General features: G+C 69.1%; 53 protein-coding genes and 1 pseudogene (2 of these 54 only partly in view). 25 read left to right on the forward strand and 29 right to left on the reverse strand.

Translation table 11 applies throughout. The features are described from left to right. The 6 genes in view from ABZ195_RS12575 to hisD are tightly spaced (at most 6 nt apart) and all read right to left on the reverse strand, a layout consistent with a single transcriptional unit that may run on beyond the window. Positions 1-36, reverse strand: partial view of an inositol monophosphatase family protein gene (locus ABZ195_RS12575; RefSeq protein ID WP_355218058.1) — the start only. It extends 780 nt beyond the left edge of the window; the window shows 36 of its 816 coding nt (coding positions 1-36); it begins with the start codon at positions 34-36; its stop codon lies off the left edge, out of view. A 6-nt stretch (positions 37-42) separates the two neighbouring features. Beyond that, positions 43-786: a bifunctional 1-(5-phosphoribosyl)-5-((5-phosphoribosylamino)methylideneamino)imidazole-4-carboxamide isomerase/phosphoribosylanthranilate isomerase PriA gene (gene priA / locus ABZ195_RS12580; RefSeq protein ID WP_355218059.1), complete on the reverse strand. Its 744-nt coding sequence runs from the start codon at positions 784-786 to the stop codon at positions 43-45. After that, positions 783-1,403, reverse strand: a complete 621-nt coding sequence (gene hisH, locus ABZ195_RS12585) for an imidazole glycerol phosphate synthase subunit HisH (protein WP_355218061.1) — start codon at positions 1,401-1,403, stop codon at positions 783-785. The genes priA and hisH overlap by 4 nt, the downstream gene beginning before the upstream one ends. Then, positions 1,400-2,020, reverse strand: coding sequence for an imidazoleglycerol-phosphate dehydratase HisB (gene hisB, locus ABZ195_RS12590; RefSeq protein WP_355218063.1), 621 nt, complete (start codon positions 2,018-2,020; stop codon positions 1,400-1,402). The genes hisH and hisB overlap by 4 nt, the downstream gene beginning before the upstream one ends. Next, the gene (locus ABZ195_RS12595; RefSeq protein WP_355218065.1) at positions 2,017-3,153 is read right to left on the reverse strand and encodes a histidinol-phosphate transaminase; all 1,137 of its coding nucleotides are present in this window, start codon (positions 3,151-3,153) and stop codon (positions 2,017-2,019) included. Before ABZ195_RS12595 ends, hisB begins: the two co-directional genes overlap by 4 nt. Beyond that, entirely contained in the window at positions 3,150-4,466 is a 1,317-nt protein-coding gene (gene hisD, locus ABZ195_RS12600; protein ID WP_355218536.1) for a histidinol dehydrogenase, read from the reverse strand. The genes ABZ195_RS12595 and hisD overlap by 4 nt, the downstream gene beginning before the upstream one ends. 64 nt (positions 4,467-4,530) lie before the next feature. On the opposite strand from hisD, the gene ABZ195_RS12605 reads away from it, so the two are divergent. The 3 genes from ABZ195_RS12605 (at position 4,531) to ABZ195_RS12615 (ending at position 6,819) form a co-directional block, all read left to right on the forward strand. Next, a complete protein-coding gene (locus tag ABZ195_RS12605; protein WP_355218066.1) occupies positions 4,531-4,962 on the forward strand; it encodes a nitroreductase family deazaflavin-dependent oxidoreductase in 432 nt (143 codons plus the stop codon). Next, positions 4,959-5,594, forward strand: coding sequence for a LysE family transporter (locus ABZ195_RS12610; protein WP_355218068.1), 636 nt, complete (start codon positions 4,959-4,961; stop codon positions 5,592-5,594). Before ABZ195_RS12605 ends, ABZ195_RS12610 begins: the two co-directional genes overlap by 4 nt. A 145-nt stretch (positions 5,595-5,739) precedes the next feature. Then, on the forward strand, positions 5,740-6,819 hold the full coding sequence (locus ABZ195_RS12615; protein ID WP_355218070.1) for a hypothetical protein: 1,080 nt from the start codon (positions 5,740-5,742) through the stop codon (positions 6,817-6,819). Positions 6,820-6,821: 2 nt separating this feature from the next. On the opposite strand, the gene ABZ195_RS12620 is transcribed toward ABZ195_RS12615, so the two are convergent. From ABZ195_RS12620 to nadA, 4 genes are read right to left on the reverse strand one after another with little or no spacing between them, the layout of a single operon-like run. Continuing rightward, complete coding sequence (locus ABZ195_RS12620; RefSeq protein WP_355218072.1) at positions 6,822-7,343, reverse strand: hypothetical protein; 522 nt, start codon at positions 7,341-7,343, stop codon at positions 6,822-6,824. Between the two features lie 21 nt (positions 7,344-7,364). After that, a complete protein-coding gene (gene nadC, locus ABZ195_RS12625; protein ID WP_355218073.1) occupies positions 7,365-8,231 on the reverse strand; it encodes a carboxylating nicotinate-nucleotide diphosphorylase in 867 nt (288 codons plus the stop codon). Beyond that, complete coding sequence (locus ABZ195_RS12630) at positions 8,231-9,784, reverse strand: L-aspartate oxidase (RefSeq protein ID WP_355218075.1); 1,554 nt, start codon at positions 9,782-9,784, stop codon at positions 8,231-8,233. Before ABZ195_RS12630 ends, nadC begins: the two co-directional genes overlap by 1 nt. After that, a complete protein-coding gene (gene nadA / locus ABZ195_RS12635; protein ID WP_355218076.1) occupies positions 9,781-10,830 on the reverse strand; it encodes a quinolinate synthase NadA in 1,050 nt (349 codons plus the stop codon). The genes ABZ195_RS12630 and nadA overlap by 4 nt, the downstream gene beginning before the upstream one ends. Before the next feature lie 47 nt (positions 10,831-10,877). On the opposite strand from nadA, the gene ABZ195_RS12640 reads away from it, so the two are divergent. Together ABZ195_RS12640 and ABZ195_RS12645 are read left to right on the forward strand one after the other, a co-directional pair. After that, on the forward strand, positions 10,878-11,570 hold the full coding sequence (locus ABZ195_RS12640; protein ID WP_355218078.1) for an NUDIX domain-containing protein: 693 nt from the start codon (positions 10,878-10,880) through the stop codon (positions 11,568-11,570). A gap of 49 nt (positions 11,571-11,619) precedes the next feature. After that, the gene (locus ABZ195_RS12645) at positions 11,620-12,972 is read left to right on the forward strand and encodes a lipase family protein (RefSeq protein ID WP_355218079.1); all 1,353 of its coding nucleotides are present in this window, start codon (positions 11,620-11,622) and stop codon (positions 12,970-12,972) included. On the opposite strand, the gene ABZ195_RS12650 is transcribed toward ABZ195_RS12645, so the two are convergent. The 3 genes from ABZ195_RS12650 to bioB are packed head-to-tail and all read right to left on the reverse strand — an operon-like array spanning position 12,905 to position 14,791. Next, a complete protein-coding gene (locus ABZ195_RS12650; RefSeq protein WP_355218080.1) occupies positions 12,905-13,582 on the reverse strand; it encodes a DUF2567 domain-containing protein in 678 nt (225 codons plus the stop codon). The genes ABZ195_RS12645 and ABZ195_RS12650 overlap by 68 nt on opposite strands. After that, positions 13,579-13,779: a hypothetical protein gene (locus ABZ195_RS12655; RefSeq protein ID WP_355218082.1), complete on the reverse strand. Its 201-nt coding sequence runs from the start codon at positions 13,777-13,779 to the stop codon at positions 13,579-13,581. The genes ABZ195_RS12650 and ABZ195_RS12655 overlap by 4 nt, the downstream gene beginning before the upstream one ends. 1 nt (position 13,780) lies before the next feature. Further along, complete coding sequence (gene bioB / locus ABZ195_RS12660) at positions 13,781-14,791, reverse strand: biotin synthase BioB (RefSeq protein ID WP_355218083.1); 1,011 nt, start codon at positions 14,789-14,791, stop codon at positions 13,781-13,783. Between the two features lie 101 nt (positions 14,792-14,892). On the opposite strand from bioB, the gene ABZ195_RS12665 reads away from it, so the two are divergent. Further along, positions 14,893-15,480, forward strand: coding sequence for a TetR family transcriptional regulator (locus ABZ195_RS12665; protein WP_355218084.1), 588 nt, complete (start codon positions 14,893-14,895; stop codon positions 15,478-15,480). Here ABZ195_RS12665 and ABZ195_RS12670 read toward each other — a convergent pair. From ABZ195_RS12670 to ABZ195_RS12685, 4 genes are read right to left on the reverse strand one after another with little or no spacing between them, the layout of a single operon-like run. Beyond that, entirely contained in the window at positions 15,433-15,951 is a 519-nt protein-coding gene (locus ABZ195_RS12670) for a 2'-5' RNA ligase family protein (protein ID WP_355218085.1), read from the reverse strand. The genes ABZ195_RS12665 and ABZ195_RS12670 overlap by 48 nt on opposite strands. A gap of 2 nt (positions 15,952-15,953) precedes the next feature. After that, complete coding sequence (gene bioD, locus ABZ195_RS12675) at positions 15,954-16,628, reverse strand: dethiobiotin synthase (protein WP_355218087.1); 675 nt, start codon at positions 16,626-16,628, stop codon at positions 15,954-15,956. Then, on the reverse strand, positions 16,625-17,773 hold the full coding sequence (locus ABZ195_RS12680; RefSeq protein WP_355218538.1) for an 8-amino-7-oxononanoate synthase: 1,149 nt from the start codon (positions 17,771-17,773) through the stop codon (positions 16,625-16,627). Before ABZ195_RS12680 ends, bioD begins: the two co-directional genes overlap by 4 nt. A 50-nt stretch (positions 17,774-17,823) precedes the next feature. After that, positions 17,824-19,119, reverse strand: coding sequence for an adenosylmethionine--8-amino-7-oxononanoate transaminase (locus tag ABZ195_RS12685; RefSeq protein ID WP_355218089.1), 1,296 nt, complete (start codon positions 19,117-19,119; stop codon positions 17,824-17,826). A 44-nt stretch (positions 19,120-19,163) separates the two neighbouring features. Here ABZ195_RS12685 and ABZ195_RS12690 point away from each other — a divergent pair, with 44 nt between their 5' ends. From ABZ195_RS12690 to treZ, 4 genes are read left to right on the forward strand one after another with little or no spacing between them, the layout of a single operon-like run. Next, positions 19,164-21,374: an acyltransferase family protein gene (locus ABZ195_RS12690; protein WP_355218091.1), complete on the forward strand. Its 2,211-nt coding sequence runs from the start codon at positions 19,164-19,166 to the stop codon at positions 21,372-21,374. A gap of 2 nt (positions 21,375-21,376) precedes the next feature. Further along, entirely contained in the window at positions 21,377-23,506 is a 2,130-nt protein-coding gene (glgX, locus tag ABZ195_RS12695) for a glycogen debranching protein GlgX (protein ID WP_355218093.1), read from the forward strand. 5 nt (positions 23,507-23,511) lie between these two features. After that, on the forward strand, positions 23,512-25,770 hold the full coding sequence (gene treY, locus ABZ195_RS12700; protein ID WP_355218095.1) for a malto-oligosyltrehalose synthase: 2,259 nt from the start codon (positions 23,512-23,514) through the stop codon (positions 25,768-25,770). After that, positions 25,763-27,496 carry a malto-oligosyltrehalose trehalohydrolase gene (treZ, locus tag ABZ195_RS12705; RefSeq protein WP_355218097.1) on the forward strand — a complete coding sequence of 578 codons (1,734 nt, stop codon included), beginning with the start codon at positions 25,763-25,765 and terminating at the stop codon, positions 27,494-27,496. Before treY ends, treZ begins: the two co-directional genes overlap by 8 nt. A gap of 4 nt (positions 27,497-27,500) precedes the next feature. Here the strand turns inward: treZ and ABZ195_RS12710 are convergent, their stop codons facing one another. Continuing rightward, on the reverse strand, positions 27,501-28,736 hold the full coding sequence (locus ABZ195_RS12710) for a hypothetical protein (protein WP_355218099.1): 1,236 nt from the start codon (positions 28,734-28,736) through the stop codon (positions 27,501-27,503). 75 nt (positions 28,737-28,811) lie between these two features. Between ABZ195_RS12710 and ABZ195_RS12715 the strand changes: the two genes are divergently transcribed. Together ABZ195_RS12715 and ABZ195_RS12720 are read left to right on the forward strand one after the other, a co-directional pair. Next, positions 28,812-30,119: a glycosyltransferase gene (locus ABZ195_RS12715; protein ID WP_355218101.1), complete on the forward strand. Its 1,308-nt coding sequence runs from the start codon at positions 28,812-28,814 to the stop codon at positions 30,117-30,119. Between the two features lie 43 nt (positions 30,120-30,162). Further along, positions 30,163-30,885, forward strand: a complete 723-nt coding sequence (locus ABZ195_RS12720; protein ID WP_355218103.1) for a GAP family protein — start codon at positions 30,163-30,165, stop codon at positions 30,883-30,885. 22 nt (positions 30,886-30,907) lie between these two features. Here ABZ195_RS12720 and ilvA read toward each other — a convergent pair whose 3' ends face one another. After that, complete coding sequence (ilvA, locus tag ABZ195_RS12725) at positions 30,908-32,203, reverse strand: threonine ammonia-lyase IlvA (RefSeq protein WP_355218105.1); 1,296 nt, start codon at positions 32,201-32,203, stop codon at positions 30,908-30,910. 110 nt (positions 32,204-32,313) lie between these two features. On the opposite strand from ilvA, the gene ABZ195_RS12730 reads away from it, so the two are divergent. Beyond that, the gene (locus ABZ195_RS12730; RefSeq protein ID WP_355218107.1) at positions 32,314-32,520 is read left to right on the forward strand and encodes a hypothetical protein; all 207 of its coding nucleotides are present in this window, start codon (positions 32,314-32,316) and stop codon (positions 32,518-32,520) included. On the opposite strand, the gene ABZ195_RS12735 is transcribed toward ABZ195_RS12730, so the two are convergent. Continuing rightward, positions 32,517-32,903, reverse strand: coding sequence for an SRPBCC family protein (locus ABZ195_RS12735; RefSeq protein ID WP_355218109.1), 387 nt, complete (start codon positions 32,901-32,903; stop codon positions 32,517-32,519). The two genes, ABZ195_RS12730 and ABZ195_RS12735, sit on opposite strands and share 4 nt — an antisense overlap. Before the next feature lie 29 nt (positions 32,904-32,932). On the opposite strand from ABZ195_RS12735, the gene ABZ195_RS12740 reads away from it, so the two are divergent. After that, positions 32,933-33,685: a hypothetical protein gene (locus ABZ195_RS12740; RefSeq protein WP_355218111.1), complete on the forward strand. Its 753-nt coding sequence runs from the start codon at positions 32,933-32,935 to the stop codon at positions 33,683-33,685. Here the strand turns inward: ABZ195_RS12740 and dnaE are convergent. The 5 genes and pseudogenes from dnaE to lspA form a co-directional block, all read right to left on the reverse strand. Then, positions 33,682-37,215: a DNA polymerase III subunit alpha gene (gene dnaE, locus ABZ195_RS12745; protein WP_355218113.1), complete on the reverse strand. Its 3,534-nt coding sequence runs from the start codon at positions 37,213-37,215 to the stop codon at positions 33,682-33,684. The genes ABZ195_RS12740 and dnaE overlap by 4 nt on opposite strands. 12 nt (positions 37,216-37,227) lie before the next feature. After that, positions 37,228-37,923, reverse strand: a complete 696-nt coding sequence (locus tag ABZ195_RS12750; RefSeq protein ID WP_355218115.1) for a TetR/AcrR family transcriptional regulator — start codon at positions 37,921-37,923, stop codon at positions 37,228-37,230. Between the two features lie 130 nt (positions 37,924-38,053). Then, a pseudogene (gene rarD / locus ABZ195_RS12755) lies at positions 38,054-38,918 on the reverse strand (EamA family transporter RarD). A 38-nt stretch (positions 38,919-38,956) separates the two neighbouring features. Further along, positions 38,957-39,886: an RluA family pseudouridine synthase gene (locus ABZ195_RS12760; protein WP_355218117.1), complete on the reverse strand. Its 930-nt coding sequence runs from the start codon at positions 39,884-39,886 to the stop codon at positions 38,957-38,959. Next, on the reverse strand, positions 39,886-40,524 hold the full coding sequence (gene lspA / locus ABZ195_RS12765; RefSeq protein WP_355218540.1) for a signal peptidase II: 639 nt from the start codon (positions 40,522-40,524) through the stop codon (positions 39,886-39,888). Before lspA ends, ABZ195_RS12760 begins: the two co-directional genes overlap by 1 nt. A 151-nt stretch (positions 40,525-40,675) precedes the next feature. Between lspA and ABZ195_RS12770 the strand changes: the two genes are divergently transcribed. Continuing rightward, entirely contained in the window at positions 40,676-41,611 is a 936-nt protein-coding gene (locus ABZ195_RS12770; protein ID WP_355218542.1) for an asparaginase, read from the forward strand. On the opposite strand, the gene ABZ195_RS12775 is transcribed toward ABZ195_RS12770, so the two are convergent. Continuing rightward, positions 41,612-42,967: a DNA polymerase IV gene (locus ABZ195_RS12775; RefSeq protein WP_355218119.1), complete on the reverse strand. Its 1,356-nt coding sequence runs from the start codon at positions 42,965-42,967 to the stop codon at positions 41,612-41,614. It lies immediately after the preceding gene. A gap of 177 nt (positions 42,968-43,144) precedes the next feature. On the opposite strand from ABZ195_RS12775, the gene ABZ195_RS12780 reads away from it, so the two are divergent. From ABZ195_RS12780 to ABZ195_RS12795, 4 genes are all read left to right on the forward strand, one after another. Then, the gene (locus tag ABZ195_RS12780) at positions 43,145-43,612 is read left to right on the forward strand and encodes a hypothetical protein (protein ID WP_355218121.1); all 468 of its coding nucleotides are present in this window, start codon (positions 43,145-43,147) and stop codon (positions 43,610-43,612) included. A gap of 87 nt (positions 43,613-43,699) precedes the next feature. Beyond that, positions 43,700-44,209 carry a DUF2505 domain-containing protein gene (locus ABZ195_RS12785; RefSeq protein WP_355218123.1) on the forward strand — a complete coding sequence of 170 codons (510 nt, stop codon included), beginning with the start codon at positions 43,700-43,702 and terminating at the stop codon, positions 44,207-44,209. A gap of 20 nt (positions 44,210-44,229) precedes the next feature. Then, the gene (locus tag ABZ195_RS12790; RefSeq protein ID WP_355218124.1) at positions 44,230-45,570 is read left to right on the forward strand and encodes a hypothetical protein; all 1,341 of its coding nucleotides are present in this window, start codon (positions 44,230-44,232) and stop codon (positions 45,568-45,570) included. A 23-nt stretch (positions 45,571-45,593) separates the two neighbouring features. Then, on the forward strand, positions 45,594-45,815 hold the full coding sequence (locus tag ABZ195_RS12795; RefSeq protein ID WP_263997728.1) for an RNA-binding S4 domain-containing protein: 222 nt from the start codon (positions 45,594-45,596) through the stop codon (positions 45,813-45,815). An 8-nt stretch (positions 45,816-45,823) separates the two neighbouring features. On the opposite strand, the gene ileS is transcribed toward ABZ195_RS12795, so the two are convergent. Together ileS and ABZ195_RS12805 are read right to left on the reverse strand one after the other, a co-directional pair. Further along, positions 45,824-48,946: an isoleucine--tRNA ligase gene (gene ileS, locus ABZ195_RS12800; RefSeq protein WP_355218126.1), complete on the reverse strand. Its 3,123-nt coding sequence runs from the start codon at positions 48,944-48,946 to the stop codon at positions 45,824-45,826. Positions 48,947-49,176: 230 nt separating this feature from the next. Next, the gene (locus ABZ195_RS12805) at positions 49,177-49,800 is read right to left on the reverse strand and encodes a hypothetical protein (RefSeq protein WP_355218128.1); all 624 of its coding nucleotides are present in this window, start codon (positions 49,798-49,800) and stop codon (positions 49,177-49,179) included. A 135-nt stretch (positions 49,801-49,935) separates the two neighbouring features. On the opposite strand from ABZ195_RS12805, the gene ABZ195_RS12810 reads away from it, so the two are divergent. From ABZ195_RS12810 to ABZ195_RS12835, 6 genes are all read left to right on the forward strand, one after another. After that, positions 49,936-50,301, forward strand: a complete 366-nt coding sequence (locus ABZ195_RS12810) for an XRE family transcriptional regulator (RefSeq protein ID WP_355218130.1) — start codon at positions 49,936-49,938, stop codon at positions 50,299-50,301. Positions 50,302-50,346: 45 nt separating this feature from the next. Then, positions 50,347-51,081, forward strand: a complete 735-nt coding sequence (locus ABZ195_RS12815) for a hypothetical protein (RefSeq protein ID WP_355218132.1) — start codon at positions 50,347-50,349, stop codon at positions 51,079-51,081. Positions 51,082-51,457: 376 nt separating this feature from the next. Beyond that, a complete protein-coding gene (locus ABZ195_RS12820) occupies positions 51,458-53,182 on the forward strand; it encodes an AMP-binding protein (RefSeq protein ID WP_355218134.1) in 1,725 nt (574 codons plus the stop codon). 1 nt (position 53,183) lies between these two features. Then, a complete protein-coding gene (locus tag ABZ195_RS12825; protein WP_355218136.1) occupies positions 53,184-54,113 on the forward strand; it encodes an ATP-binding cassette domain-containing protein in 930 nt (309 codons plus the stop codon). After that, the gene (locus tag ABZ195_RS12830) at positions 54,110-54,853 is read left to right on the forward strand and encodes an ABC transporter permease (protein WP_355218138.1); all 744 of its coding nucleotides are present in this window, start codon (positions 54,110-54,112) and stop codon (positions 54,851-54,853) included. Before ABZ195_RS12825 ends, ABZ195_RS12830 begins: the two co-directional genes overlap by 4 nt. Before the next feature lie 8 nt (positions 54,854-54,861). Beyond that, positions 54,862-55,653 carry an ABC transporter permease gene (locus ABZ195_RS12835; protein WP_355218140.1) on the forward strand — a complete coding sequence of 264 codons (792 nt, stop codon included), beginning with the start codon at positions 54,862-54,864 and terminating at the stop codon, positions 55,651-55,653. A 7-nt stretch (positions 55,654-55,660) separates the two neighbouring features. Here the strand turns inward: ABZ195_RS12835 and ABZ195_RS12840 are convergent, their stop codons facing one another. Beyond that, positions 55,661-57,335 carry the 3' portion of an RND family transporter gene (locus tag ABZ195_RS12840; RefSeq protein WP_355218142.1) on the reverse strand. The gene runs 1,544 nt beyond the window's last position, so only the last 1,675 of its 3,219 coding nucleotides appear in the window; the start codon falls outside the window, past its right edge — the gene reads right to left on this strand; it ends in the stop codon at positions 55,661-55,663.

The following is a 57,335-nucleotide window of genomic DNA, read 5'->3' on the forward strand; positions in this document are numbered from 1 at the left end:
GACGAGTCCCCTGACGTCGGCGTCGTCCAGTGCCATCCCGGTCTACCGACTCACCGCGGCGAGTGCCTCGGGAAGGGTGAAACGTCCGGCGTAGAGCGCCTTTCCGACGATCGCGCCCTCGACGCCGACGCTCGTCAGCGTGGCGATGGCGCGCAGGTCCTCCAGGCTCGACACGCCGCCGGAGGCGATGACGGGCGCGTCGGTGCGCTCGGCGACTCCGGCCAGCAGTTCCAGGTTCGGACCGTTGAGCGTGCCGTCCTTGGTGACGTCGGTGACGACGAAACGCGAGCAGCCCTCGGCGTCGAGCCGCTCCAGCACCGGCCACAGGTCGCCACCGTCGGTCTCCCAGCCGCGGCCACGAAGCCGATAACGACCGTCCTCGAGCTTGACGTCGAGGCCGACGGCGACCTTGTCGCCGTGATCGGCCATCACCCGTGCGCACCACTGCGGGTTCTCCAGCGCAGCCGTACCGAGGTTGACCCGGGCGCAACCCGCGGCGAGCGCAGCGGTCAGCGACTCGTCGTCGCGGATGCCTCCGGAGAGTTCGACGGCGACGTCGAGTTTCGCGATGACCTCGGCGAGCAGTTCCCGGTTGGATCCCCGGCCGAACGCCGCGTCGAGGTCGACGAGGTGGATCCACTCGGCACCGTCGGTCTGCCACTGCATCGCCGCGTCGAGGGCGGAACCGTAGTCGGTCTCGCTACCCGCCACGCCCTGCACCAGGCGGACCGCCTTGCCGTCGACGACGTCGACCGCAGGCAGAAGAATCAGTGGTGCGTGTGTCACGAGAGCCCCTCGACCCAATTGGCGAGCAGCGTCGCGCCTGCGTCGCCGCTCTTCTCCGGATGAAATTGCGTGGCGCACAGCGCGCCGTCCTCCACTGCAGCCAGGAAGGGTACGTGGTGCGTGGCCCACGTCAGTCGCGCACTCGGATCGCCTTCCCACTTCTGGGCGGCATAGGAGTGCACGAAGTAGAACCGGGTGTCGGCGTCGAGGCCGGCGAAGAGCGTGCTGTCCGACGGGGCCTCGACGACGTTCCACCCCATGTGCGGAACCACCGGTGCGTCGAGTCGCACCACCGACCCGGGCCACTGACCGCAGCCGACACTCTCGACGCCGAACTCGACCCCGCGGCTGAAGAGGATCTGCATGCCGACGCAGATGCCCAGCACCGGGTGGCCCTTGGCCAGGCGGTCGGCGACGATCGCATCGCCGCGGACGCCGCGCAACCCGGTCATGCAGGCCTCGTAGGCCCCGACCCCTGGGACGACGAGTCCGTCGGCGGCGGCCGCCGCGGCGGGATCCGCCGTCACCTCGACCTCGGCACCCGTGCGTTCCAGGGCCCGTTGAGCCGAGCGCAGATTGCCCGAACCGTAATCGAGGACAACGACTTTCGTCGTCACAAACTCCCCTTCGTGGACGGCACGCCCGTCACCCGTGGGTCGGGCTCGACGGCCTGGCGCAGGGCACGAGCCACCGCCTTGTACTGGGCTTCGGTGATGTGGTGCGGATCGCGGCCGTAGAGCGTGCGCACGTGCAATGCGATCCGGGCGTTCATCGCCAGCGACTCGAAGACGTGCCGGTTGATGACGGTGTGGTACGGCACCGAGCTACCCGCGATCGTGCTGTGCACCATGTAGTCGGGCTCGCCGGTGTGCACGCAGTACGGCCGGCCGGACACGTCGACCGACGCGTGCGCCAACGTCTCGTCCATCGGGATGAAGGCGTCACCGAAGCGACGGATGCCCTTCTTGTCGCCCAGCGCCTCGGCGAGGGCCTGGCCCAGCACGATCGCCGAGTCCTCGACGGTGTGGTGCGCCTCGATGTCCACGTCGCCGGTGGCGTGCACCAGCAGGTCGAAGCTGGCGTGCGTGCCGAGCGAGGTGAGCATGTGGTCGTAGAACGGGACGCCGGTGGCGATGTCGACCTGGCCGGTGCCGTCGAGGTTCAGCTCGACGACGATGTCGGATTCCTTGGTCGTGCGCTGGACGCGGGCACGGCGTGCCGCCGGGGTGGTCATCGGGCTCCTACTGGGCTGCTGTCGGGGGACGTGGTGAGTTCTGAGTCGACGAGCCCGGCGCTGGCGTCGAGCAGCGCATCGTTCTCCTCGACCAGGCCGGTGGTGGCACGAAGGTAGCCGGGGATCCCGACGTCGCGGATGAGCACGCCCGCCTCCAGATATCGGTTCCAGGCCCGAGGCGCGTCGGCGAACTGCCCGAACAGGATGAAGTTGGCGTCGCTGGGGATGACCCGAAAGCCCATGCCCGTCAACGCCTTCGAGGTCCGATCGCGCTCGGCGATCAACCGCGCCACACTGCCGAGCGTGTCGTCGGCGTGCCGCAGCGCCGCCCGCGCGGCCGCCTGGGTGATCGACGACAGGTGATAGGGCAGTCGGACCAACAGCAACGCGTCGACCACGGCGGGATCGGCGACCAGATAGCCCAGCCGACCGCCCGCGAACGCGAACGCCTTGCTCATGGTGCGGCTGACGACAAGCGTGGCCGGGAAGTCCGCGAGCAACTCGACCGCGCTGGGCTGGGAGGAGAATTCGCCGTAGGCCTCGTCGACGATGACGATCCCCGGGGCCACCTCGAGCACGCGGCGCAGGTCCTCGAGCGCGATGCTCTGGCCCGACGGGTTGTTGGGACTGGTGAGGAAGACGACGTCGGGCCGTTTCTCGGTGACTGCCGCGACCGCGGCGTCGACGTCGAGGCCGAAGTCCTCGGAGCGGCTGGCCTGCAACCACTCCGTCTGCGTGCCGTCGGAGATGATCGGGTGCATCGAGTACGACGGGACGAAGCCCAGCGCACTGCGGCCGGGACCGCCGAAGGCCTGAAGTAGTTGCTGCAGAATCTCATTCGACCCGTTGGCCGCCCACAGGTTCGCCGTCGTCAGCGCGACGCCGGTCTGGGCGGTCAGGTACTCCGCCAGGTCCGAGCGCAACAGCGTCGCATCCCGGTCGGGGTAGCGGTGCAGCTCGCTCGCGGCGTCGCGTACCGAAGCCGCCACGTCGTCGACGAGCGCCTGCGTCGGCGGGTGCGGATTCTCGTTGGTGTTGAGCCGCACCGGAACCGACAGCTGCGGTGCGCCATAGGGCGACTTGCCCCGGAGGTCGTCGCGCAGCGGCAGGTCGGCGAGGCTGATCTTGCTCACTTCTCGAACCTCCGTCGGACGGCCTCCCCGTGCGCCGGCAGATTCTCGGCGTTGGCCAGGGTGACGACGTAGCCCGCGACGTCCTTGAGGGCCGCCTCCGAGTAGTCGACGACGTGGATGCCGCGCAGGAACGTCTGCACCGACAATCCGCTGGAGTGCCGGGCGCATCCCGCGGTGGGCAGCACGTGGTTGGACCCGGCGCAGTAGTCGCCGAGGCTGACCGGCGACCAGGGCCCGACGAACACCGCACCGGCGTTGCGCACCCGGGCCGCGACCGCCGGCGCGTCGACCGTCTGGATCTCCAGGTGCTCGGCGGCGTACGCGTCGACGGTCCGCAGACCCGCGTCGACGTCGTCGACCAGCACGATGGCGGACTGCCGTCCGGACAGGGCGGCGGTCACGCGCTCCCGGTGCACGGTGGTGGCCAGCTGCCTGGTGAGCTCGGCGTCGGTGGCGTCGGCCAGTTCGGTGCTGGTGGTCACCAGGACCGAGGCGGCCATCTCGTCGTGCTCGGCCTGACTGATCAGGTCGGCGGCGACGTGCACCGGATCGGCGGAATGGTCGGCGAGGATCGCGATCTCCGTGGGCCCCGCCTCGGAGTCGATCCCGACCTGTGAGCGACAAATGCGCTTGGCGGCGGTGACGTAGATGTTGCCCGGGCCCGTGATCATGTCGACCGGCGCCAACTCGGCGCCGTTGGTGTCGGTGCCGCCGTGGGCCAGCAGCGCGACGCCCTGCGCACCACCGACGGCCCACACCTCGTCCACGCCCAGCAGCCGCGCGGCGGCCAGGATGGTCGGGTGCGGCAGCCCTCCGAACGCGGCCTGCGGCGGGCTCGCGACGACCAGGGAATCGACCCCGGCGATCTGCGCGGGCACGACGTTCATCACGACGCTGGACGGATAGACCGCGTTGCCGCCGGGCACGTAGAGGCCCACCCGTTCGACGGGGACCCAGCGTTCGGTGACCGTGGCGCCGGGCGCCAGCGTCGTCGTCGAGTCGCTGCGGCGCTGATCCGAGTGCACGGCGCGGGCGCGCTCGACGGCGACCTCGAGGGCGGTACGGATCTCGGGGTCGAGGTTGGCGAGCGCCGAGTCCAGGGCGGCCACGGGCACCCGCACGGTCTCGGGGCGTACGCCGTCGAAGGACTCGCCGTACTCGAGGGCGGCCTCGGCGCCGCGGGCGACGACCGCGTCGACGATCGGACGCACCTTCGGCACGACCGCGTCGACGTCGACTCCGCCGCGTGGCAGCACGGCACGCAGCCGGGCGGTGGAGAGCTGCTCGCCACGCAGATCGATGCGGGACATCAGCTCGGACGACTCGTTCACGCCGTCTATTGTCCCAGAGCAGACAAATCAGAATCCGGGAGCCGCCATGTCGCCGTCCACCTCGCGCGAAGAACACCCCAATCACGCACCCGGCGTGCCGATGATCATCCCGGTGTGGCTGGAACGCTTCCAGATCAAGTACGTCAACCCGCTGCTCAAGCCGCTGTCGAAGCGGATGCCCGGGTTCGCGGTGATCTCGCATCGTGGTCGCACCTCGGGCAAGGCCTACGAGACCATCGTCACCGCCTATCGCAAGGGCGACGTGCTGGCGATCGGGCTGGTCCACGGCAAGACCAACTGGGTAAAGAACGTCCTCGCCGCCGGTGCGGCCGACATCCACGTCGGCCGCCAGGACCTGCACCTGGTGAATCCGCGGGTGCTGCCCGTGGGCACGGACGACGTCACGCTTCCGCGCATCCCCCGCATGTTGGCCAAGCGCCAGGGCACCTTCGTCGCCGACGTCGCGCCGTCGCCGTGACTCTGCAGATGTGGCTCGCGTTCCTCGTCGCGGCCATTCTGATCGCCGTCTCCCCCGGCGCGGGCGCCATCCAGGCGATGGCGACCGGCATGACTCACGGGGTGCGACGCGGGTACTGGAGCATCGCCGGCATGGAGGCCGGTCTGATGCTGCAACTCGCGCTGGTCGCGGTGGGCCTCGGTGCGGCGGTGGCCGGGTCGATCGTCGCGTTCAACGTCGTGAAGTGGATCGGCGTGGCATATCTGGTGTACCTCGCCGTGCGACAGTGGCGTTCGGTGAAGACCGACCTGCGCGCCCAGATCGGACCGGCAGGTGACGGCGGCCGGCTCGCGCTCCTGACCCGAGGCTTCCTGGTCAACGCCACCAACCCCAAGAGCCTGGTGTTCTTCCTGGCGGTCCTGCCGCAATTCGTGGTGCCCACGGCGCCACTGCTGCCGCAGTACGTGGCCATCGGCGCGACGATGGTCGCCGTCGACCTGGTCGTGATGGGGCTCTACACCGGGCTCGCCGTGCGACTCGTGCGGTGGATGCACACCCCACGCCAGCAGACCATCCTCAACCGGGTGTTCTCGGGTCTGTTCGCCACCGCGGCCGTCGTGCTGTCGCTGATGCGTCGGACCGCGACGACCTGACGAACCAAAACTGACGCTCGGGTCGAAGCTGGCAAACGCGCGCCGCGTTTGGTAAACATACGTTCACCATCCGACGCCCACGGTTCCGCCGACTGGGCGGCCTCTGATCGAGATGCCCGCTACCCCACCCAGGAGATGGTCAGCGATGAGCACTGCCACGCGAAAGTCCTTGTTCACGGCCGTGATTGCCACGGGGGTACTGACGGCCACCACGGGCGCCGTGCCGACCGTCGTGCCGACCGCAGCGCCCGAGCCCAGTCGAACCGTCACGCCACCCCTGTTCTACGTACCCTCACTTCTGGCAATGACACAGCCGTTTGCGCAGGCCAACGTGCAGGCTGGCCCGCAGCCGAGCGCAGTGCTGGCTGCCGCGGCCCGGACCGCCGAACGAGGCGCAGACACCGCACCGGCCACCCCCGCGGCCACCGCGGAGTTCTCCCGCCGCGACGTCACGCCGACGGGACCGAACAGGTTCGTCCCCGCGGTCGTGACCGGCCCGGCCACCCCAGCCGTCGGCGACGCGGCGCCGGCAGTCCGGTCGGCCGCCGTGCCGAACGCGGCCGCCCCGAACCAGGCCCTCGGCGACGTCGTGGGTTCGGTCTTCGCCGTCTTCGTCTCCAACGGGGCACCCGGTCAGAACGGCGGACTCCTCATCGGCAACGGCGGACCGGGGCTGCTGCCGGGGCAGAACGGCGGCAACGGCGGCCTACTCCTTGGCAACGGCGGCGACGGCGCACCCGGCGCCCGCGGTGGTTTCGGGGGTGACGGTGGCAACGCCGGGCTGTTCGGCAACGGGGGCAAGGGCGGCACGGGATCCCCGAGCATCGCCACCACCGGACCCGCGACGGCAGGCAAGGGTGGCAACGGTGGTAACGGCGGCCTGATCTCGGGCACCGGCGGCGCGGGCGGTGACGGCGGCGTGGCCTACAGCGTCGGTGGCACCGCGACCGGCGGGGCCGGCGGCACCGGTGGTCGCTCGGGCGTCGCCGGGCGGGGTGGCGACGGCGGGGCCGGCGGCTCCGCGACGGGCACCACGGGCGGCCGCGGCGGCGCGGGTGGTCACGGCGGGACCACCACCCTGGGCAAGGGCGGCAACGGCGGTCCGGGCGGCTCGGCGACCTCGACGACCGGAACCGCCACCGGCGGCACGGGCGGTGCCGGCGGCAGCGGCACCTCGACCGGCGACAGGGGTGCCGACGGCAAGGGTTCCGGCAGCGCGGGCTGAGGCTACTTGCAGCGTTCGGTCACCGCAGTGTTCTGGGTGTCCGCGGTGCGCAGACGAGCGGCCTGGGCCGGATCGCCGTTGGATACGCCGGCCGTCGCCGCCGCGCCGATGTCGAGGAGTGTATTGGCAAACTGCTTCACGGCGTCGGCGAGCTCGGTCGGCGTTGCCGGCTCGAGACGGGTGAGCAGATATTGGCCACCGTCGGACAGTGACAACCGGGCGTTGGCCGCCACGGCCAAGGCGCCGGTGACGTCACCCTCGCCACCGGGGCCCTGCAGGTTGGTGTTGAGCGACACGCCCTTGCGCACGACCTCGGTCGCCGAGCAAATGGCGGTCTTGGCGTCATTCTGCTGGGCAGCGGTATAGGTGGGTTCGGCCGCGCCGGTCGGGTTGTGCCGCAACGCCGTCCACGTCGACAGTCCGACTGCGACGAGCGCCAGCACCAGCGCGACGACGGCGACGGCCCCACTGCGGCTCGACGGAGGCGTGGAGCGTGACGCGGAATGCGGCTGAGTGGTCGACATGGCTGCAGCCTAGCTGGCCGGCTAGAGGTCCAGGCCCACGTCCAAAACCCGCACCGAATGGGTCAGCGCACCCACCGCCAGGTAGTCGACGCCGGTGCCGGCATAGGCGGCGGCATTGTCCAACGACAAGTTGCCCGAGGACTCCAGCAAAACCGCGGGCGCCGTGGCCGCTCGTCGCTGCACGGCCATCTGCGTCATCCAGACGGGAAAGTTGTCCAGGAGAACCAGTGGCGTGACGCCGAGATCCTCGCTCAGGATCAGGTCGAGCTGTTCGAGTGAGTCGACCTCGACTTCGACCGGCACGTCGGGCGCCAGCTGGCGGACCGCGTGCAGGGCCGCCACCACGGACCCCGCGGCGGCGACGTGGTTGTCCTTGATCAGCGCCGCGTCACCGAGCCCCATCCGATGGTTCACCCCGCCACCGACGCGGACCGCGTACTTCTGCAGTACCCGCAGACCCGGCAGCGTCTTGCGGGTGTCGCGGATCCTTGCCCCGGTGCCCTCGACCGCCTCCACCCAGGCCGCCGTGGTGCTGGCGATGCCGGACAGATGACACACCAGGTTCAGCATCGTGCGTTCGGCAGTCAGCAGCCCCCGCGTCGGCGCCTCGAGCACCAGCAGGGCCTCGCCCGGCTCTACTCGCGTCCCGTCCGCGACACGGGAGCGGACGTCGTACTCCCCCTCGCCGAGCACCTCGTCGAGAACCAGCAGTGCGACGTCGACGCCGGCGGCGACCCCACTCTGCCGCGTGGTCATCGCGGCCGTCGTGGTGGCGTCGGCGGCGACCGTCGCCAGTGACGTCACGTCGGGCCCGTAGCGGAGGTCCTCGGCCAGCCCGCGGGCGATGACCGCCCTGGCGTCGTCGCGTTCGTCGCCGGTGAGGTTCATCAGCAACACACCTCGGCGTCGAGTCGGACGTCGACGCTGACCGCACGTGTCGGGTCGACGTCGGGATGGTCGGCGCGGTGATGGCACCCGCGGGACTCCAGCCGGGCCTGTGCCGCCGCGACCACCACCGATGCGGTAGCCGTCAACGCTGCATCCTCGAAGTCGTTGCGAGAGTTGAGATTCGAGGGCTGGGCCGAGCCGAGGAGCTCGACGACTCGCGCCAACCCCTCCGCGTTTCGCACCACCGAGGCGTGCCGACTCATGGCGCCCTGGAGCTCAGCCCGGTTGGCTGCCACCCGGGCGACGGGGTCGACGACGGCGCGGGGCGACCCCGCGTCGGCGGCGTGGTCGGCGGCCGCCGAGCCGGCCCGGCGCCCGACCACCAACCCCTCGAGCAGACTGTTCGACGCCAGTCGGTTGGCGCCGTGCATCCCCGTGCGAGCCACCTCGCCCGCGGCGAAGAGGCCCGGCAACTCGGTACGCCCGCACACGTCGGTGACGACACCGCCACAGCTGTAGTGCGCTCCGGGGACCACCGGAATGAGTGCGACGGTGGGGTCGACCCCAACGGCGAGGCAGGCCGCGTCGACGGTCGGGAACCTGCGGGCGAAGTCCGCGACGCCGCGCGCGTCGAGGTAGACGCACGGGTCACCGGTCTGGGACAGGCGTGCGTCGACGGCCGCGGCCACCACGTCGCGCGGCGCGAGGTCGCCCATCGGGTGCAGGCCTGCCGTCACCGATTGCCCGCGGGAGTCGACGAGTACCGCACCTTCGCCGCGCAGGGCCTCGGTGATCAACGGTCGGCGGCCGCCGCCATGACCGTCGAAGAGCATCGTCGGGTGGAATTGGATGAACTCGACGTCGCTCACCGGCAGTCCGGCCCACAGTGCGAGCGCGATGCCGTCGCCCGTCGACCCCTCCGGATTGGTCGTCGCCGAGTACAGGTGACCGAGTCCCCCGGTGGCGATGATGACCGACGGGGCATGGATCACGCCGAGGCCGTCTCGATTGCGGACGAGCAACCCGGTGACGGCGTCACCATCGTGAATGATCTGCAGCGCAACGTGATCGAGCCTGACGTCCAACGTGCGGGCGGCCTGGTCGAGGGCGCGCTGCACCTCGGCGCCGGTGGCGTCACCGCCGGCATGGACGATCCGGCGACGGGAGTGCCCGCCCTCGCGGGACAGCGACCATCGCCCCGGCGCGGACTCGTCGAATCGCGCGCCGTCGTCGACCAGTGCCGCCACCGCGGAGTGCCCGTCGGCGACGATCGACGTGACCGCCACCGGATCGCACAGGCCGCCGCCCGCGGCGACGGTGTCGGCGACGTGCGCCTCGACGCTGTCGTCGGTGCGCGGCACCACGACGGCGATGCCGCCCTGGGCGTAGAACGTCGCGGTGGCACCCTCGGCGCGAGATGCCTTGCTGAGCACCACGACCCGGCTGCCGCTACGGTGCGCGGCCAGGGCCGCGGCCAGTCCGGCGACACCGGTGCCGACGACGACGACGTCGGCCCGCTGCTGCCAGCGGCCGGAACCGCCGCAGCCCGTCATTCCCCGCCGCCGGGCTGACCGATCTCGATCATCCGCTGCACGCTGCGTCGACCCGCCGCCGCCACCTCGGGGTCGACGTGGACCTCGTCGGCGCCCTCCATCAGGCACCGCATCAGCGCGGCCGGCGTGATCATCTTCATGTATCCGCAGGACGCCCGGTCGTTGACCGCCTGGAAGTCGACGTCCGGTGCGGCGCGGCGCAATTGGTGCAGCATGCCGATTTCGGTCGCCACCAGGACCTGGCGGGCGGTGGTCTGGCGGGCGGCCTCCAGCATGCCTCCGGTCGACAGGATCTTCACCCGGTCGTCGGGTACGGCGCCCTCGCCTGCGAGGTACAGCGCCGAGGTGGCGCAGCCGCATTCGGGGTGCACGAACAGCTCGGCGTCCGGGTGGGCCTTGGCCTGGGCGGCGAGCTCGTCGCCGTTGATCCCGGCGTGCACGTGGCACTCGCCGGCCCAGACGTGCAGATTCGTACGTCCGGTGACCCTGCGGACGTGCGCACCGAGGAACTGGTCGGGGCAGAACAGCACCTCGCGGTGCTCGGGGATGGACGCGACGACCTCGACCGCGTTGGCCGACGTGCAGCAGACGTCGGTGAGGGCCTTCACCGCTGCCGTGGTGTTGACGTAGGACACCACCACGGCGTCGGGGTACTCGGCCTTCCACGCCCGCAGATCGTCGGCGGTGATGGAGTCGGCCAGCGAGCACCCCGCGCGTTGATCGGGGATCAGCACGGTCTTCTCGGGACTGAGGATCTTCGCGGTCTCGGCCATGAAGTGCACACCGCAGAACACGATGGTGTCCTCGGGCGCCTCGGCGGCGATCCGTGACAGCGCCAAGGAGTCCCCGACGTGGTCGGCCACGTCCTGGATGGCGGGCAGCTGATAGTTGTGCGCGAGGACGGTGGCGTTGCGCAGGTCGGCGAGGCGCCGCACCTCCGCCGCCCACTCCTCGTCGGCGACAACTCCGCCGTAGCCGGCGGGACCGTTTGTGATGCGCGCGGTCCAGCCGCCGCGTGACTCAGTGGTGAGGTCGGTGACCGTCATGGCGGCTCCTTTGATCCTGACGGGGTTTTCGACTTATGATCGAAAACATGCCCAATACTAACACCGCGCACGAGGTGCTCGCCGTCGTGTTTCAAGTTCGGCAGCTCGCGACGCCTCGTCCGCAGCTCAGCGTGCTGCTGTGGGAACGGGCGATGGAACCCGAGCGGGGGGCGTGGTCCCTTCCCGGAGGGGGGCTGCGACACGACGAGGACATGACGAGTTCGGTGCGTCGTCAACTCGCCGAGAAGGTCGACCTCCGCGAGGTCGCCCATCTCGAACAGCTCGCGGTGTTCTCCGACCCCGCCCGCGTGCCGGGTCCCCGCACCATCGCCTCGACGTTCCTCGGCCTGGTGCCCTCCCCCGCCACCCCCGAGCTGCCACCCGACACCCGGTGGCATCCCGTGGACGCGTTGCCGCCGACGGCGTTCGACCACGGACCGATGATCACTCACGCCCACGCCAGGCTGATCGCGAAGCTCTCCTACACGAACATCGGTTTTGCCCTGGCGCCAAGGGAATTCGCGCTGTCCACGCTGAAGGACGTGTACGACGCGGCGCTCGGCTACCAGGTCGACGCCACCAATCTGCAGCGCGTCCTGGCCCGCCGCGGCGTGATCGTCGCGACCGGGAGCACCGCGAAGTCGGGCCGAAGCGGCGGCCGGCCCGCCGCGATGTACCGCTTCACCGAGGCCCGATACCGGGTCACCGACGAGTTCGCCGCGCTGCGCCCGCCGACGTGAAGTCAGCCCCCAAATGGGCTTTAAGGAATCCGTAAGAGACAATGGCGCGATGGACTCTGGCAGTGCTGCCGTCTCGACCGGTGCCGAGTGGATCGGACGACCGACCCACGAGGAGCTTCGACGCAAGGTCAGGCCGCTGCGGCCCGAGGATGATCCCTTCCATCTGCCGCCCGCCGGATTCGAGCACGCCAAGCCCGGAACGGTGCTCCGGTCACGCGACGTCGAGCTTGCGTTCCTCGGTCTGATCCCGCAGAAGTTGAGCGCCACCCAGCTGCTCTACCGCTCGACGGACCTCAACGGTCTGCCGCAGGCCGTCGCGACCACGATCGTCGTGCCCGCCGACCGGCCCGCCGCCAGCTTGGGACCGATCCTGTCCTACCAGTGCGCGATCGACGCCGTGGCAGGCAGCTGCTTCCCCTCCTACGCCCTGCGGCGCGGCGCCAAGGCCACCGGAGCACTGGCCCAATTCGAATTCCTGCTGATCTCCGCTGCTCTCGCCGAGGGCTGGGCGGTGTCGATCCCCGACCACGAGGGCCCCCTCGGCATCTGGGGCGCGCCGTACGAGCCCGGCTACCACGTGCTCGACGGTCTGCGCGCAGCCCTGAACACCGATGCGCTCAACCTGTCCGACGAGGCCCCAATTGGACTGTGGGGGTACTCCGGCGGCGGACTGGCCACCGCGTGGGCGACGGAGGTCCAGGCGACCTACGCACCCGAACTCAACGTCGTCGGGGCGGTCCTCGGCTCCCCGGTCGGCGACCTGGGCAACACGTTCCGGCGGCTCAACGGCAGCTTCTTCTCCGGCCTACCCGCCCTGGTGGTCGCCGCCCTGTCCCACGTCTACCCCGACCTCGACCGCGTGATCAACCAGCACGTCACCGTCGAGGGCAAGACCATGCTGAGCGACATCCAGAGGATGACCACCGCCAAGGCCGTCATCAAGCTCATCGGCAAGGACATGGACGACATGGTCGACGAGCCGCTGGAGAACATCCTGCGTACACCCGAGGTGCAGCACGTCTTCGACAGCATCAAGCTCGGCACCGCGGCGCCGGGCTTCCCGGTGCTCGTCGTGCAGGCCGTGCACGACCGCATCGTCTCCGTCGCCGACATCGACGAGCTCACCGAGACCTACAGCTCCGGTGGCGCCGACGTCACCTACCACCGCGACATGCTCAGCGAGCACATGCTGCTGCACCCGCTGTCGGCGCCGATGACGCTGCGCTGGTTGCGAGACCGCTTCGCCGGCCGACCGCCGTCGAGCAAGCGGGCGCGGACCAAGTGGCCGACGTTGCTCAACCCCTCCACCTACCGGGGCATGCTCCGGCTCGGGCTCATCTCGGCGAAGGTGGCCGCAGGTCGGAAGGTGGATCGACTCCCGCTGTCGGAGCTGGACCGCTGAGCCCGTCCGGCGTCACCAGGAAGGGCACCTCCTCGGGCGGCCACGCCCCGAGGTCGTCGCGCTTGGTCGACAGCGCGCAGAGGGCGTAGACCAAGGCGGCCACCCCCGCGGGGATGACGACCGACGCCGCGATCTGAAACGGGCCGCTGCCGAAGAAGACCGACGCCGCCTCGTGGGTGTAGAACACCCGGTGCTCCGGTGAGACCGGGGCCGCCATCACGTCGACCGCACCGTGGCGCCAGCGGGCCACGGCCGTGCCGACGCCGGCCGCGGCACCGGCGGCCGCGAGCGAGCCCACCGAGAGGGCCGCGACCATCGTCGGGCCCCGGTACGGCCGCCACTGCCACGCCGCGACCGCGGCGGCCACCGCCATCACGAAGAGCAACCCGGACATCACGAAGGCGCCGAGGAACAACAGGTCGGACTCGTCGCCGACGTACCCGCGCACCCGGTCACCGGACTTGGTCAGCGCGATGACCAATTGGATCGGCGGGGCGAGCCACGCCCAGGCCAGCCCGACCACGACGCCCGCGACGACGAGCGCCAACGCCACCCGGATCGCCGCCCGAATCCGAGACAGCCGCGGTGGAGCGGGGTCGTTCGTCGTCATCGCCTCGTCTCCAGATCCTTCGAGTCCAGCTCGCCGTGCCTCGAGCACTTGGCCGACCACCCGTCCGGGCGGACCTGGACGATCATCCGCCGCCCACAGTCGGCGCAGAACCGTGGGGGTTCGAGCCCGAGCCGAGCGGCGGTCGGCACGCTGCCGCCCTCCGGTTCACCGGTGTAGACGTTGAACTTGGTGGACACGTCAGATCGTCGCGTTGAGTGCCTTGATCGGCATTTGAAGATCCTCGAGCAGTTCGAGGTCGGACTCGGCGGGGCGGCCCAGGGTGGTCAGGTAGTTGCCGACGATCACGGCGTTGATGCCACCGAGGATGCCCTGCTTGGCGCCGAGGTCGCCGAGGGTGATCTCACGACCGCCCGCGAAGCGCAGCATGGTGCGGGGCATCGCCAGCCTGAAGGCCGCCACCGCGCGCAACGCATCAGCGGCGGGCAGCACCTCGAGGTCACCGAACGGGGTGCCCGGACGCGGGTTGAGGAAGTTCAGCGGCACCTCGTGAGGGTTCAGCTCGGCGAGGTTGGCGGCGAACTCGGCACGCTGCTCCAGCGACTCGCCCATGCCCAGGATGCCGCCGCAGCAGACCTCCATGCCGGCCGCGCGCACCATCTCCAGCGTGCCCCAGCGCTCCTCCCACGTGTGGGTGGTGACGACATTGGTGAAGTACGACCGGGCGGTCTCGAGGTTGTGGTTGTAGCGGTGCACGCCCATGTCGGCGAGCCGGTCCACCTGCTCCTGGGTCAGCATGCCCAGCGAGCACGCGATCTGGATGTCGACCTCGTTGCGGATGGCCTCGATGCCGGCGGCGACCTGGGCCAGCAGGCGCTCGTCGGGGCCGCGGACCGCGGCGACGATGCAGAACTCGGTGGCCCCGGACTTCGCGGTCTGCTTGGCCGCCTCGACCAGGCTGGGGATGTCGAGCCACGCGCTGCGCACGGGCGAGGCGAACAGCCCGGACTGCGAACAGAAGTGGCAGTCCTCGGGGCAACCGCCGGTCTTGAGGCTGATGATGCCCTCGACCTCGACTTCGGGTCCGCACCACTTCATGCGCACGTCGTGCGCCAGCGCGAGAAGGTCCTCGAGGCGTTCGTCGGGCAGCTCGAGTACCGCGAGCACCTGCTCCTGGGTGAGGCCTTCGCCGCGTTCTAGTACCTGCTCTCGAGCCAGATCCAACACGTCCGCGCCTACCCCTGAAGCCATCTGCGTCACTCCGCCACTCCTCCTGCACCATGAACTTGAACGGTGTTTAGGCTACAGGTGTGCACTCAGCCCGACGCCACGCCCGGTCAGATGTGGTCGACATGGCCGCCAAGCTGCTCGACGACTACGGCATCGCCGACCTCACCATGCGTCGGCTGGCGCGCGAACTCGGCGTCACCCCCGGCGCTCTCTACTGGCACTTCGCCGACAAGCAGTCCCTGCTCGGCGCCGTCGCCGACCGGATCCTGGTCTCGACGGCGTCCGCCCCGGACGGCCCCTGGGCCCGGCGGGTGCACCTCATCTGCACCGGCCTGCGCAACGCCCTGCTGTCCACCACCGACGGCGCCGAACTGGTCTCGGCCAGCTTCGCGGCGGGTAAGTCCGATCGGATGGCGGCGATCCTCGACCGGCTCACCGGCGCCGCGGCCGAGGCCGGCATCGACGCCTCGCACGCCGACCTGGCAGCCCGCTCGGTGCTCTACTACGTGCTCGGCTTCACCGCAGACGAACAGTCCCGGTTGCAGTGGGACGCCGCCGGGGCGCTGCATCAGGACCAGTCCGTGATGGCCACCGATCCCAACGGCCGCTTCACCTTTGGGCTGCGCCTGCTGGTCGACGGGGTGGCCGCGCACGCGTCCGCGTCACGCGATCACGGTGTCGACCCGGGCGTCACCGTCCCAGCGCCGTAGCCCGGCGAAGGCACCGACCAGATCGTCGGACGCCACGGCCTCCAGCGCCGCGGCGAGGTCGGCGGGCGGCAGACGACGGGCCAGCGTGACGTGCGGCGTCCACTGCCCCGGCCGGGCGTGCGGGAACACCTCCGACCGCACGTGTGGTGCGCAGACCTCGTCGACCGCGGCGTGCAGGCCCAGCAGCGCCGCCGACGGCACGATCAGCCGGGCCAGGACGACCGACGAACGGCCGAAGACCAGGGGGGCGCCCACGTGGCACGGCAGCGGCAAGCGCTCGGACAACTCGCGCAGCGCAGCGTCGACCGCCGGGTCGACGTGGTCGGCGACGGTGAGCGTGACGTGCGGACGGTTGGTCGGCGACCGGTGCCGGGCCTGGCTGGGAAGCCCGGCGTCGGCCAGCGCGGCCCACTGACCGCGGATGGCGGCGTCGGTGGCCTCGTCGAACAGCAACTCGACGGAATGGGCCATGCCTAGAGGCTCCGCACCCACTCGGCGTCGAAGGCGGCCGCGCTGAGGTCGGCGAAGGCCGCCGGCCCCAAGGCACCGGCTCCGCTCGGCAGCGCCGCCCGCACCGGTGCGATGCGTTCGAGCGCCGTCCGGTTGGTCTCCTCGACGACCCCCGGCTCGTCAGGCCACGCGCCGACCACCAGACCGGCGCACGGAAGGCCAACGGCGGCAAGGGCTTCGGAGGTCAGCGCCGCGTGGTTGAGGGTGCCGAGGCCGGCCCGCGCCACGACGAGCACCGCGGCGCCCAGGTCGACCGCCAGATCCCGCAGCGTCACTCCCCCGGCACCGAGCTCGACCAGCAACCCGCCCGCGCCCTCGACGATCACGAGGCGACCGGGATCCACGGCACCGCCGACGAGCTCGACGAGCTCAGCCCGCGTCGGCAACGGCTGCCCGGCCCGCCGCGCCGCGGCGACCGGGGCCAGCGGCTCCGGGTACCGCCAGCCCGGGATCAGTGCGTCGACGCCGGAGAGCCGGCCGACCTCCTGCAGGTCGTCGTCGCCGTCGTCGGTCCCGGTCTGCACGGGCTTGCACACCGCCACGTCCAGGCCCGCCAGCCGGGCGTGGCACGCCAGCGCCGCCGTGGCGATGGTCTTGCCGACGCCGGTGTCGGTGCCCGTCACGATCAGAGTGCTCATCGACGGGAATCCGACCGCACCTGGGACAGCACGTCGGTCAGCACGCCGCACGCCTGGTCCACCTCGGCGGGGGTCAGCGAGGCACGCGCCGTCAACCGCAGCCGTGACGTGCCGGCCGGCACCGACGGCGGGCGGAAGCACCCGACGCGCAGCCCTCGGTCCAGGCACGCCGCGGCCGCCGCGAGTGCCACCTCGGGCTCGCCGAGGACGACCGACACCACCGCCGACTCAGGCGCGACGGACACGCCGCACGTCGTCGCAAGGGTCGCGGCGTGCCGCCGCACCGCCTCGGCCCGCCACGGTTCGTCGACCAGGACCTCCAGGGCGGCGAGTGCCGCGCCGACCGCAGCCGGGTTGAGGCCGGTGTCGAAGATGAACGGCCGGGCCGCGTCGACCAGGTGCGCGCGTACCGCGGCCGGTCCCAGCACCACACCGCCCTGACTGCCGAGCGCCTTGGACAGCGTCGTCGTCACGACCACGTCGGCAGCGCCCGCCAGACCTACCTCGGCGACCAGGCCGCGGCCGCCGACACCGCGCACCCCGAGCCCGTGGGCCTCGTCGACGACCAGCAGGGCGCCGTGACGGCGGCACGCGTCGTGCAGGTCGCGCAGCGGGGCTAGCACGCCGTCGGCGCTGAACACCGAGTCGGTGACCACCACGGCACGTTCCTCGGACCGGTCGCGCAGCGCCGCGTCCACGGCGTCGACGTCGCGGTGCGGTGTCACCACGATCCGCGCCCTCGACAGGCGGCACGCGTCGACCAGCGACGCATGGGTCAACGCGTCGGACACCACGACCGACCCGGGCCCGGAGAGCGACACCACCGCCCCGAGGTTGGCGGTGTACCCGGAGGAGAAGACCAGCGCCGACTCGGCTCCGACGAACTCGGCGAGCGCCGACTCGAAGCGTTCGTGCAGGGCGGTGTTTCCGGTGACCAGCCGCGAGCCCGTCGACCCTGCGCCCCAGGCGTGCAACGCCGCGACGGCGCCGTCGACGACGCGGGGATGGTGCGACAACCCGAGGTAGTCGTTGGAGGCGAGGTCCAGACCGGCGTCCCCGGCGTCGCGGACGCGCAAGGACCGCCGCAGCCCGGCCGCGCGGCGCTGCTGCGCGACGTCGTCGAGCCACGCCAGCGGGGACGTCATCGCTCGTGTCACGGCTGATCCCTCCGATCTCACACCCACCTGAACGGCGTTCAGGTTAGCGCACGCGCGACCGCCACCATCGCCGAGCAGATCGTCGCCACCTCCTCGGACGTGCACACGTACGGCGGCATGGCGTAGACCAGCTTGCCGAACGGGCGCAGCCACACACCGTGGGCCACGGCCGCGGCCGTGGCCACCGCCATGTCGACCGGCTCGCGCATCTCGACCACGCCGATGGCGCCCAGCACCCGCACGTCAGCCACGCCCGCCAGCTCGCGGGCCGGTTCGAGCCCGGCACGCAGATCCGTCTCGATCTCCCCCACCCGCGTCCGCCAGTCCTGACCGAGGAGCAACTCCACCGACGCCACCGACACCGCGCACGCCAGGGCGTTCGCCATGAACGTCGGGCCGTGCATCAACGCCCCCGGCTCGCCGTCGCTGATGGTGGTGGCGACCTGCCGCGTGCACAACGTCGCCGCCAAGGTGAGGTAGCCGCCGGTCAGCGCCTTTCCGACGCACATCACGTCGGGCCGGACGCCGGCGTGGTCGGCGGCGAACAGCTCACCGGTGCGGCCGAATCCCGTCGCGATCTCGTCGAAGATCAACAGCACGTCGTGCCGAGTGCAGGCGGCACGCAGATCGTTCAGGTACCGCGGGTCGTGGAAACGCATGCCGCCGGCGCCCTGGACCACCGGCTCGACGATCACCGCCGCGACCTCGTCGGCGTGCTCGGCGAGCAGCCGCTCGAAGGCCGCACCGTAGGCCGGGTCGTACTCGGCGGGCACCTGCGGCGCGAACACCTGCGAGACCAGCACGTCGGTCCAGATCGAGTGCATTCCGCCGTCGGGGTCGCACACGCTCATCGGCGTGAACGTGTCGCCGTGATATCCGCCCCGCCACGTCATCAGCCGGTGCTTGCCGGGCCTGCCCCGGCTGCGTTGGAACTGCAGGGCCATCTTCGCGGCCACCTCGACGGCCACCGAGCCGGAGTCGCTGAAGAACACCGCGTCCAGCCCCTCGGGGGTGATCTCGACCAGCAACTGCGCCAGCCGGGCCGCCGGCTCGTGGGTCAGACCGCCGAACATGACGTGGTTCATCGTCGAGAGCTGACGGGTGATCGCCTCGTCGAGCACCGGATGGCCGTGCCCGTGGATCGCGGTCCACCACGAGCTCATCGCGTCGATCACGTCGACGCGGCGGCCGTCGTCGTCGACGACCGTCAACGACGCTCCGCGGGCAGCCACCGCGACGAGCGGCGGGATCGCGTCGGTGGCGATCCGGCTGTACGGATGCCACACGTGCGCAGCGTCGATGCGGCTGATCTGCTCGGGCGTCAGCGGCGGCATGGAACGACCGTATCGCCTTCGGTTGGGTAGATTGACCGACGACCATGTTGACCCTCTCTCCTGTCCGGACCGCGCCCGCCACCGGTTCCGGTGCCACCGGGCGCGCCGACGAGCCCGCCGTGCCGGGCGGCCCCCCCTCGAAGTCCGCCGGCTTCTACCGGTACGACCTCGACGGGCTCCGCGGCATCGCCATCGCACTCGTCGCGGTGTTCCACGTCTGGTTCGGCCGGGTGTCGGGCGGCGTGGACGTGTTCCTCGCCCTGTCCGGCTTCTTCTTCGGCGGGCGACTCCTGCGCACCGCGCTCACCCCCGGCTCGTCGCTGTCGCCCGTGCCGGAGATCAAACGGCTGATCCGCCGACTGCTGCCCGCGCTGGTCGTGGTGCTGGCTGCCTCGGCGGTGCTGACCATCCTGATTCAGCCCGAGACCCGGTGGGAGACCTTCGCCGACCAAAGCCTCGCCAGCCTCGGCTACTACCAGAACTGGGAGCTGGCCAACACGGCGTCGAACTACCTCCGCGCCGGCGAGGCGGTCAGCCCGCTGCAGCACCTGTGGTCGATGTCGGTCCAGGGTCAGTTCTACATCGCGTTCCTCGCGCTGGTGTTCGGGTTCGCCGTGGCATTCCGACGTCTGCTGCGCTCCTACACCAGGATCGCGCTCATCGTGCTGCTCGCCGCGCTGACCGTCGCCTCGTTCGTCTACGCGATCGGCGCCCACGACGCCGACCAGTCGACGGCCTACTACAACAGCTTCGCCAGGGGCTGGGAGTTGTTGCTCGGAGCCCTCGTCGGGGCCTTGGTGCCGTACGTGAAGTGGCCGATGTGGCTGCGCTCCACGGTCGCGGTCGTCGCTTTGGCCGCGGTGCTGTCCTGCGGCGCCCTGATCGACGGTGTCAAGGAGTTCCCGGGTCCGTGGGCGCTGGTCCCGGTCGGCGCCACGATCCTGTTCATCCTCAGTGGGGCCAACCGCATGGCCGACCCGCATCTGGCGGCCGTCGACGGCCGGCTACCCGCAGTCAGCCGCCTGCTCGCGACGCGGCCCTTCGTCTCGCTCGGTTCGATGGCCTACTCGCTCTACCTCTGGCATTGGCCGCTGCTGATCTTCTGGCTCGCCTACACCGGCGACACCCACGCCGACTTCCTCGACGGAGCGATCGTCTTGCTGGTGTCCGGCGTGCTGGCCTGGCTGACGATGCGCTTCGTCGAGGAACCGCTGCGGCTACGCGCCTCGGCCGCCGCCGCCAAGCCCAAGCCGGTCGCGGCGGTGACACCGCTGCGCACCCGACTTCGGCGACCGACCATCGTGCTCGGATCCATCGTGACCCTGCTCGCCGTCGCGCTCACGGCCACGTCCTTCACCTGGCGCGAACACATGACCATTCAGCGCGCGAACGGCAAGGAACTCGCGGGCCTCTCGGCGCGGGACTATCCGGGCGCACGGGCCCTGGTCGACGGCGCCCGGGTGCCCAAGCTGCCGATGCGTCCCACCGTCCTGGAGGCCAAGGACGACCTGCCCATCTCAACCCTCCAGGGGTGCATCAGCGACTTCGGCAACGTCGACGTCATCAACTGCACCTACGGTGACCCCAACGCCCCCAGGACGATCGCCGTGGCCGGTGGCTCGCACGCCGAGCACTGGATCACCGCTCTCGATCTCCTGGGCCGCATGCACCACTTCAAGGTGGTCACGTATCTGAAGATGGGTTGTCCGTTGACCACCGAGGAGAATCCGCTCGTGATGGGTGACAACCGCGCCTATCCGAACTGTCGCGAGTGGAACCAGAAGGTGATGCCGAGGCTGATCTCCGATCACCCCGACTACGTCTTCACCACCTCCACCCGGCCGTGGAACATCAAGGACGGCGACGTGATGCCGAGCTTCTACCTCGGCATCTGGAAGAAGCTGTCCGACGCCCGCATCCCCGTGCTGGCGATGCGCGACACCCCCTGGCTGGTCAAGGACGGCAAGCCGTTCTTCCCCGCCGACTGCCTGGCCGACGGCGGCGACGCCGTGTCCTGCGGCATCAAGCGCTCCGAGGTGCTCTCCGACCACAACCCGACGCTGGACTACCTCGCGCAGTTCCCGTTGCTCAAACCACTCGACATGAGCAACGCGGTCTGCCGGCAGGACCAATGCCGCGCCGTCGAGGGAAACGTGTTGGTCTACCACGACTCTCACCACATCTCGGCGACCTACATGCGCACCATGACCGGTGAACTGGGCCGTCAGATCGCCGTCGCCACCGGCTGGTGGTGACCGTGGTCTCCTCCGTATGGCCGGGAGCGGCCTATCCCCTCGGTGCCACCTACGACGGTGCGGGCACCAACTTCTCACTGTTCTCCGAGGTGGCCGAGAAGGTCGAACTGTGCCTCATCGGCAAGGACGGCACCGAGGAACGCGTCAACCTCGACGAGGTCGACGGCTACGTCTGGCACGCCTACCTGCCCGCGGTCACGCCCGGCCAGCGCTACGGCTTTCGGGTGCACGGTCCGTGGGATCCGGCCTCCGGTTTGCGCTGCGACGCCTCCAAGCTGCTGCTGGACCCCTACGGCAAGTCCTTCCACGGCGATTTCGACTTCACCCAGGCGTTGTTCTCCTACGACCTCGAGGCCGACGACCTCGCCTCCGGCGGCACGCCGCCGCGGATCGACTCCCTGGGCCACACGATGGTCAGCGTCGTCATCAACCCCTTCTTCAACTGGGGCTCCGACCGCGCGCCCAACACCCCCTACCACGAGACCGTCATCTACGAGGCCCACGTCAAGGGGATGACGCAGACCCACCCGGGCATCCCGGAGGACCAGCGCGGCACCTACGCCGGGCTGAGCCACCCGGTGATCATCGACCACCTCAAGTCGCTCAACGTGACGGCGATCGAACTGATGCCGGTGCACCAATTCATGCACGACCACCGGCTGCTCCAGCTGGGACTGCGAAACTACTGGGGCTACAACACCTTTGGCTTCTTCGCCCCGCATCACCAGTACGCCTCCAACCAAAGTGCCGGGGGCGCGGTCGCCGAGTTCAAGAACATGGTGCGGTCCTTCCACGCGGCGGGCATCGAGGTGATCCTCGACGTGGTCTACAACCACACCGCCGAGGGCAACCACCTGGGCCCGACGGTCAACTTCCGCGGCATCGACAACGCCGGTTACTACCGCCTGCTCGACGGCGACCCCCGGCTGTACAAGGACTTCACCGGCACCGGCAACAGCCTCAACGTGCGCCACCCTCACTCGCTGCAGTTGATCATGGACTCGCTGCGCTACTGGGTGCTCGACATGCACGTCGACGGCTTCCGGTTCGACCTCGCCTCGACCCTGGCCCGGGAGTTCTACGACGTCGACCGGCTCTCGGCGTTCTTCGACCTCGTCCAGCAGGATCCGGTGATCAGTCAGGTCAAGCTGATCGCCGAACCGTGGGACATCGGCGAGGGTGGTTATCAGGTCGGGAACTTCCCGGGTTTGTGGACCGAATGGAATGGGCAATATCGCGACACTGTGCGTGACTACTGGCGGGGCGAACCCGCGACACTCAACGAATTCGCCTCACGGCTGACTGGATCCTCGGATCTCTACGAGGCGACGGGCCGCCGGCCCAGCGCCAGCATCAACTTCGTCACCGCTCACGACGGCTTCACCCTGGCGGACCTGGTGTCCTACAACGAGAAGCACAACGAGGCCAACGGGGAGGACAACCGCGACGGCGAGAGTCACAACCGGTCGTGGAACTGCGGCGTCGAAGGGCCGACCGACGACCCCGCGATCCTGGAGTTGCGCGCCAAGCAGATGCGCAACGTGTTGGCCACGCTGATGGTGAGCCAGGGCACGCCCATGATCAGCCACGGCGACGAGATCGGCCGCACCCAGGGCGGCAACAACAACGTGTACTGCCAGGACTCCGAGATCGCCTGGATGGACTGGTCGCTGTGCGAGACCAACGCCGACCTGATGACCTTCGCCCGCACCGTGACCGCGCTGCGCAAGAACCACCCCGTGTTTCGGCGCCGACGGTTCTTCGACGGCAAGTTGATTCGCAGCGGTGACGAAGAGATTCGCGACATCGCCTGGCTCACCGCGGCCGGGATCCCGATGACTCCGCGAGACTGGGACTCCGGATTCCAGTGCGTCGCGGTGTTCCTCAACGGCGAGGCCATCCCCGCGCCGAACGCCCGCGGTGAGCGGGTGGTCGACGACTCCTTCCTGCTCTGCTTCAACGCCCACTCCGACCCCGTCGAATTCGTCGCGGCGGAAGGCGACTACGCCGCGGAATGGACCGCGGAAGTCGACTCGGCGACACCCACCGGAACCAGCGATCTGGTGGTGAAGGCCGGCGAGACGTTCACCGTGGCGGCCCGCTCCATCATCGCCCTGCGAAAGACGGCCTGACACCCATGACCATCCTCTCGACCTACCGCCTGCAGATGCGTGGCGCCGCCAGCGGTGAGGCCTTCACCTTCGACGACGCGCTCGCCCAGTTGGATTACCTTGCCGATCTTGGGGTTTCACACCTCTACCTGTCGCCCATCCTCACCGCGAGCACCGGTTCGACGCACGGCTACGACGTCACCGACCCCACGACGGTCTCCGCGGAACTCGGCGGGGCCGACGGGTTGGCCCGGTTGTCGCAGGCGGTGCACGCCCGCGGCATGGGCCTCGTCGTGGACATCGTGCCCAACCACGTCGGCGTCGACGATCCCACGCAGAACGCGTGGTGGTGGGACATGCTGACCCACGGCAAGGGGTCGGCCTACGCGTCCTACTTCGACGTCGACTGGACGCTGGACCCCGACGGAAAGATCGTGCTCCCGGTGTTGGGCGACGACAAAGACCTCGACGACTTGACCGTCGACGGCGACCTTCTGCGACTCGGTGACCGCACCTGGCCCATCGCCCCGGGCACCGGCGACGGTTCGGCGGCCGAGGTCTACGATCGCCAGCACTACAAGCTGATCGGCTGGAAGCACAACGTGTGCGGCTACCGGCGGTTCTTCTCCATCACCTCGCTGGCGGCGTTGCGTCAGGAGGACAAGGCGGTCTTCGACGCCACCCACGTCGAGGTCGAACGGTGGTTCACCGAGGGGCTCGTCGATGGTCTGCGCATCGACCACCCCGACGGATTGTCCGACCCCGCAGGCTATCTCGAATGGTTGCGCGAGCTGACCGGTCCGCAGGCCTGGATCGTGATCGAGAAGATCCTCGCCCCCGACGAGGCGCTCGAGCCGTCGCTGCCCGTCGCGGGCACCACGGGGTACGACGCGTTGCGCGAGATCGGCGGCGTGCTGGTGGACCCCGCCGGCAAGGGCGACGAGGAGCCGCTGGAACCGGTGATCCGTGGGCTCAAGGTCGACACCGCGACCGGCACGCTGGCCAGCGAACTGGCCCGCGTACACCGGGCGATCGTCGCCGCGGTGGGCGCCGACCACCCCGGGATCCCCGACGCCGTCGCCGCGCTGTTGTCCCACATCGGGGTCTACCGCTCCGACTACCGCGGGCTCACCGCGATCATGCCGACCGCGCTTGCCGAAACCGCTTCTGCGGAACCGTCGTTGGCCGAACCCCTGACCTTGGTCGCCGCGGCCCTCGAGCACGTCGAGCCGGCCACCCGGATCCAGCAGCTCTGCGGTGCCGTCACCGCCAAGTCCGTCGAGGACTGCCTGTTCTACCGCGACGCGCGGCTGGTGTCCCTCAACGAGGTCGGCGGCGAACCCGAGCGGTTCGGCGTCAGCCTCGCGGAGTTCCACCACGCCACCGCGCTGCGCGCCCGGTTCTGGCCGTCGGCCATGGTGACCCTGTCGACCCACGACACCAAGCGCAGTGAGGACGTCCGAGCGCGGATCGGCGTGCTGTCGCAAGTGCATTCGCGGTGGACCGACCTGGTCGACCGGTGGGCGCGGACCACGCCCCCACCGGACCCCGACACCGGCACGTTCCTGTGGCAGATCGCCTTCGGGGTCTGGCCGGCGGACGGCCCCGTCACCGACGACCTGCGCTCGCGGCTGCACGCCTACGCGGAGAAGGCCATCCGGGAGGCTGCGCTGCACACCACGTGGAACGAGCCCGACGATGACTTCGAGAGCGCCGTGCACGCCTGGCTCGACGAGATCGTCGACGGCCCCGTCGCAGCCGAGATGTCTGGCTTGGTGGCAGAACTCGACGTCCATGCCCGCAGTGACTCGCAGGTGCAGAAGCTGCTGTCGTTGACCGTTCCCGGCATCCCCGACGTGTATCAGGGCACCGAGACGTGGGACGACAGCCTCGTCGACCCCGACAACCGGCGGGCCGTCGACTACGCGGCCCGGCGCGCGGCATTGTCTTCGGCCGGCGACCAGAAGATGCGCGTCGTCACCGCCGCCCTGCATTCGCGTGCGGAGCGCCCGGACGCGTACCTGAGCGGTGGATACCGCCCAATGCTGCCCGACGGCGCCGCCGCCCGGCATCTGATCGCCTTCCGGCGCGGCGACGACGTGCTCGTCGCCGCTCAGCGGTGGACCGTCGGCCTCGCCGGCACCGGCTGGGGCGACACCTCACTCGAACTGCCCGACGGTGAGTGGGTCGACCGCCTCACGGGCCGCTCGTTGCGCGGCCGGGTCGAGGCGACCGACCTGTTCACCGATCTTCCCGCCGTCCTGTTGGAGCGCACCCGTGCCTGATCACGAATTCGCCGTCTGGGCACCACTGCCCGAGCTCGTCGGCCTCGACGTCGACGGAACCCGCCATCGAATGACGCGGTCCGACGACGGGTGGTGGCGGGCGACCGTCGACGCGCACGTCGACGCCCGTTACGGCTTCGTCCTCGACGACGACGACACCGTCCTGCCCGATCCCCGCTCCCCGCGCCAGCCCGACGGGGTGCACGAGCGGTCCCAGCTGTGGGACCCGACGACGGTGGCGTGGACCGACTCCGGATGGTCGGGCAAGTCCATCGAAGGTGCGGTGATCTACGAACTTCACGTCGGCACGTTCACCCCCGACGGCACCTTCGACTCGGCCATCGAGAAGCTCGACTACCTCGTCGACCTCGGGGTCGACTTCGTCGAACTGATGCCCGTCAACTCGTTCAGCGGCACGCACGGCTGGGGATATGACGGCGTGCTCTGGTACAGCGTGCAGGAGAGTTACGGCGGCCCAGACGGATTGGTGCGCCTCGTCGACGCCTGCCACGCCCGCGGACTGGGCATCCTGATCGACGCCGTGTTCAACCACCTCGGGCCGTCGGGCAACTACCTGCCCAAGTACGGGCCCTACCTGACCGAGGCGAACACCGGCTGGGGGCAGGGCGTCAACGTCTCCGAGGCCGGCGCGGACGAGGTGCGCCAGTACATCCTCGACTGCGCGCTGCGCTGGATGAGGGACTTCCACGCCGACGGTCTGCGGCTCGACGCCGTGCACGCGCTGGCCGACCACACCGCCATCCACATCCTCGAGGAGATGTCGGCCGAAACCGACGCTCTGGCAGAGGTACTGGGACGCCCGCTGTCGCTGATCGCCGAGAGCGACCTCAACGACCCCCGCCTCATCACCCCGCGCGACCGCGGCGGTTACGGCATGACCGCGCAGTGGGACGACGACATCCACCACGCCATCCACACTGCGGTCTCCGGCGAGCGGCAGGGCTACTACTCCGACTTCGGCTCCCTGGAGTCGCTGGCGAACACGTTGAAGCACGGCTACTTTCACGCCGGGACGTACTCGTCGTTCCGCCATCGCCGGCACGGTCGGCCGTTGGACACCGCGACCATCCCCGCCACCCGATTGCTGGCCTACACCTCCGACCACGACCAGGTGGGCAACCGCGCCGTCGGCGACCGGCCTTCACAGAACCTGACATTCGGCCAACTGGCCGTCAAGGCTGCCCTGGTGCTGACCTCGCCCTACACGGCGATGCTCTTCATGGGCGAGGAATGGGCGTCCTCCAGCCCCTTCCAGTTCTTCACCTCGCACCCCGAACCGGAGCTCGCCCGGGCCACCGCCGAGGGCCGCAAGGCGGAGTTCGCCGCGCACGGCTGGGACGCCGACGAGATCCCCGATCCGCAGGACATCGAGACCTTCCAGCGGTCCAAGCTGAAGTGGGACGAGGTGGACTCCGGTGACCACGCGCGGCTGCTGCAGCTGTACCGCGCGCTGATCGAACTGCGCCACCGGGAGCCCGACCTGGCCGACCCGTGGCTCGACCACATGCGCGTCGACTACGACGAGGAGCAGCGATGGATCGCGTTGCACCGCGGTGCGTTCGCCATCGTGTGCAACCTCGGCGACGACGCGGTCACCGTGCCGGTCGGCGGCGAGGTGGTGCTAGCCTCGGCCGACGCAGAAGTCGGACAGTCCACGACGCTGCCGAAGCAGTCGTTCGTCGTCGTGCGGACGGCCGCGTCCTAGCCCCTCACATCGGGGTCGGCGCACCAAAGACCGGAATGACCCCGACGGGGAGAAGTGCCAGCAGGATCCCGGCCACGGTGACGATGGTGACCGACCGACGGGTCGGCGGTTCGTCGAGTTCGGGTTGGCGAGTCGCGTAGAGCACGAACACGATTCCGAGGTCATAGGCGATGGTGGTCCACCAGCGGATCCAGTCCACCCCGGTGAGGAAGACCGGCAAGAACAGCGCCAGTCCGAGGAGCACCGCCACTCTCCGAGTCAGCAGTGCGTCCCGGAAGCGTCGGATCGGCACTCCCGACGCCTGCGCGATGAGGTACATCGCGCCGGCGAAGACCGCCATTCCGAAGAGCGTCGAGCCGGCCAGCGCCAGCGGGCCGATACCGATCACGAAACGCAGAGCGTCGCCGAAGCCTTGGTCGAACAGCGGCAGGATGGCGCGGCACATCCAGTCGTGGTAGTCGACGTCGTAGCGGACTCCCTGGAGGATCTGGGCGGGAGTGAGGTGACCTGCGATGGGGTGGTTCATCGGTCCGTGCGGTACCGATCGGCACAGCGCCTGCGAGATTCCTCGTTCCCCGAACATCGTCACGGCCAACGCGGTCGCGAGGCCGGGCCCCACACTGAGCGCCGCACACGACCGGAAGGCGCCGGCGCCGAGCCCGGGTGCGAGCACGGCGAGCGCCGCGACTGCCCCCAGCCCGAAGAGGAATGGCGTGGCCTCGTGCGCCAGGGTCAACACCGCCAGCACCGCGCCGTGGGCCGCGCTGAGGGTGACTGTTCCCCGGCGACTGGTGACCGCTGTCAGCGACACCGCGAACGCGGCAAGTGCTGCGGCGCCCAGCAAATCGGTGCGCGCGGAGAACAGGCCGAAGGCAAATCCGAACGGCAAGACCGGAATCAGCAACGCCAAGAGCAGCTTTCGCTCCGAACGTGGACTGCGGCGCAGCACCGACCACATCAGCAGGGCGAGGCCGAGGCTGTACGCCGCCGTCAGAATCCACCGCAAGACACGCAGCGCGTCGAAGTAGTCCTGGCGCGGGAACCACGTCACGATCTCGCCGGCGAGCCCGCGTCGGACGAAGCCATGGGAGTAGTCGACCGAGAAGTACGAATAGAAGTAGCCGTCCGGAATGAGGCGCATCGCGATGGCGACCAAGATGGTCATCCACACCACCAGCAGCAGCGCGAACGTCACGTGGCGGCGACGGCTGGGGCCGGCGCTGACTGCGGTGCTCGACAACTGGCCCCCGACTCTCGGCGTGTGCGGCCCGTGCTCGTCGCCGCGGTTCGCCGCACGAGTATAGGGTCTGTCGACGTGAGCGCTGAACCGGCAGAGTCCTGGCCGCGCTCGAAGATCGTGGTCGCCATCCACGGCACCCGGGGTGACGTGGAGCCGTGTGCAGCCCTGGCTCTGGAACTACGGCGCCGTGGACACGACGTGTCGACGGCGGTCCCGCCGAACCTGGTGGGCTTCGTCGAATCCGTCGGTCTGCGTGCGACGAGTTACGGCCCCGACTCTCAGCAGCAACTCCGGGGCGACGTGTTCGAACGCCCGGATGCCCTCACCGCCGCGACGCCGTCGGATTGGCTGCGGCTGGGCAACCCACTCAACGCGCTGCGCAAGGCCCGCGCCGCCGCCACCTGCGGCTGGGAGGAGATGAGCCACACGCTGTCCTCGCTCGCCGCGGGCGCTGACCTGGTCGTCACCGGCACGGCGTATCAAGAGATCGCGGGCAACGTCTCCGAAGCCCTCGGCATCCCCTTGGCCGAAGTGCACTACTTCCCGGTCCGTGCCAACACCTCCGTCCTGCCGATTCGGCTACCGGCGAGGGTGGTCCGCGGCGCGTATGCCGCTGGTGAGTGGATGCACTGGCAGCTGCTCAGACCCGCCGAGAGCCGGCAGCGACGGACTCTGGGACTACCGTCGGCGACCACTCGGCCGGTGGCACGCATCGTGGGCCGCGGCAGCGTAGAGCTCCAGGCCTACGATCCGGTCTTCTTTCCCGCGTTGGCGCAGGAATGGAGCGCCCGGCGCCGGCCCGTCATCGGGTCGATGACGTTGCAACTCCCCACCGCGGTCGACGACGACGTGGAGTCCTGGATCGCATCGGGTCCGGATCCCGTCTACTTCGGTTTCGGCAGCATGCCCGTGGACGACTTCACGGCCACGTCGGCCCTCATCCGCGAGGTGTGTGCCACGCTCGGCACGCGAGCACTGATCTGTGCGGGATCGTCGGCGTCCGACGACGTCACCGCCGACACAGACGCCGTCAAGATCGTCACGGCCGTCAATCACGCCGCGGTGTTTCCGCGGTGCCGAGCCGTCGTCCACCATGGCGGAGCAGGCACGACGGCTGCCGGGCTGCGCGCCGGCGTTCCCACCCTGGTGTTGTGGGTGGCCGCCGAACAGCCGCTGTGGGGCAAGCAGGTCGAACGCCTCGGCGTCGGCACGTACCGTCGCTTGTCGGTCACCACCGCCGAGACGTTGCTCGCCGACCTGCGAGTGGTGTTGGCCCACGGGACCTCTGAGCGCGCACGTGCACTCGCCGAGCAGATGACCCGGCCGTCGGACAGTGTCGCGACCGCCGCGGATCTGCTCGAGGGCGTGGCGCGCGGCGGCTGACACGAGTTGCTAACCCGGAGCAGGAGACGGTACGTTCCCGCTCGTGTGGACGACGGTGATTCTGCTCGGCCTCACGGTGAGCATCGAGCCCACCCGCCTCGGTTTGATCGCACTGCTTCTCACCAGGCCGCGTCCGATCCGGCACCTGATCGTGTTTCAGCTCACCGGTCTGACGATAAGTCTCACTGTGGGTTTCACCGTCTTGTTCGTGTTCCACCACAGCTTCTTCGGCAAGAGCAACATCAGTCCGGCACCGCTGCAGATCGCGTTCGGAGTGGTGCTGCTTCTCCTGGCCGCCGTGCTCGCGTCCAACATCTCCTTGGATCGGTTCTCGCGGCAGAAGGTTCCGCAGACCGGCGGTGCGGACGACCCGGCCGCCCCCGACGCTGCGCCCCGCCCGACGAGTCGTCGAGCGCACCTGCTGCGCCGGGTCCGGCGGTTCCTCAAGGGTGAGTCCTCCGCGCTGTCGGCCTCCATCGGCGCGGCGACCGCGATGCCGAGCATCGACTACTTCGTCCTGCTGGCCATCATCATCGCCTCCAAGGCGCCGGCGCTGGAGCAGGCCTTGGCGCTGCTGACCTTCCTCCTGCTCGCCGGCGCCGGCGCGTCGATTCCGCTCCTGAGCTTCATCGTGGCGCCGGCGAAGACCCGCATCTGGGTGCAGAACCTGAGCACCTGGATTCGCCGGCGCACGCGCAAGCAAGCAGGCATGTTCGTCGGCGTCGTCGGCGCCCTCTTGATCGCGATCGGCGTCAGCAGCTTGTGAGCTCGGCCCGAGCGCGGACGGCTCAGGTCAGGTAGCGGTAGGCCGGGGAGCCGGGTTCGAGCGCTTCGACGTGCATCTCGGAGCGCCGCATCCGCTCCATCAGGCCGTCGAAACCGGCTGCGGAGCCGAGCTCGACTCCGACGAGTGCCTCACCGGTCTCGCGGTTGTTGCGCTTGACGTACTCGAAGAGGGTGACGTCGTCGCCGGGACCGAGCACCTCGTCGAGGAACCGTCGTAGCGCGCCGGGCTCCTGCGGAAAGTCCACCAGGAAGTAGTGCTTCAGCCCGAGGTGCACCAGGGACCGCTCGAGCACCTCGTTGTACCGCGACACGTCGTTGTTGCCACCGGAGATCAGACACACCACGGTCGAGCCCGGTTCGACGGTGCCCTCGGTGCACGCCTCCATGAGCGCCGCCACCGACAGGGCACCCGCGGGTTCGGCGATGATGCCCTCGTTCTGATAGAGGTCAAGCATCGCGGTGCACACCGCGCCCTCGTCGACCGACGTCAGCGAGACCATGTCCCCGGCCGCCGACAGCACGGCGAAGGGCAGCGCACCGGCGCGGGCTACGGCGGCGCCGTCGACGAACTGGTCGACGTGCTCGAGGGTGACTGGTTCACCGGTGGCCAGGGCCGCGAGCATCGACGCGGCACCCGCGGGCTCGACGCCGAGCACCGAGGTCTTGACCGTGCGTTCGGCCAGGTAGGTGGTCATGCCGCTGATGCAGCCGCCACCGCCGACGGGCACGATGACCAGGTCGGGTTCGGCGTCGAGCTGCTGCAGGATCTCCACGGCGATCGTGCCCTGGCCCGCCATGGTGCGAAGGTCGTCGTAGGGCGGCACCAGGGTGGCGCCGGTGCGCTCCATGTCGGCGAGCGCGGCCGCGGCGGCCACGTCGAACGTGGCCCCGCCGACGATCAGCTCGATGAAGTCGCCACCGTGGTAGCGGATTCGGTCCCGCTTCTGCTTGGGGGTCTTGGCGGGCACGTACACCCGCCCGTGCACGCCCATCGACCGGCACGCCTTTGCGAAGCCCTGGGCGTGATTGCCGGCCGACGCGCAGACCACGCCCGCGGCGATCTCGGCCGGGGTCAGCTGCATCAACAGGTTGTAGGCGCCACGCAGCTTGTAGCTTCGGACCGATTGCAGGTCCTCGCGCTTGAGGTAGACCTCCAGGCCGGTGATCTGCGAGAGCCGGTCGCTGTACTGCAGCGGAGTGAGATCCACCACCGCCGAAATTCGGTGAGCGGCCTCGTCGATGTCCGAGGCGCCAAGCGGCGCGGGACGGCGAGAGGTCTGACTCAGTTCGGCGGACACCGATCAATGGTGCCACTACCCCGCCGGGCAGGGAAAACGGGTTTGACTCCGATCTGCCAGAACCAGAGTTTCGGCTACCCGAAATCTCTTTTACGAGCTATCGTGGAGACATGACCACGCCATCGGAAGTTCACATCGCGGGCGTCCCGTGGCCCGCCTACAAGGTGGCGGCCCTCGTGGTCGGTGCCCTGGTGTTCCTGGTCGTCGGCGTGCTCACCGCCAGCGCCGCACCCGCGGTGCTCAGCGGTGCGGCTGCCGCAGTCGTCGTCTGGCTGGGACAGGCGCTGATCCGGTCCTCGGACGCCTCGGACGCCTAGGCCGTCTTCTCCAGCACGTCCCGCAGGGTCGCCAAGTCCGTCGCCACGGCCGCGGCGTCGGCCGCGAACTGCTCGTCGGTCACCCCGGCGAACCGGCGCACGGTGAACACCACCTCGCAGCCCCGTCGGTCGAGGCCGGCGGGAATCACCCGCATCGGGTTGTAGAACCGCGACCCGTCGGGCAGCGTCACGACGTGATCGAGCACCCCAAATTCGTTGCGCGGGGCGAAGTCGACCTTGGCCGTGGCAAGCTGCGGGTCGGCCAGGCCGGCCGCCCAACGTGGGAGGTTGGCGGGGTCGGCGGCGAATTCGTAGACCTCGGCGGCGTCCGCGTCGATCAACTGGCTGACGTGTAGGGAATCAACAGTCGTGTCGTAGGTCATTCCTCCATCGTGGCCGACACACTGTCCTGATGGGCCCAGATGCGCACGGTGACGACCAAGCTCCGCAGGAAGTCCTCGACTTCGTGCGACGTGCCGAACACCTCGCGGGCGACGCCGGGCACCGCGTCCCGTCGTGGCTTCGTCCCGGCGACCCCGAGAGCCGCTGGCCCGTGCTCATCGCGATCCTCGCCGCCATCGCGATCCAGCACGCCATCCCGGTGCAGTACACGGTGCTACCCCGCTGGCCCCTGATCGGCATGGAACTGCTGTTGGTCCTAGTGACGGTCGTCGTCAACCCGATGCGCATCTCCCGGCGCACCACCGTCGGTCGGTGGGCGAGCCTGATCCTGACCGCCGCCGTCACCGTCGACAACACCGCCTCGGCGGTGGTGCTGGCCAAGCGGATCCTCAGCGGCGAGGTCAGCAACGACGCGGCCGTGCTGCTCGGCGGCGGCGCGGCGATCTTCGTCACCAACGTCATCGCCTTCGGCCTCTGGTTCTGGGAACTGGACCGCGGCGGGCCGTTCGCGCGGCGTTCCGGCGAGCAGCCCTACCCCGACTTCCTGTTCCCGCAGATGACCGATCCGAGCAAGGCGAAGCCGGACTGGCGACCCACCTTCGTCGACTACCTGTACGTCAGCTTCACCAACGTGGTGGCGTTCTCCCCCACCGACACGATGCCGTTGGCGCGCTGGGCCAAGATGATGATGACGGTGCAGGCGCTGGTGTCGACGACGACGATCGCGCTCGTCATCGCCCGTGCGGTGAACGTGCTGGGTTAGCCGCCCAGGCAGCCGGGGCCGAGCAACGCCTTGAGGTCGCCCATCAACGCCGAGGACGGCGTGACGCGCAGCGCCTGGTCCAGTTCCAGGGTGGTGATGCGGTCACCGCTGATCAACCGCAACCGCACCTGGGACGTGCCGGGGTGATTGGCCAGCACCTGCTTGAGCGCGCCGACCTTCTCGACCGTGCACTGCCGGGTCGGCAGACTGACCGCCACGGGACGGTCGGCCTGGGCGTTGGAGAAGTCGGGGACGACGAGGTCGTTGGCGATCAGCGAGAGCCGGTCGTCACGCGAGTTGACCTTGCCGCTGACGATCACGACGGTGTCGTCGGCGATCTCGGCCCCGAACGTCGAGTAGGTGTGGGGGAAGAACATCACCTCGATGCCGCCGGTGAGGTCCTCCAATTGCGCTGAGGCCCAGGGCATTCCGTTCTTGTTCACCCTCCGGTTGACCGAGGCCAGGATGCCGCCGACCCGCACCTGCGAGTCGTTGGCCACGTCGCCGTTGAGGATCGCGGGGATGTGGGTGTCCACCTGAGTCGACAGCAGGTGCGCGATGCCGTTCAGCGGATGGCCCGACACGTAGAGACCGAGCATCTCGCGTTCGAGCGCCAGCTTGTGCTTGTCCTCCCACTCCTCGTCGGGCACCTTGATCGCGAACACCGCGTCCGCTGCGGTGTCGGCGCCACCGAACAGGTCGAATTGGCCCATCGCCTCGGCCTTCTTCGTGCCCAGCACCGAGTCGACGGCGTCGGTGTGAATCAGGAACAGGCCCTTGCGGGGATGCCCGAGCGAATCGAACGCGCCGGCCTTGACCAGCGACTCCGTCACCTTCTTGTTGCACGCGGTGACGTCGATCTTGTTGAGGTAGTCCGAGAAGTCGGTGAACTTGCCCTTGTCGGTGCGCGTGGCGATCAGGGACGCCACGACGTTGGCGCCGACGTTGCGCACCGCGCCGAGGCCGAAGCGGATGTCGGTGCCCACCGAGGCGAAGTTGACCACCGATTCGTTGACGTCCGGGGGTAGCACGGTGATGCCCAGCCGACGACAGTCGGCCAGGTACACCGCCGCCTTGTCCTTGTCGTCGCCGACCGAGGTCAGCAGACCGGCCATGTACTCAGCCTGGAAGTTGGCCTTGAGGTAGGCCGTCCAGTACGACACCAGCCCGTAGCCGGCGGCGTGGGATTTGTTGAACGCGTACCCGGCGAACGGAAGGATGGTGTCCCACAAGGCCTTCACCGCGGCCTCGGAGAACCCGTTGGCGGTCATGCCCTCGCGGAAGCCCTTGTACTCGGCCTCGAGGACCTCGAGCTTCTTCTTGCCCATGGCCTTGCGCAGCGCATCGGCCTTGCCCATCGAGTAGCCGGCGACCTTCTGGGCGATGAACATGATCTGCTCTTGGTAGACGATCAGACCGTAGGTCTCCGACAAGATCTCCTTGAGCGGTTCCTCGAGCTCCGGGTGGATCGGCTTGATCGCCTGCCGGCCGTTCTTGCGGTCGGCGTAGTCGTTGTGGGCGTTCATGCCCATCGGACCGGGCCGGTACAGCGCCAGCACCGCGACGATGTCGTTGAACTCCGTGGGCTGCATGCGGCGCAAGAGATCTCGCATCGGCCCGCCGTCGAGCTGGAACACGCCCAGCGTGTCGCCCCGGCCCAGCAACTCATATGCCTTGGGATCGTCGAGTTCCAGCGCCTCCAGGTCGAGGTCGACGCCACGGTTGGCCTTGATGTTCTCGATGCAGTCCCCGATGATCGTCAGGTTCCGCAGGCCCAGGAAGTCCATCTTGAGCAGGCCGATGGCCTCGCACGACGGATAGTCCCAGCCGCTGATGACGGCGCCGTCCTGCGGACGCCGCCACAGCGGAATCGCCTCGATCAGCGGTTCGGAGCTCATGATCACCGCGCACGCATGCACGCCGGCGTTGCGGACCAAGCCCTCCAGACCGCGGGCCGTCTCGTAGATCGCCCGCACGTCGGGATCGGTGTCGAGCAGAGCGCGGACCTCCGCGGCCTCCTTGTACCGCTCGTGGGTCGGGTCGGTGATGCCCGAGAGCGGGATGTCCTTGGCCATGATCGGCGGCGGTAGCGCCTTGGTGATCCGGTCGGCGATGGCGAAGCCGGGCTGGCCGTAGTTGACGCGGGCCGAGTCCTTCAGGGCCGCCTTCGTCTTGATGGTGCCGAACGTGATGACCTGGGCCACCCGGTCGCTGCCCCACCTGTTGGCCGCATACCGCAGCATCTCGCCGCGACGGCGGTCGTCGAAGTCGATGTCGATGTCGGGGGCCGACGGGCGTTCGGGGTTGAGGAACCGCTCGAACAGCAGGCCGTGTGGAATGGGGTCGATGTTCGTGATGCCCATCGCGTAGGCCACCAGCGACCCCGCCGCCGACCCACGGCCGGGACCCACCCGGATGTCTACGGACTTGGCGTAGTTGATCAGGTCGGCGACGATCAGGAAGTACGACGGAAAGCCCTTGTCGCAGATCACCTTGATCTCGAACATGGCGCGGTCGGTGTACTCCTGCGGGACCGGCGCGCCCCTGAACCGGCGCTCGAGTCCGGCGGTGACTTCGTGGGTCAGCCACGACGCCTGGTCGTGGCCCTCGGGCACCGGGAAGATCGGCATCCGGTCCTTGGGGGCCCACACGTCGGCGTAGGACTGCACGCGCTCGGCGATCAGCAGCGTGGAGTCGCAGGCCCCGGGCACCTGGTCGTCCCAGAGCGCCCGCATCTCCTCGGCGGACTTGAGGTAGTAGCCGTCGCCGTCGAACTTGAAGCGCGTCGGATCCGAGAGGGTCTTTCCGGTCTGCACGCACAGCAGCGCCTCGTGGTTGCGCGAGGCGTCCCGGGTGACGTAATGACAGTCGTTGGTGGCCAGCGGCGGGATGTTCAGCTTGCGGCCGACGTCGAGCAACCCCTCGCGGACCCGGCGCTCGATGTCGAGGCCGTGGTCCATCAACTCGAGGAAGAAGTTCTCCGGGCCGAAGATCTCGCGCCACTTGGCAGCTGCAGCCGTGGCTTCCTCATATTGACCCAGCCGCAGCCTGGTCTGCACCTCACCCGACGGGCACCCGGTGGTGGCGATGATTCCCTCGGCGTGTTCGGCGATGATCTCGGCGTCCATCCGCGACCACTTGCCGAGCTGACCCTCGAACGACGCCAACGACGACAGCTTGAACAGGTTGCGCAGGCCCGTCGCGTTCTCCGCGACCATGGTCATGTGGGTGTACGCACCGCTGCCCGAGACGTCGTCGGACTTCTGGCTGGGATCGCCCCAGAGCACGCGCTTGGTGTCGAAGCGCGAGCCGGGCGCGATGTAGGCCTCGACGCCGATGATCGGCGTGATGCCGGCGACGGTCGCGGCGTTGTAGAACTCGCTGGCGCCGAACATGTTTCCGTGGTCGGTCATGCCGATGGCGGGCATCTGCAGCCGCTCCGCCTCGGCGAACATGGGCTTGACCTTCGCCGCCCCGTCGAGCATCGAATACTCGGTGTGATTGTGCAGGTGCACGAACGACTTGCTCATAGGGCCGCCAGTCTATGGCCGCCCTCCGACGACGCTCGGCGTGTCGTCGTTCGTGTCGCACCCGGGCGCCGACATCCCTCCGCTCAACCCGTGTGACACCACGCGGTCCAGTTGCGTGGTGATCGGGAACAGGTCGGCCACGTCGTCGACGAAGCCCGCGTAGAAGACGACTCCCAGCAGCATTGCGTGCAGTACGTCGACGACCGGGGTGACGTCGACGCCGTCGGCCAATTCGCCGCGGGCGTGGGCCGCGCTCACCAGGGTGACGAGGCAATCCCGGATTCCGGCGCTCTGGTACGGGCGCAGCTCCGGGTTCCGGGCCGACTCCAGCCGGGCACTGACGATGAATGCAACCTGGGACCGATCGCGGGCGTCGGCCTGACGGACGGCCTCGACCAGAGCGGCGAACTGGGCGGCCAGCGTGGCCGGTCGCCGGGCGACCTCGACCAATTCGGCCACCACGGCGCCCGCCTCGATCACCAGGCTCTGGTAGATCTCCTCGCGGGAGGCGAAGTAGTAATGCAGGGTGGGACGGCTCAGATCCGCGGCCGCAGCGATCGCCTGGAAGGTGGTGGCCTGGTACCCGCGCTCGTTGACGACCTGCCGGGCAGACCGAAGGATGCGGTTGCGCGTCTCGGCCGAATCCGAGTTGACGGGACGGCCTCGGCGGCGGGCCACGGCGACTCGCCCATCGTCACCCTGCGTCATGTCGGCAAACCGTAGATCATTGCTGTTCGGAGGTCAACCGTCCGGTTGTTCGACTAATGAAATACCTGTTCAGGATGTCGTAGGCAACCCTTACCTCGTCCTTCGGGTGCTCCGTCCGAGGTTCGCCCGGCTACGGATTCAATGGCGATGGAGTCTGGTCACGACGCATCGAGCTCACGGTCAGCACCCCGAGCGCCACCCAGATCAACCCGAACCCGACCCACCGGCCCAGCGGCATCGGCTCATGGGCGACGAGCACGCCCCAGCCCATCTGAAGTGCCGGGTTGAGGTAGAACAGCAACCCCATCGTCACCATCGGCAGACGTTGCGCGCCCGCGGCGAACAACAGCAGCGGAATGGCCGTCACCGGTCCGGCCAGGACCAGCAGCGCGGCGGCCCGCGCCGTAGCCGGTGACGTGGCCCTGCCCGAGGATCTGCAGGGTCACCAGGTAGCCGCCGGCCAGCGGCAGGGCCAGCAGGGTCTCGACGGCGACGCTGACCCGCGGATCGGCCACCACCACCTTCTTCACCAGGCCATACAGCCCGAACGACGTGGCCAGGCCCACGGCCACGTAGGGCGGCGAGCCCACCTCGGCGGTCAACACCACCACCGCCACGACGGCCAACCCCAGCGCCACGAGCTGCCAGCGCCCGACGCGCTCGCGGAACACCACCACCCCGAGCGCCACCGTCACCAGCGGCGTCACGAAGTACCCCAGCGCCGCGTCGACGACGTGGCCGTGGGTGGCCGCCCAGATGTAGATCCCCCAGTTGACGGAGATCAACGCCGAGGCCCCCAGCAGCAGCAGCCAGGTCCGGCCCCCGAGCGTGCGCAGATCCCCGAACCGGCGGGCGACCGCGAGCACCACGCACAGGCACACCGCGCTCCACACGATGCGGTGCGCGAGCACCTCCAGCGAGCCGGCGGGCAGGAGCAGCGGAAAGAACCCCGGGCACAGACCCCACCAGACGTAGGCCCCGATTCCGGCCAACATGCCGGTGCGCCTGCGGGACTCGGCGACCGAGCCCTCGGTCACGAGTCGTGGTGCCGAAGCACGTCGAGCGCGTGTTGGAGATCGGCGGGATACGGACTGGTGATCTCGACCCGGCGGCCGTCGGCGGGATGCGAGAAGGCCAGCTGGCGTGCGTGCAACCACTGCCGTTCCAGGCCCAGCCGCTTGGCCAGGGTCGGGTCGGCACCGTAGGTGAGGTCTCCGCAGCACGGGTGATGCAACGCCGAGAAGTGGACCCGGATCTGATGCGTCCGACCAGTCTCCAAGTGCACGTCGAGGAGGCTCGCGGCCGCGAACGCCTCCACGGTGTCGTAGTGGGTGACGCTGGGCCGGCCACCCTCGCTGACGGCGAACTTCCAGTCGTTGCTGCGGTGCCTGCCGATGGGCGCGTCGATGGTTCCACTGGACGGATCGGGGTGCCCCTGGACCAGCGCGCTGTACCGCTTCTCGACCGTGCGTTCCTTGAAGGCCCGCTTGAGCACGGTGTACGCATGCTCGGAGATCGCCACCACCATCACCCCGGAGGTTCCGACGTCGAGACGCTGGACGATGCCCTTGCGTTCCGGCACCCCGGAGGTGGTGATCCGGAAGCCCGCGGCGGCCAGCCCACCGAGCACGGTGGGGCCCGTCCACCCGACCGACGCGTGGGCGGCGACTCCGGCCGGCTTGTCGACGGCGACGATGTCGTCGTCGGCGTAGAGGATGTCCATCCCCTCGATGTTGACCGGCGGATTGTCAAGGGGCGCAGCCGGTTCGGGCAATCGCACTTCGAGCCACGCGCCGGCGACCAGGCGGTCGGACTTGCCCACCGGGGTGCCGTCGAGATCGACGCCACCGTCCTCGGCCAGCGTCGCGGCGACCGTCCTGGACAACCCGAGGAGCCGCGCCAAGCCGGCGTCCACGCGCATGCCCGCGAGTCCCTCGGGCACCGGCATGGACCGGGTCGTCATCAGTCCCTCTCGGTATCGGCTTCGGTCACCGGGGCGGCGGTGGTCGCGGGGGCGTCCGGCTGGCGCCTCCCCTCGTCATCGGATGCTCGGTCCGGCTGGCGCCTCCCCTCGTCATCGGATGCTCGGTCCGGCTGGCGCCTCCCCTCGTCATCGGATGGTCGGTCCGGCTGGCGCCTCCCCTCGGTATCGAAGTCGAAGCCGAACACCGACAGCGCGACCAACAGGATCGCCCCACCCACCACCGCCGGGTCGGCGACGTTGAACACCGGCCACCAGCCGATCGACAGGAAGTCCACGACGTGGCCGCGCAGCGGTCCCGGGGACCGGAAGAACCGGTCGACGAGGTTGCCCAGCGCACCGCCGAGGATCATTCCGAGGCCCAGGGCCCACCACGGGGACACCAGACGCCGGCCCATCCAGACGATGCCGACGACGACGGCACACGCAACCAGCGTCAACACCCAGGTGTAGCTGGTGCCCATCGAGAACGCGGCCCCCGAGTTGCGCACCAGCGTCCACGTCACGGTGTCACCGATGATCGACACCGGCTGCTGGGGCGTCAGCAACCTGACGGCCAGCACCTTGGTCACCACGTCCAGGAGCAGCACGACGGAGGCGACCGAGAGCAACAGGCGCAGGCGCCGCCGCCGGGGCGGTGCGGCGGTGTCGTCGCCCGCGGTCGCGGACTCCGTCGATCCCGTTGATTCGTCAGTCACTCGCCCATCATCCCAAAGGACCCATGGTGAACAATCGCCGCATGAGCCAAGCGTGCCCGCGGGACGTCACCGGATGAGCCGCGTCGTCGTCGTCACCACGGGCGGCACCATCGCCACCAGCACCGGCGCCGACGGCGTGGCGCGACCCACCCAGTCCGGCGACGATCTCATCGCGGGTCTGCACACCGGCGTCGAGGTGGGCGTCGTGGACCTGATGGCCGTCGACAGTTCGCAACTGCAGCCTGCGGACTGGGATCGGATGCGGGCGGCGGTCGCCGCGGCCGCCCAGGCCGGCGCCGACGGCGTGGTGATCACCCACGGCACCGACACCATGGAGGAGACGGCGCTGTGGCTGGAGCTGACCCACCACGACGACCTTCCGGTGGTGCTGACCGGAGCGATGCGGAGCGCCGACGCCCAAGCCCCCGACGGGCCGGCCAACCTGCACGACGCGGTCACGCTCGCCGCCAACCCCGAGGCCAGGGGCATCGGGGTCGTCGTGACCCTGGCCGGCACGATCTGGCAACCGTTGGGGCTCACCAAGACCGGCGTCGGCTTCGTCGGCGTCGACGTGGCCCCCCGGGCACGGCCGCGGCCGTCGGTCCGGGAGGTGTCCGCGGCCGAGGCGCCCCGCGTCGACGTCATCGCCACCTACGCAGGTGGTGACGCGACGGCGTTGGACGCGTGCGTCTCCGCCGGTGCGCGCGGTGTCGTCCTGGAGTCCCTCGGCTCTGGCAACGCCGGCGCCGCGATGATCGACGGGGTCCGCCGGGCGTGTGCCGCTGGCGTCGCGGTGGTTGTCTCCAGCCGGGTCTCCGGTGCGCGCGTCACCGTCGGGTACGGGCCGGGGCGGATGCTCGTCGACGCCGGCGCGGTGGTCGCCGCGACGTTGCCGCCGCCACAATCGCGCGTGCTGTTGATGGCCGCGCTCGCTGCCGGCCAACCCGTCGACGAGGTCTTCGCGCGATGGGGTGACGTCCCCGAGGTGCGTGCGGCCGGGGTGCGGTAGTCACTCCGCCCGGTCCATGGCGGCGACGTACTCGGGCCAGTCCAGGCTGTCGACCGGGTTCGCCCGGGTGACGTCGGGGCTGTCGTGGGGCAGGGTGTGGGCTTGTCCAGGCCCGCTCGCGCGGGTCTCGAAGCGCACCGTCATCACGCCGTGGCCCGCGCCCTGGACCCATCCGTGGCCAAATCGGCTGTGGGTGACGTCGTCGCCGATGCGCCAGGCCGACTCGGCGGGTTCGGAGGCCGCCGGCACCGGACCGGCCTGATGGCCGACCGATGCCTCGAGCGTCTGGTCGAGGTCCGGGAACAACGATTCCTGCAGGACGTCGGAGAGCCCGGAGAAGCCAACCCCGAGCAGACGCACCGGGCCGATCTCCACCGGGTCGAGAAGCAGCCTGCGCGCGGTGCCGATCAGCGTGGCCTGATCCGCGGTGGCGTACGGCAGCGTCGCCGACCGGGTCAGCGTGCTCATGTCCGACCGCTTGAGCTTCACGGTGACGGTGCGGGCACCCCGGCCGTCGCGCACCAGCCGCGCGTGCGCGTGCTCACCGATCGGACCCGTCGCCTCGCGCAACTGGTCCATCGTGTTGAGGTCGGCCGCGAAGGTCGACTCCGCGCTGATCTGCTTGGCGCTCAACCGTTCTGCCACCGGCCGGTCGTCGACGCCCCTGGCCAGCAGGTGAAGCGCGGGTCCGACGGTACCGCCGAGGATGTCGGCCACCTCCGAGGCGCTCAACGCCGCCAGCGCGCCGACGGTGTCGACGCCCAGCCGGTGCAGCCGCTCCTCGGCGACCGGTCCGATCCCCCACAACCGGCGGACCGGCAGCCCGGCCAGCAGCGCGCGTTCCTCGTCGCGGCGGACGACGCGGATGCCGTCCGGCTTGGCCAGACCGGAGGCAATCTTGGCCAGCTGCTTGCCGGAACCGGCGCCGACCGAGGCCACCAGGCCCGTCTCGGCGCGCACCCGGGCGCGCAGTTCCTCGCAGAACCGGCGCACCTCCTCGGCGTCGGCACCCGCCAACTCCGCCGGCTCGCCGAAGGCCTCGTCGAACGACAACTGCTCGAGGACCGGGACCAGGGCGCGAACGGTGTCGAGCACCTTGCCGCTGGCGACCCCGTAGACCACGCCACGCGGCGGCAGCACCACGGCGGCGGGACCGACCATCCGCCGGGCCTGATGCATGGGCATCGCGGACCGGGCGCCGAAGACGCGCGACTCGTAGCTCGCCCCCGCGACCACACCCCGGCCGCCGAGACCGCCGACCAGCACCGGTCGGCCGCGCAAGGTGGGTCGCGTCAGCTGCTCGACGGAGGCGAAGAACGCGTCCATGTCGAAGTGCAGGACCCACCGACCCTCCATGCAGGCGATGCTAGGGCGCGCGTCGGACGGTCCCGGCATCGAGGGGAGCCTGACCAGCCCACGAGCAGTTTCGCCAAACATTCCATTTGTCGGATTCGCTCAGCGGTGTGCAGTGAGGAAACAATTGTCTACACTCAATTCGATTCGTACATTGCGTCCATTCATTCAAGGAATTTCATGACAGTCCGATTGAAGCGAGTGTTGCTCACCCTCGCGTCCGGCTCGGCACTCGCCGTGGGCCCCTTGCTGTACGGGACCGTCGTCGTTCCTGCGATCAGCCACGCCGATACGGGTGCCAGTTCCTCGAGCTCCAACAAGGGCCTCAACTGCCCCGACGGCACCGTCGTCGACGAAGAGAACCACCAGTGCGTCGACCTGGTCGCCGGCATCAGCAAGCAGCTGCAAGCCCTGCCGCCGCCGCCCTCGCTGGCTGCAGGTGGCGGCGGGCTGGGCGGATTGGGCGGTCTGCCAGGTGGAATTCCGTCGCTGGGCACCGTGAACCTGCCCGACGTCGTGTTGCCGAGCGTGGGCCTCGGCCTGGTGCCGAACCTCGCCGTGAACCTGCAGCCGCAGCTCGGTGGGATTCCCGGGCCGCCGGCGATCAACCCGCTCAACCCGTTGGGCCTGCCCCCGCCACCGTTCTGATCGATTCATCCAGTGGTGCCCGACGATCGCTGATCGCCGGGCACCATTCTTTCGAGCAGTGTTCCTTCTAGGCGGCAGGGGCGTTCGGTGTCGCGTTCGGTGCCGCTGACCGCTCGATCGCCACACCCGTTGCCCAGCATCCTGGCGGCCTTTCGCGACGATCGCTATTGGCGGTCGCGGCTGGGTGCCTTCGAGGGGGGTTCGCCCACGCTGGACGCGCTCGACACCGATTCCGCGGGCCGGACCGCGGTGACCATGACCATGCGCTTCGGTGGTGACCAACTTCCCGATCCGCTTCGACGGCTACGGCTGGCGTCGCTGGAGGTCGTCCAGCGCGAGGTATGGCATCCCGCCGACGACGGCAGTCATGCGCGCGGCGAGATCACCGTCCATGCGCCGCGAACCCCGATGTCGGGACGCGGGGTGGTGGAACTGCAGCCGGAGGGCCCGGGCACCCGACTCGTGGGCACCGCGACGGTGAAGGTCAACGTGCCCCTGATCGGCGGCACGATTGCCTCGTTCGTCGCCGGTCTGCTCGCCACCGGGATCGTCGACGTCGTCGCGGTCACCGACGCCTGGCTGTCCGAGTCGCACTGACCGGCGCTTAGCATGTGACAGTGGACAATACGCTCGCCTACATCGACCAGGGCTCCTTCCTCGCGTTGCGGGCCCTTGGCCGCGGTCCGCTGATTCAGTTCACCTGGATCTACGAGCGTGCCGTCGACCTGGACGGGCTGCGTCGCCTCCACGCCAACCTCGGCTTCGGTCTGCTGGGCCGACACATCGAACGCTCGGCTCTCCCGTTCGGCCGTGACCACTGGGTCGCGGCGCCCGGCCCGGCGACAGTCGAGATCGCCGCCGAGGATCGACCGAGGTCCGAGGTGTGGACCTGGGCCGACGATCGGCTCCGCCACCCCGTCGACCCCCAGCACGGACCGGCGTGGCACCTGGGGGTACAGCCCCTGAGCGACGGCGGCACCGCGGTCACCCTGGTCGTCTCGCATTCGGTGGGCGACGCGAAGGCCATCATCGACGCGATCGTCGATGCCGTGAACGGAGTCCGGCGCGATCTCGGCTATCCGCGGCCGGGCTCGCGCCCCCGCCGGCAGGCCATCCGGGAGGACGGCCGCAGAGTGCTGCGGGACGTGCCGGAAATGGCGAGGGCGGTCGCCGCGGCGGCCCGCGTGGCACGGAAGGACAGCGAGGGATTGTCGACGTCGGTCAAGTCGGGCGGCAAGACCCGCACGCGCGGGACCTCCGGTGTGGCCTCCCGCGAGATCGTGGTGCCGCCCAACTCGGCCATCTTCGTCGACGTCGACCAGTGGGACAGGCGCGCCAAAGAGCTTGGTGGCAGCAGCAATTCATTGTTCATCGGGCTGGCGGCGCGCCTCGGCCAGATCCTCGGGCGCGTCGACGCCGACGGCATGGTGCGGGCGTCGCTGCCGGTCAGCGAGCGCACACCGGGTGACACCCGGGCCAACGCGCTGACCGCGGCTGCGGTGACCGTCGACCCCGACACGGTCACCACCGACCTCAGCCGGGTGCGCGCCGACCTGAAGGCCGCCCTGACGGCGCTGGCCGAGACCCCCAACGAACTGCTCGGCCCGCTCGCGCTGGTGCCCCTGACCCCCGCGTTCCTCGTCCGCCGGTTGGAGGGGTTGGTGCAGCAGGTCGGCAGCCCGATCGGGTGCTCGAACCTCGGCGCGCTGCCCCCGGAGACCAACCGCCCCGACGGGACCGAGGCCGACTACCTCGGGGTGCGGATGCTGGAGCCGAACACCGCCGCGGTGCTCGACCGCATGGGCGGGATGCTCTTCGTCGGGTCCGGCCGGACGGGCCGACACGTCTTCGTCACCGTCGGCAGCTGGGTCGTCGGCGGCGTCAACACGCGGACCGCGATGCGACGCGCGTTGGCCCGCGCCGTCGCCGACATGGGGCTCACCGGCGCGGTCGAGTGACCCACCGCGTTAGCCTGGGCGGTATGGCGCAGCCCGTTCGCGACGTACCGATCTCGTCGGACTCGATCCGCCTCGGCCAATTCCTGAAGTACGCCGGGATGATCGACAGCGGCGCCGACGCCAAGGGGGTGATCGGCGACGGGCTGGTGCGCGTCAACGACGCCGTCGAGACCCGGCGAGGCCGCCAGTTGCAGCACGGCGACACGGTGACGTTCGGCCGGGAGACCGCCCGCGTGACGGGTTGAGCGGCCCGTCACGCCTTGGCGATCGAGACCCGCACCCCGTCGCCGATCTCCGTGCCGTCGACCGACTCGGCGAAGGTGAAGCGGGTGGCCAGCACCTCGGCGGCGATCAGATCGGCGTGCGTCCGCGCCCACTGGACGCGGGCCTGCGGCACCGACATCGTCAGCGCGATACGGTCGGAGACGTCCAGCCCCGAGGACTTTCGCAGATCCTGCAGTTCGCGCACCCGGTCCTTGGCCCAGCCCTCGGCCTCCAACTCCGGCGTCACGGTGCCGTCGACGACGACGAGACCCGCGCCGTCAGGCAGCGCCGCAGTCCACTCCGGTTCCGCGGCAACCAGTTTCGACGAGTACTCCGCCGGCTGCAGCGTGGCCGGGCCTGCGGTCAGGGTGCCGTCCGGGTTGAGCACGCCCTCGCCCGCCTTGACGGCCTTGATCGCCGCCTGGACGTCCTTGCCCAGTCGCGGACCCGCGACCTTCGCGTTGACGGCCACCTCGAATCGCCCGTAGGCGTCGATGTCGTCGGTCAATTCGACCGCCTTGACGTTGAGCTCGTCGGCGATGAGGTCCGCGTAGGGCCGCAGCGAGTCCGGATCCTGTACGGCGACCGTCAACTTCGGCAGCGGCAACCGCACGCGAAGCTTCTTGGCCTTGCGCACCGACGACGCGACCGAGCACACGTCGCGCACCTGGTCCATGGCCGCCACCAACTCCGGGTCGCCGGGCACCTCGTCGGCCCGCGGCCAGTCGGTCAGGTGCACCGACCGGCCATCGGTCAGGCCGCGCCAGATCACCTCGGTGATCAGCGGCAGCAACGGGGCGGTCAGCCGGGCGGTGACCTCGAGCACGGTGTGCAGCGTGTCGACGGCGTCGAGATCTTCGTTCCAGAATCGCGAACGCGACCGTCGCACATACCAATTCGTCAGCGCCTCGGTGAACTGGCGAACCTGTTCACACGCCACCGAGATATCGCACACGTCCATCGAGGCGGTCAGGTCGTCGCGGAGCACGGCCACCTTGGCCAGGATGTAGCGGTCCAGCACGTGCGTCGAGTCGGTTCGCCACGTGCCCTTCGCCGGGGCGTACAGCGCGAGGAACGAGTAGGCGTTCCACAGGGGCAGCAGCACCTGCCGCACGCCGTCGCGGATGCCCTGCTCGGTGACGACCAGGTTGCCACCCCGCAGGATCGGCGAGGCCATCAGGAACCAGCGCATCGCATCCGAGCCGTCCCGGTCGAACACCTCGGTGACGTCGGGGTAGTTGCGCAGCGACTTGCTCATCTTCTGCCCGTCGCTGCCCAGCACGATGCCGTGCGAGACGCACGTGCGGAAGGCCGGACGGTCGAAGAGCGCCGTGGCCAGCACGTGCAGCAGATAGAACCAGCCCCTGGTCTGCCCGATGTACTCGACGATGAAGTCAGCCGGGTTGTGGCCGTCGAACCACTCCTGGTTCTCGAACGGATAGTGCACCTGCGCGTACGGCATCGAGCCCGAGTCGAACCAGACGTCGAAGACGTCCTCGATGCGCCGCATCGTCGACCGGCCGGTCGGATCGTCGGGGTTGGGCCGGGTCAACTCGTCGACGTAGGGCCGGTGCAGATCGGTCGGGCGCACCCCGAAGTCACGCTCCAGCTCATCGAGGCTGCCGTAGACGTCGACCCGCGGATAGGTCGGATCGTCGGACTTCCATACCGGAATCGGACTGCCCCAGTAGCGATTTCGTGACACCGACCAGTCGCGGGCATTGGACAGCCACTTGCCGAACTGACCGTCCTTGACGTGTTCGGGATACCAGGTGATCTGTTGGTTCAGCTCGACCATCCGGTCGCGGAAGTCGGTCACCTTGATGAACCACGACGACACCGCCCGGTAGATCAGCGGATTGCGGCACCGCCAGCAGTGCGGATAGGAGTGGTCGTAGGTCTCGTGGCGCAGTATGACCGCACCGTTCTCCCCTGCCGAACCGGTGCCGTTCTTCAGGTCGCGGATGATCTGCGGGTTGGCGTCGAAGACGTGCTGCCCCGTGTAGTCGGCCACCGTGACGTCGAAGCGACCCTTGGAGTCCACCGGTGTGACGGCGACGATGCCGGCCGCGTCGGCGGTGGCCTTGTCGTCCTCGCCGTAGGCCGGGGCCATGTGCACGATGCCGGTGCCGTCGTCGGTGGTGACGAACTCCCCCGGCAGGACGCGAAAGGCGTTGGGCGAGTCCATGAAGTAGGGGAACGGGGGCACGTACTGCTGGCCCAGCAATTCCCGGCCGGTGAACGTGCCGACGACGGCGGGCCGTTCGCCCAGCTCCCTCGCGTAGGACGCGACCCGGCCTTCGGCGAGCACGTAACGGTTGCCGTCGGCGCCCTGGACCACCACGTAGGTCACGTCGGGGTTGACGGCGACGGCCTGGTTGGACGGCAGCGTCCACGGGGTGGTCGTCCAGACCAGCAGGTACGACCCGGCCAGATCGGGGCTCGACGTCTGTTGGGCGATCCGGAACCCCACCGTCACCGCCGGATCCTGCCGATTCTTGTAGACGTCGTCGTCCATCCGAAGTTCGTGACTGGACAGAGGCGTCTCGTCGTTCCAGCAGTACGGCAGGACGCGGTTGCCCTCGTAGGCCAGCCCCTTCTCCCACAACTGCTTGAACGCCCAGAGGACCGACTCCATGAAGCCGAGGTCCAGGGTCTTGTAGTCGTGGTCGAAGTCGACCCAGCGAGCCTGTCGGGTGACGTAGGCCCGCCACTCCGCGGTGTACTTGAGCACCGACGCACGGCACGCCGCGTTGAACGCGTCGATGCCCAGTTCCTCGATCTGCGCCTTCTCGGTGATGCCGAGTTGGCGTTGAGCCTCCAGTTCGGCGGGCAGCCCGTGGGTGTCCCAGCCGAACCGGCGCTCGACCTTGAAGCCGCGCATCGTCTGATAGCGCGGCACGATGTCCTTGACGTACCCCGTCAGCAGGTGGCCGTAATGCGGAAGCCCGTTGGCGAAGGGAGGCCCGTCGTAGAAGACGTACTCCTGGGCGCCGTCGCGCCGGTCGATGCTGGCACGGAAGGTTCCGTCGGCGTCCCAGTAGTCGAGGACCTCGAGTTCGAGGTCGGGGAAGCTCGGCGATCCGCTCGCCGGTCTCGGATAGGCCGTCACCGTGTTCGTCTCCTGTGCCCAAGGTCTGCAAGGCACGGGGACGACGTCGCGCTCGTGCGCGAACACCGCGGTACCACCCCGCTTGCGCACACGAAGTGCGCCGCTCGACTAGGCGATCACGGGCCCACCCGTTCGGTTCTACTGAGCGTCGAGCGAACTCGGAGCGCCGTTCTTCCGAAGGCTCCCCGGTGATGGCCGGATCAACGCCGCTGAGCAGAGTTTAGAGACCGCTAGTGGGCCAGCGCCAACTCGTGGTTCGCGTGAACCCCCGGCGTGGCCTCGGAGGTGAGCTCGATCATCGCCAGCGGGAACTGGTCGGCCAGCTCGGCGACGGTGTACCGCTCGAAACTACGGGCGTCGAACCACCAGTCCAGGACGACGACGTCACCGCGGCGGAAGGCACGCAGCTCGAGGACGTGACCGCGGTGCGGGTAGTCCGCGGCCGTGCCGCCGGAGGCGAAGAGCACGTCGGCGATGGACGGGGCCGTGCCGTGGTCGGGGACGCCGCGCACGATGCGGCTGATGGCGAGGGCGCCGAGCTGCTGATGCACGCCGGCCAGCATCTCGTTGGCGTCAACCTCGGAGGGCGACACGCACGCCAGACGAATCGGTCGTGTGCTGGTGCCGTGGCAGGGCACGTCCACGACGACGACGCCCGTGCCCATGGTGCGTTCGACGGCGCGCCCCAGCGCGGCGAGGAGGATGTCGTCGGTCGAGACCTCCAGGGCCGCGGCTGCTCCGTCGAGCTCCAGAGTCAACAGCGTCGACAGCGGGGCCGAGAGCAACTCCACGTCCTCGACCCGGGGGCGGCCCTCGGGGTCGTAATCAGTCAGCTGCAGGTTTGCGCGCGTCATGACTGGCACGCTACACGGCTGTCCCATAAATGGGACACATCTGCCAAAACTGTGACGGCGATGTCAATTAAGAGAGTCCGAATCCATTTGCCGCGCACACTGCCCAAGCCCCGCCCCACCAGCTAAGCTATGCCGGTGCCACGGACTGATGAGAACGGCCGTCAGCTAAAGACCCTGCTCGACTATCTCCTGGATGGAGAGGTCGACGCGAGGGCCATCTACGATGCGCTCGGCACGTCGAGCAGCACCTACTACCGGCGCATCAAGGAAGCCGACTACCCGAACGCCGAAGAGCTGCGTCTGGTGGCAGATCGCTTCAGCCTGAGCTACCCCGACCTGCAGGTTCGCTTCGGATTGATGAGCCGCGAGGAAGTCTGGAGCTACGTGGAGTCGGCGCCGATGTCGGTGGCCACCGTCGCGGAGGCCACGATGGCGCGGCGAACGGTGCGGCGCCCTCGCCTCCGCGATCTCACGCCGCGCGCCGACGCTCCCCCGTTGTAAGTCTCGAGATTTGCCAGCGGCAACTCACGTTCGAAAGCGAAGCTCATGGGATTGGCAGTCCTCATCACCATCACACTTCTGTGTGTGGCGTGGAGTTTGTGGATTCGCCGACTGACCTGGTCGTGCCGCTGGGAGGTCGCCGCCACCCTCAACATCGCGTTGCAGGGCGCCACCGTGTTCATGATGTCGCCCCTGGCGTCGGAGACCGTCGGGCACTGGCTGCATTCGCTGACCGGACTGTGGAATCTCGAGGACTACATCGGTCACGACATGTACGTCGTCGCGGCGTCGGCGATCGTCTACAACGCCCTGGGCAGACTGCAGGACGACCACGCCATGCAGGTCACCTTCAAGCAGTACGTCGAGCGGCCGGCCACGCTGTGCATTCCGCTGCTGCTGGCCAGCTTCTCCCTCGGCAACGGCGCGACGATCTACGCCCCCGACTTCTTCGAGGTGCCCACCGACTTCTGGTTGACCACCTACTGGATGCTGCTCTGCGGAACGTTGATCTACCTGCTGGGATACGGTTCGCGGGCGCTGCTGATCCTGCGGAGGGATCCGCGCTCGCGCGTGATCGCCAACATCTACCTGGCCGCGTCGGTCAGCGGCATCCTGGCCTGCACCGTCCGGATCGTCACCGCGCTGGTGCCGTCGCTGCAGGGCGTCGAGCGTGGCAGTCTGGTGTGGTTCTTCGCCTGTATGTGCGGCGCCGGCTTCGCCTTGACGTCGGCCCATTCGTGGCGGGTCAAGACCAAGTGGTTCAGCAAGACCAGTCGCTGATCTCGAGAATCACTGCCGCACAACACGTTTCGCGTACCAGGTTCGGCAGCTGAAACATCCGTGACGAACCGGGCGGCGACGCGTCGGCGCGGTCGCCGGGTTTGCCCACGGCCCCCACTGACCGGCAGCCGCCATCGCCCTCGGCCGACTCAGCGACAGTTCAGCGGTTCGCGCAACCCCAAATCGGTCAAAAGGTATTCGATTTTGGGGAACGTCAGCAAGTTTGCGAGAATGCACCCGGAAGCGGCACGGGCACCAGCGTGGACGAGGCGTCTAAGCGGCTGTGCCATAGTCATTCTCGCTACATTGCGCATTGCGTGGTCGCGTTCCCTAAGCTCGACCCACACGTTTCGTTGCGCCGCAGAAAGGGCCGCCCATGCTGGACTCGTCGATTCCCGCGATTCTTCGCGAGCGGGCGAGCCTGCAACCCAACGACCCCGCATTCACCTTCATCGACTACGACCGCGAGTGGGAGGGCGTCGAGGAGACGCTCACCTGGGGACAGTTGCAGCAGCAGGTCGTCGCACTCGCCGCCGAGATCCGCGAGCACGCCCAGATCGGCGACCGCGTCGTCATCCTCGCCCCGCAGAACATGTCCTACGTGCTCGGGTTCCTGGCCTCCTTCGAGGCCAACGTCATCGCCGTGCCGCTGTCGACGCCGATGGTCGGCGCGCACGACGAACGCGTCGCCGCGGTCGTGCGGGACGCCCGTCCGACGGTGCTGCTCACCACCGCGAACACCGTGGCGGCGGTGCGGCCGTATGCCACCGCGCAGGACGACCAGCCCGCGCCCGCCGTGATCGTGGTCGACGAGCTCGACCTCAGCGTCCGCCGACGTTCGACGTCGCGGCGCGAAACTCCTCCGGAGACCGCCTATCTGCAGTACACGTCCGGGTCGACGCGCACCCCGGCCGGCGTGATGGTCTCGCAGCGCAATCTGTTCGCCAACTTCGAGCAGCAGGTGTCGGCGCTGCTCGTCGAATGGGGCAAGGTCGCACCGGTGGGCACCACCACGGTGTCGTGGCTGCCGTTCTACCACGACATGGGTCTCATCCTCGGAATCTGCGCACCCATCATGGGTGGCTGGCCCTCGGTCTTGATGAGCCCCATCGCGTTCCTGCAGCGACCGGCGCGGTGGGTGCAACAGCTGGCCAAGCGCGACCGCGCGCTCACCGCGGGGCCGAACTTCGCCCTCGACCTGGCCGCCGCCCGGACCACCGACGAGGATCTCGCGGGACTCGATCTCGGCAACGTGCTGGCGATCATCTGCGGCGCGGAGCGCGTGCAACCCGTCTCGGTCAAGCGATTCACGTCCCGCTTCGCCAAGTTCGACTTCCAGGGCCGGGTCATCCGGCCCTCCTTCGGACTGGCCGAAGCCACGCTCTTCGTCGCCACCGACGACCCGGCCGTCCCGCCGGTGGTCGCCACGTTCGACACCGAGAAGCTCACGGCCGGGGTCGCGAGGCGTAGCGCCACCGGGACCGACCTCGTCAGCTACGGCGTTCCGCAGTCACCGCAGATCCGCATCGTGGACCCGGAGAGCAGTCGCGAGGCTCCGGCGGCCACCATCGGAGAGATCTGGGTGCGCGGGGCGAACGTGTGCAAGGGCTACTGGAACAAGCCCGAGGAGACCCGACAGACCTTCGGTGGCACCCTCGACACCGACTCGGAAGCCGACACCCCGTGGCTGCGCACCGGCGATCTGGGGTTCGTCGAGGGTGACGAACTCTTCATCATCGGCCGCATCAAGGACCTGCTGATCGTTCGCGGTCGCAACCACTACCCCGATGACATCGAAGCCACCGTCGGAGCCGTGTCCAACGGCCGGGTCGCCGCCATCTCGGTGGAGGAGGACGCCACCGAGAAACTGGTGGCGATCGTGGAGATGAAGGAACGGGCGACGCCGGAGGAGACCCAGGAGCGGTTGGCTGCCGTCAAGCGCGACGTCACCTCGGCCATCTCCACGGCCCACGGGATCAGTGCCGCGGATCTGGTGTTCGTCTCGCGCGGATCCATCCCCATCACCACCAGCGGCAAGATTCGCCGGCAGGCGTGCGTCGACCTGTACCGCGAGGGGCGATTCGTCCGGCTGGACGCCTGACGTGATCGAGGTCGACGGCGTCAGCAAGTCGTTCGGCCTGCTGCCGGCGTTGCGCGAGGTCAGCTTCGCGGTGCCGACGGGTTCGGTTTGCGGGCTACTGGGCCACAACGGGGCCGGCAAGACCACCATCGTCAAGATCCTCTCGACGCTGCTCGAACCGTCGTCGGGTAGGGCGACCGTCGCCGGGTTCGACGTCGTCGCCGACGCCGACCAGGTGCGCCAGAGCATCGGTGTCACGGGCCAGGACGCGGCGCTCGACGGCTCCCTGACCGGCCGCGAGAATCTGGTGCTGTTCGGTCGACTGCGCGGGATGAAGCGCAAACAGGCCGGTGGCCGCGCCGACGAACTCATCGAGAGCTTCGACCTGGTCGAGGCCGCCGACCGCGAGGTCTCCACCTACTCCGGCGGCATGCGACGTCGCATCGACATCGCCGTCTCCCTGATCGTGCCGCCCAAGGTGCTCTTCCTCGACGAACCGACGACGGGGCTCGACCCCCGCAGCCGACGCGACGTCTGGACGCTGGTGGCCTCGCTCGCCGCCCAGGACGTCACCGTCCTGCTGACCACCCAGTACCTCGAGGAAGCCGACGTCCTGAGCGATTCCATCGTCATCCTCGACGCCGGCCGCGTGATCGCCAGCGGCACCGCCGAACAGCTGAAGCGCCGGATGGGGCACAGCTACTGCCAAGTCACTCCCCTGCACCCCGAGGACCTGGTCCGCGTGGTGTCGGTGCTCGGCGGCTACGAGGGCGTCGAAGTCGACGCCACCGCCAACACGGTCGCGGTGCCTGCGCCGCACGGGGTGACGACGCTCGGCGAGGTGTTCCGCAAGCTGGAGGAGCTGGGTGTCGAGCTGATGGACATCTCGCTGCGCAAGCCCTCGCTCGACGAGGTGTTCCTGCACCTCACCGGTCCCACGCTGACGGTATGACCGCCGTCGTCGCACTCACCGAACGGCAGGTTCGAGCCTCGATTCGCAACCTCGACCTCGTCTTGGCGGTGTTGATGCCGGTGCTGACGTTCGTCGGGTTCACCGTCGGGCTGCGCAACGTCATCGACACCGGCGGAATCAGCTACCCGCAGTACGTCCTTCCTGCAGTGGTGGTGCAGGCCATGCTCTTCGGCGCCCTCAACACCACCGACCAGGCCGCCCACGAGCGCGCCTCGGAGTTCGGCGTCCGGCTGCGAACCCTTCCCATCTCCGTGTACGCCCCGATGACGGCCCGGGTGCTGTACTGCCTGATCCGTGGCACGCTTGCGTTGGTCGCCGCGTTCGCGGTGGCCTATCCGTTCGGCTTCCGGATGGACGGCGGATTCGCCTTCGGCGCCATGTTCGTCCTGCTGTCCCTGACGTTGACGCTCGCGCTGTCATTCGGTGCGGAGGCGACCGGCACTCGCGCCAAGCGGACGGACACCTCCAGCCAGCTTCTGCTGATCCCGCAACTGCTGCTGGTGCTGCTCTCGACGGGCATGGCACCGGTCGACTCGTTCCCCACCGCGGTGCAGCCCTTCGTCGAGTACCAGCCCATCTCGCAGATCACCGAGACCCTGCGCGGCTTCGCCAGCGGCCACGTCGATGGGCCCAACCTGGCGATCACGCTGGCCTGGTGCGTCGGACTCCTGGTGGGGTTCGGGTACCTGGCGATCAAGGGCCAGGGACGGCAGCGGTGACGGCGCGGATGACCGTCGTCGAACCCCGGCGCTTCCCCCTGGCCACCGAGAGCATGATCTTCGCGGGCCGGTTGATCACGAGATGGCGGCGCAACCCGCTGGTGCCACTGCAGTCGCTGCTGTTCCCCACCATTTTGCTGATCGTCTACTACATGCTCGTCAGCAAGTCGATGACGCGCCTGACGGGTAGCGACAGCCTGGAGACCGTGGTGTCGATGTGCGCGTTGGCCGGCGGCATGTCGGGATCGGTCGCGGCTGCCCTGTCGATCCCGTCGGAGCGGGAGAACGGGCTGATGGCTCGCTTCTGGGTCATGCCCGTCACCCGGGGCAGCGCCCTCACCGGGACCTTGCTGGCCGAGGCGCTCCGCACCCTGATGGCGACCGTCGTGATCACGGTCGTCGGGACCATGCTCGGAATGCGCTTCCACGGCGGCCTCGTCGCGGCGCTGGTGTTCACGGCGATTCCGGTGGTGTGGGTGACGGTGTATGCCACCTTGGTCATCCTCGTCGCCCTCCGCACCCACAGCGTCGCCCTGCTCACCTGGCTGAACGGGCTGTCGCTCGGCGCGGTGTTCGCAAGCTCCGGGGTGGCCCCGCTCGAGCTGTTCCCCGCGTGGATTCGCCCGGTGGTTCGATACCAGCCGATGTCGGCCACGATCGAAGCGATGAAGAACCTCGCGCACGGCAGCTTCGCCGTGCAACCACTCGTGCTGACAGTCGTGTGGATCGTGGCGATCGCCGCCGTGGCGGGGATGTTCGTGGTGCGCGCCTATCGCACGGCAGCACGGAACGCGCGCTGACGATCGTCTAGTCGTCGTCGCGCCAGGCGGCGTTGATCCGGCTGGCGGTCTGCACCGCGATTGCGTAGCCGTCGTCCCCCTCGGCGTCGTCTGCGTCGTCGCCGTGGGCGTCGTGGGCGTCGTAGTCGACCGTGCCGGTTCGGATGGGACCGGTGGGTCCCTCGTCCTCGTAGGCCTGCGCGGCCTCCGCCCGGGCCCGCCTGCGCTTCTCCTCGATCATCTGCCGCGGCGTCTTCGACGGCCACCAGTTGCGGTCTCCGATGAGGACGGCGACGGCCGGGACCGTGATGGTCCGCACGATGAAGGTGTCCAGCAACAGCCCGACGCCGATCACGAAACCGAGCTGGACGACCGTCGACAAGCTGCTGACCGTCAGCGCCAACATCGACGCGGCGAAGATCAATCCGGCCGAGGTGATGACGCCGCCGGTGGCGCCGACGGTCTTGATGACCGCCGACCTGACGCCGTACTTCGCTTCGTCCCGGATTCGAGATATCAGCAGGAGGTTGTAATCGGCGCCGACGGCCACGAGAACCAGGAATGCCATCCCCGAGACACTCCAATACATGTCTTGGCCGAGGATGAACTGGAAGAAGATGACGCCGATCCCCATGGCCGAGACGAACGACAGCACGACCGACAGGACCAGATAGATGGGTGCGACGATCGCCCGGAGCAACGCCACCAGGATGAGGAACACGACGACCAGCGTCATGATGACGATGTAGTTCAGATCGTGGTCGTAGTGGTTTCTGATGTCGTTCTGGAACGCTGAGAAACCGACCATGGTGATCTGCGCGTCGGCGAGGCTGGTATTGGGTTTGGAACTGTCGGCGGCCTTGAGGATGAGGTCCACCTGGTCCATCGCCTCGGCGCCGAACGGGTTCAGCGCCGTCTGCACCAGATACCGCACGGTGTGTCCGTCGTCGGAGACGAACAGCTGCGCGGCCTTCTTGAATTCCTTTTGCGTGAGCACCTGCGGCGGGATGTAGAAACCCGACATCGCCGGGTCGGACGCGTCGCGCTTCATCGCCAGCAGGAACCCCGACGCCTGGTCGAGGCCGCCGCCGATGTTGCGGGTCTGGTCGACCAGGAGCTGAACGCCGTCGGCGAGCTGTTTGCTGGAGTCGGCGAGCTTGTCCGCGTTCTGGCGAAGCTCGCCGAGCTTGACGTCGAGGTCGCTCTCGTCCTCGATGCCGAGCTGCTGCAGCCCAGCGAAGGCCCGCTCGAAATTCGAGCCAATCTTGCGGATGGTGTCGTCGAGCCGGTCGGTGCCCTTGGTGTCCTTCAGACCCGCGCTGAGTGCCTTCAGATAGGTGATGTCGGCAGAGTTGTAGCCGTCCACCCGGCGCTGAAGTTCGGCCCGTGACGAAACGCAGGCTGGGTCGATGTTGCAGGCCATGCTGCTATTGAGCACCGCGAGCATGGACTGCGACGAGTCATACGCTTTGGTGACCGTGTCGAGGCTGTTGCCCAGGGAGTCTCCGACGGACTGCATGTTGGCCAGGACGGCGGCCTGCTTGGACAGGTCGTCGAAGGTGACGTCGTCACCCATGGCCTCCTTGACCTGGATCAGCCCGCTGAACACCTCGCGAATCGACCCCATCGAACCGAGCAACTGGAGACGAATCTGATTGTTGACGTCGGCCAGCTGATGCGCACCGTTGGCCAGCAGGGTGAGG

The sequence above is a fragment of the Mycobacterium sp. NPDC006124 genome (assembly GCF_040614235.1).
Classification (GTDB): Bacteria; Actinomycetota; Actinomycetes; order Mycobacteriales; family Mycobacteriaceae; genus Mycobacterium.

Coding starts and splice junctions, on each gene's coding strand:
- hisB (WP_355218063.1), bottom strand. CDS start 2,020: ATGACCACCCCGGCGGCACGCCGTGCCCGCGTCCAGCGCACGACCAAG.
- ABZ195_RS12605 (WP_355218066.1), top strand. CDS start 4,531: ATGTCGCCGTCCACCTCGCGCGAAGAACACCCCAATCACGCACCCGGC.
- ABZ195_RS12615 (WP_355218070.1), top strand. CDS start 5,740: ATGAGCACTGCCACGCGAAAGTCCTTGTTCACGGCCGTGATTGCCACG.
- ABZ195_RS12620 (WP_355218072.1), bottom strand. CDS start 7,343: ATGTCGACCACTCAGCCGCATTCCGCGTCACGCTCCACGCCTCCGTCG.
- nadC (WP_355218073.1), bottom strand. CDS start 8,231: ATGAACCTCACCGGCGACGAACGCGACGACGCCAGGGCGGTCATCGCC.
- ABZ195_RS12630 (WP_355218075.1), bottom strand. CDS start 9,784: ATGACGGGCTGCGGCGGTTCCGGCCGCTGGCAGCAGCGGGCCGACGTC.
- nadA (WP_355218076.1), bottom strand. CDS start 10,830: ATGACGGTCACCGACCTCACCACTGAGTCACGCGGCGGCTGGACCGCG.
- ABZ195_RS12640 (WP_355218078.1), top strand. CDS start 10,878: ATGCCCAATACTAACACCGCGCACGAGGTGCTCGCCGTCGTGTTTCAA.
- ABZ195_RS12645 (WP_355218079.1), top strand. CDS start 11,620: ATGGACTCTGGCAGTGCTGCCGTCTCGACCGGTGCCGAGTGGATCGGA.
- ABZ195_RS12650 (WP_355218080.1), bottom strand. CDS start 13,582: ATGACGACGAACGACCCCGCTCCACCGCGGCTGTCTCGGATTCGGGCG.
- bioB (WP_355218083.1), bottom strand. CDS start 14,791: ATGGCTTCAGGGGTAGGCGCGGACGTGTTGGATCTGGCTCGAGAGCAG.
- ABZ195_RS12665 (WP_355218084.1), top strand. CDS start 14,893: ATGGCCGCCAAGCTGCTCGACGACTACGGCATCGCCGACCTCACCATG.
- ABZ195_RS12670 (WP_355218085.1), bottom strand. CDS start 15,951: ATGGCCCATTCCGTCGAGTTGCTGTTCGACGAGGCCACCGACGCCGCC.
- bioD (WP_355218087.1), bottom strand. CDS start 16,628: ATGAGCACTCTGATCGTGACGGGCACCGACACCGGCGTCGGCAAGACC.
- ABZ195_RS12680 (WP_355218538.1), bottom strand. CDS start 17,773: ATGACGTCCCCGCTGGCGTGGCTCGACGACGTCGCGCAGCAGCGCCGC.
- ABZ195_RS12685 (WP_355218089.1), bottom strand. CDS start 19,119: ATGCCGCCGCTGACGCCCGAGCAGATCAGCCGCATCGACGCTGCGCAC.
- ABZ195_RS12690 (WP_355218091.1), top strand. CDS start 19,164: ATGTTGACCCTCTCTCCTGTCCGGACCGCGCCCGCCACCGGTTCCGGT.
- treY (WP_355218095.1), top strand. CDS start 23,512: ATGACCATCCTCTCGACCTACCGCCTGCAGATGCGTGGCGCCGCCAGC.
- ABZ195_RS12730 (WP_355218107.1), top strand. CDS start 32,314: ATGACCACGCCATCGGAAGTTCACATCGCGGGCGTCCCGTGGCCCGCC.
- ABZ195_RS12735 (WP_355218109.1), bottom strand. CDS start 32,903: ATGACCTACGACACGACTGTTGATTCCCTACACGTCAGCCAGTTGATC.
- ABZ195_RS12740 (WP_355218111.1), top strand. CDS start 32,933: ATGGGCCCAGATGCGCACGGTGACGACCAAGCTCCGCAGGAAGTCCTC.
- dnaE (WP_355218113.1), bottom strand. CDS start 37,215: ATGAGCAAGTCGTTCGTGCACCTGCACAATCACACCGAGTATTCGATG.
- ABZ195_RS12750 (WP_355218115.1), bottom strand. CDS start 37,923: ATGACGCAGGGTGACGATGGGCGAGTCGCCGTGGCCCGCCGCCGAGGC.
- ABZ195_RS12760 (WP_355218117.1), bottom strand. CDS start 39,886: ATGACGACCCGGTCCATGCCGGTGCCCGAGGGACTCGCGGGCATGCGC.
- ABZ195_RS12770 (WP_355218542.1), top strand. CDS start 40,676: ATGAGCCGCGTCGTCGTCGTCACCACGGGCGGCACCATCGCCACCAGC.
- ABZ195_RS12775 (WP_355218119.1), bottom strand. CDS start 42,967: ATGGAGGGTCGGTGGGTCCTGCACTTCGACATGGACGCGTTCTTCGCC.
- ABZ195_RS12780 (WP_355218121.1), top strand. CDS start 43,145: ATGACAGTCCGATTGAAGCGAGTGTTGCTCACCCTCGCGTCCGGCTCG.
- ABZ195_RS12795 (WP_263997728.1), top strand. CDS start 45,594: ATGGCGCAGCCCGTTCGCGACGTACCGATCTCGTCGGACTCGATCCGC.
- ABZ195_RS12805 (WP_355218128.1), bottom strand. CDS start 49,800: ATGACGCGCGCAAACCTGCAGCTGACTGATTACGACCCCGAGGGCCGC.
- ABZ195_RS12815 (WP_355218132.1), top strand. CDS start 50,347: ATGGGATTGGCAGTCCTCATCACCATCACACTTCTGTGTGTGGCGTGG.
- ABZ195_RS12820 (WP_355218134.1), top strand. CDS start 51,458: ATGCTGGACTCGTCGATTCCCGCGATTCTTCGCGAGCGGGCGAGCCTG.
- ABZ195_RS12830 (WP_355218138.1), top strand. CDS start 54,110: ATGACCGCCGTCGTCGCACTCACCGAACGGCAGGTTCGAGCCTCGATT.
- ABZ195_RS12835 (WP_355218140.1), top strand. CDS start 54,862: ATGACCGTCGTCGAACCCCGGCGCTTCCCCCTGGCCACCGAGAGCATG.